The sequence below is a fragment of the Methanoregula sp. genome, from assembly GCF_041645475.1.
Taxonomy (GTDB): Archaea; Halobacteriota; Methanomicrobia; order Methanomicrobiales; family Methanospirillaceae; genus Methanoregula.
In genome coordinates, this window is record NZ_JBAZQA010000018.1 from 1 (window position 1) to 56,047 (window position 56,047).

Annotated in this window: 60 protein-coding genes, 2 tRNA genes and 1 CRISPR repeat array (1 of these 63 cut by a window edge); of the genes, 28 read left to right on the forward strand and 34 right to left on the reverse strand. The window is 55.3% G+C overall.

The window, feature by feature from the left end:
* Positions 1–148 precede the first annotated feature (148 nt).
* The 9 genes from WC598_RS12755 to WC598_RS12795 form a co-directional block, all read right to left on the reverse strand.
* Positions 149–451 carry a V-type ATP synthase subunit F gene (locus WC598_RS12755; RefSeq protein ID WP_372961888.1) on the reverse strand — a complete coding sequence of 101 codons (303 nt, stop codon included), beginning with the start codon at positions 449–451 and terminating at the stop codon, positions 149–151.
* Position 452: 1 nt separating this feature from the next.
* The gene (locus WC598_RS12760; protein WP_372961889.1) at positions 453–1,451 is read right to left on the reverse strand and encodes a V-type ATP synthase subunit C; all 999 of its coding nucleotides are present in this window, start codon (positions 1,449–1,451) and stop codon (positions 453–455) included.
* A 63-nt stretch (positions 1,452–1,514) separates the two neighbouring features.
* Positions 1,515–2,093, reverse strand: coding sequence for a V-type ATP synthase subunit E family protein (locus WC598_RS12765; protein ID WP_372961890.1), 579 nt, complete (start codon positions 2,091–2,093; stop codon positions 1,515–1,517).
* Between the two features lie 12 nt (positions 2,094–2,105).
* Positions 2,106–2,369, reverse strand: coding sequence for an ATPase (locus tag WC598_RS12770; RefSeq protein ID WP_372961891.1), 264 nt, complete (start codon positions 2,367–2,369; stop codon positions 2,106–2,108).
* 3 nt (positions 2,370–2,372) lie between these two features.
* Positions 2,373–4,340, reverse strand: coding sequence for a V-type ATP synthase subunit I (locus tag WC598_RS12775; protein ID WP_372961892.1), 1,968 nt, complete (start codon positions 4,338–4,340; stop codon positions 2,373–2,375).
* On the reverse strand, positions 4,327–4,656 hold the full coding sequence (locus WC598_RS12780) for an ATPase (RefSeq protein ID WP_372961893.1): 330 nt from the start codon (positions 4,654–4,656) through the stop codon (positions 4,327–4,329). Before WC598_RS12780 ends, WC598_RS12775 begins: the two co-directional genes overlap by 14 nt.
* A 114-nt stretch (positions 4,657–4,770) precedes the next feature.
* Positions 4,771–5,244, reverse strand: coding sequence for an alpha/beta hydrolase (locus WC598_RS12785; protein WP_372961894.1), 474 nt, complete (start codon positions 5,242–5,244; stop codon positions 4,771–4,773).
* A 254-nt stretch (positions 5,245–5,498) separates the two neighbouring features.
* On the reverse strand, positions 5,499–7,430 hold the full coding sequence (locus WC598_RS12790) for a type II secretion system F family protein (protein WP_372961895.1): 1,932 nt from the start codon (positions 7,428–7,430) through the stop codon (positions 5,499–5,501).
* Positions 7,427–9,148 (reverse strand): type II/IV secretion system ATPase subunit, encoded by a 1,722-nt coding sequence (locus WC598_RS12795; RefSeq protein ID WP_372961896.1) that lies wholly within the window; start codon positions 9,146–9,148, stop codon positions 7,427–7,429. The genes WC598_RS12790 and WC598_RS12795 overlap by 4 nt, the downstream gene beginning before the upstream one ends.
* A gap of 212 nt (positions 9,149–9,360) precedes the next feature.
* Between WC598_RS12795 and WC598_RS12800 the strand changes: the two genes are divergently transcribed.
* Positions 9,361–10,191 (forward strand): RAD55 family ATPase, encoded by an 831-nt coding sequence (locus WC598_RS12800; RefSeq protein WP_372961897.1) that lies wholly within the window; start codon positions 9,361–9,363, stop codon positions 10,189–10,191.
* Entirely contained in the window at positions 10,188–10,886 is a 699-nt protein-coding gene (locus WC598_RS12805; RefSeq protein ID WP_372961898.1) for a KaiC domain-containing protein, read from the forward strand. The genes WC598_RS12800 and WC598_RS12805 overlap by 4 nt, the downstream gene beginning before the upstream one ends.
* Positions 10,887–10,902: 16 nt before the next feature.
* Here WC598_RS12805 and WC598_RS12810 read toward each other — a convergent pair whose 3' ends face one another.
* The 5 genes from WC598_RS12810 to lonB form a co-directional block, all read right to left on the reverse strand.
* On the reverse strand, positions 10,903–11,166 hold the full coding sequence (locus WC598_RS12810) for a pro-sigmaK processing inhibitor BofA family protein (RefSeq protein WP_372961899.1): 264 nt from the start codon (positions 11,164–11,166) through the stop codon (positions 10,903–10,905).
* 253 nt (positions 11,167–11,419) lie between these two features.
* On the reverse strand, positions 11,420–13,045 hold the full coding sequence (locus tag WC598_RS12815) for a PKD domain-containing protein (protein ID WP_372961900.1): 1,626 nt from the start codon (positions 13,043–13,045) through the stop codon (positions 11,420–11,422).
* A 212-nt stretch (positions 13,046–13,257) separates the two neighbouring features.
* Entirely contained in the window at positions 13,258–14,544 is a 1,287-nt protein-coding gene (locus WC598_RS12820) for a TldD/PmbA family protein (RefSeq protein WP_372961901.1), read from the reverse strand.
* A complete protein-coding gene (locus tag WC598_RS12825; protein ID WP_372961902.1) occupies positions 14,531–15,862 on the reverse strand; it encodes a TldD/PmbA family protein in 1,332 nt (443 codons plus the stop codon). Before WC598_RS12825 ends, WC598_RS12820 begins: the two co-directional genes overlap by 14 nt.
* A gap of 5 nt (positions 15,863–15,867) precedes the next feature.
* Positions 15,868–17,847, reverse strand: coding sequence for an ATP-dependent protease LonB (gene lonB / locus WC598_RS12830; protein WP_372961903.1), 1,980 nt, complete (start codon positions 17,845–17,847; stop codon positions 15,868–15,870).
* 190 nt (positions 17,848–18,037) lie between these two features.
* Here lonB and WC598_RS12835 point away from each other — a divergent pair, with 190 nt between their 5' ends.
* The 6 genes from WC598_RS12835 (at position 18,038) to WC598_RS12860 (ending at position 22,397) form a co-directional block, all read left to right on the forward strand.
* Positions 18,038–18,886 carry a ribose-phosphate diphosphokinase gene (locus tag WC598_RS12835; RefSeq protein ID WP_372961904.1) on the forward strand — a complete coding sequence of 283 codons (849 nt, stop codon included), beginning with the start codon at positions 18,038–18,040 and terminating at the stop codon, positions 18,884–18,886.
* 54 nt (positions 18,887–18,940) lie between these two features.
* Positions 18,941–19,396 (forward strand): NOB1 family endonuclease, encoded by a 456-nt coding sequence (locus tag WC598_RS12840; protein ID WP_372961905.1) that lies wholly within the window; start codon positions 18,941–18,943, stop codon positions 19,394–19,396.
* 20 nt (positions 19,397–19,416) lie between these two features.
* On the forward strand, positions 19,417–20,025 hold the full coding sequence (locus WC598_RS12845; RefSeq protein WP_372961906.1) for an orotate phosphoribosyltransferase-like protein: 609 nt from the start codon (positions 19,417–19,419) through the stop codon (positions 20,023–20,025).
* A gap of 81 nt (positions 20,026–20,106) precedes the next feature.
* Positions 20,107–21,705, forward strand: a complete 1,599-nt coding sequence (gene thsA / locus WC598_RS12850) for a thermosome subunit alpha (protein WP_372961907.1) — start codon at positions 20,107–20,109, stop codon at positions 21,703–21,705.
* A gap of 111 nt (positions 21,706–21,816) precedes the next feature.
* Positions 21,817–21,901 (forward strand) — tRNA-Ser (locus WC598_RS12855).
* Between the two features lie 292 nt (positions 21,902–22,193).
* The gene (locus WC598_RS12860; protein ID WP_372961908.1) at positions 22,194–22,397 is read left to right on the forward strand and encodes a hypothetical protein; all 204 of its coding nucleotides are present in this window, start codon (positions 22,194–22,196) and stop codon (positions 22,395–22,397) included.
* A gap of 33 nt (positions 22,398–22,430) precedes the next feature.
* On the opposite strand, the gene WC598_RS12865 is transcribed toward WC598_RS12860, so the two are convergent.
* From WC598_RS12865 to WC598_RS12875, 3 genes are all read right to left on the reverse strand, one after another.
* Positions 22,431–22,649 carry a hypothetical protein gene (locus tag WC598_RS12865; protein WP_372961909.1) on the reverse strand — a complete coding sequence of 73 codons (219 nt, stop codon included), beginning with the start codon at positions 22,647–22,649 and terminating at the stop codon, positions 22,431–22,433.
* A 3-nt stretch (positions 22,650–22,652) separates the two neighbouring features.
* Entirely contained in the window at positions 22,653–23,087 is a 435-nt protein-coding gene (locus tag WC598_RS12870; protein WP_372961910.1) for a cupredoxin domain-containing protein, read from the reverse strand.
* Positions 23,088–23,160: 73 nt separating this feature from the next.
* Positions 23,161–25,329, reverse strand: a complete 2,169-nt coding sequence (locus tag WC598_RS12875) for a DEAD/DEAH box helicase (RefSeq protein WP_372961911.1) — start codon at positions 25,327–25,329, stop codon at positions 23,161–23,163.
* Positions 25,330–25,606: 277 nt separating this feature from the next.
* On the opposite strand from WC598_RS12875, the gene WC598_RS12880 reads away from it, so the two are divergent.
* The 3 genes from WC598_RS12880 (at position 25,607) to WC598_RS12890 (ending at position 27,708) form a co-directional block, all read left to right on the forward strand.
* Positions 25,607–25,732, forward strand: a complete 126-nt coding sequence (locus WC598_RS12880; protein ID WP_372961912.1) for a symporter small accessory protein — start codon at positions 25,607–25,609, stop codon at positions 25,730–25,732.
* Positions 25,722–27,290, forward strand: a complete 1,569-nt coding sequence (locus WC598_RS12885; RefSeq protein ID WP_372961913.1) for a sodium:solute symporter — start codon at positions 25,722–25,724, stop codon at positions 27,288–27,290. Before WC598_RS12880 ends, WC598_RS12885 begins: the two co-directional genes overlap by 11 nt.
* Positions 27,291–27,375: 85 nt before the next feature.
* Positions 27,376–27,708 carry a 4a-hydroxytetrahydrobiopterin dehydratase gene (locus WC598_RS12890; protein WP_372961914.1) on the forward strand — a complete coding sequence of 111 codons (333 nt, stop codon included), beginning with the start codon at positions 27,376–27,378 and terminating at the stop codon, positions 27,706–27,708.
* A gap of 91 nt (positions 27,709–27,799) precedes the next feature.
* On the opposite strand, the gene WC598_RS12895 is transcribed toward WC598_RS12890, so the two are convergent.
* Positions 27,800–28,288 carry a PKD domain-containing protein gene (locus WC598_RS12895; RefSeq protein ID WP_372961915.1) on the reverse strand — a complete coding sequence of 163 codons (489 nt, stop codon included), beginning with the start codon at positions 28,286–28,288 and terminating at the stop codon, positions 27,800–27,802.
* A gap of 188 nt (positions 28,289–28,476) precedes the next feature.
* Entirely contained in the window at positions 28,477–28,881 is a 405-nt protein-coding gene (gene trxA, locus WC598_RS12900; RefSeq protein ID WP_372961916.1) for a thioredoxin, read from the reverse strand.
* 120 nt (positions 28,882–29,001) lie between these two features.
* Between trxA and WC598_RS12905 the strand changes: the two genes are divergently transcribed.
* Positions 29,002–29,076, forward strand: a tRNA-Met gene (locus WC598_RS12905).
* Positions 29,077–29,200: 124 nt separating this feature from the next.
* Here WC598_RS12905 and WC598_RS12910 read toward each other — a convergent pair.
* From WC598_RS12910 to WC598_RS12935, 6 genes are all read right to left on the reverse strand, one after another.
* The gene (locus WC598_RS12910) at positions 29,201–29,536 is read right to left on the reverse strand and encodes a hypothetical protein (protein ID WP_372961917.1); all 336 of its coding nucleotides are present in this window, start codon (positions 29,534–29,536) and stop codon (positions 29,201–29,203) included.
* Between the two features lie 430 nt (positions 29,537–29,966).
* A complete protein-coding gene (locus WC598_RS12915) occupies positions 29,967–30,662 on the reverse strand; it encodes a trans-aconitate 2-methyltransferase (protein ID WP_372961953.1) in 696 nt (231 codons plus the stop codon).
* A 23-nt stretch (positions 30,663–30,685) separates the two neighbouring features.
* Positions 30,686–31,456 (reverse strand): response regulator, encoded by a 771-nt coding sequence (locus tag WC598_RS12920; RefSeq protein WP_372961918.1) that lies wholly within the window; start codon positions 31,454–31,456, stop codon positions 30,686–30,688.
* 144 nt (positions 31,457–31,600) lie between these two features.
* Positions 31,601–33,022, reverse strand: a complete 1,422-nt coding sequence (purF, locus tag WC598_RS12925; protein WP_372961919.1) for an amidophosphoribosyltransferase — start codon at positions 33,020–33,022, stop codon at positions 31,601–31,603.
* Between the two features lie 9 nt (positions 33,023–33,031).
* On the reverse strand, positions 33,032–33,214 hold the full coding sequence (locus tag WC598_RS12930; protein ID WP_372961920.1) for a 50S ribosomal protein L37e: 183 nt from the start codon (positions 33,212–33,214) through the stop codon (positions 33,032–33,034).
* A gap of 11 nt (positions 33,215–33,225) precedes the next feature.
* Positions 33,226–33,456: an LSM domain-containing protein gene (locus WC598_RS12935; protein WP_320162131.1), complete on the reverse strand. Its 231-nt coding sequence runs from the start codon at positions 33,454–33,456 to the stop codon at positions 33,226–33,228.
* A gap of 195 nt (positions 33,457–33,651) precedes the next feature.
* On the opposite strand from WC598_RS12935, the gene WC598_RS12940 reads away from it, so the two are divergent.
* The 3 genes from WC598_RS12940 (at position 33,652) to WC598_RS12950 (ending at position 35,163) form a co-directional block, all read left to right on the forward strand.
* On the forward strand, positions 33,652–34,149 hold the full coding sequence (locus tag WC598_RS12940; RefSeq protein ID WP_372961921.1) for an RNA-binding protein: 498 nt from the start codon (positions 33,652–33,654) through the stop codon (positions 34,147–34,149).
* 122 nt (positions 34,150–34,271) lie between these two features.
* A complete protein-coding gene (gene sepF / locus WC598_RS12945) occupies positions 34,272–34,637 on the forward strand; it encodes a cell division protein SepF (protein ID WP_372961922.1) in 366 nt (121 codons plus the stop codon).
* 4 nt (positions 34,638–34,641) lie between these two features.
* Entirely contained in the window at positions 34,642–35,163 is a 522-nt protein-coding gene (locus WC598_RS12950; RefSeq protein ID WP_372961923.1) for a ZPR1 zinc finger domain-containing protein, read from the forward strand.
* A gap of 197 nt (positions 35,164–35,360) precedes the next feature.
* Here WC598_RS12950 and WC598_RS12955 read toward each other — a convergent pair whose 3' ends face one another.
* Positions 35,361–36,668: a LamG domain-containing protein gene (locus tag WC598_RS12955; RefSeq protein ID WP_372961924.1), complete on the reverse strand. Its 1,308-nt coding sequence runs from the start codon at positions 36,666–36,668 to the stop codon at positions 35,361–35,363.
* Between the two features lie 123 nt (positions 36,669–36,791).
* Here WC598_RS12955 and WC598_RS12960 point away from each other — a divergent pair, with 123 nt between their 5' ends.
* Positions 36,792–37,940: a Uxx-star family glutaredoxin-like (seleno)protein gene (locus tag WC598_RS12960; RefSeq protein WP_372961925.1), complete on the forward strand. Its 1,149-nt coding sequence runs from the start codon at positions 36,792–36,794 to the stop codon at positions 37,938–37,940.
* 37 nt (positions 37,941–37,977) lie between these two features.
* Positions 37,978–39,411 (forward strand): C1 family peptidase, encoded by a 1,434-nt coding sequence (locus tag WC598_RS12965; RefSeq protein WP_372961926.1) that lies wholly within the window; start codon positions 37,978–37,980, stop codon positions 39,409–39,411.
* A 163-nt stretch (positions 39,412–39,574) separates the two neighbouring features.
* Here WC598_RS12965 and tfrB read toward each other — a convergent pair whose 3' ends face one another.
* Together tfrB and tfrA are read right to left on the reverse strand one after the other, a co-directional pair.
* Positions 39,575–41,032: a fumarate reductase (CoM/CoB) subunit TfrB gene (tfrB, locus tag WC598_RS12970; protein WP_372961927.1), complete on the reverse strand. Its 1,458-nt coding sequence runs from the start codon at positions 41,030–41,032 to the stop codon at positions 39,575–39,577.
* A complete protein-coding gene (tfrA, locus tag WC598_RS12975; protein WP_372961928.1) occupies positions 41,029–42,678 on the reverse strand; it encodes a fumarate reductase (CoM/CoB) subunit TfrA in 1,650 nt (549 codons plus the stop codon). Before tfrA ends, tfrB begins: the two co-directional genes overlap by 4 nt.
* 78 nt (positions 42,679–42,756) lie before the next feature.
* Between tfrA and WC598_RS12980 the strand changes: the two genes are divergently transcribed.
* Positions 42,757–44,145, forward strand: a complete 1,389-nt coding sequence (locus WC598_RS12980) for an aspartate kinase (protein WP_372961929.1) — start codon at positions 42,757–42,759, stop codon at positions 44,143–44,145.
* A complete protein-coding gene (gene purM, locus WC598_RS12985; protein WP_372961930.1) occupies positions 44,138–45,130 on the forward strand; it encodes a phosphoribosylformylglycinamidine cyclo-ligase in 993 nt (330 codons plus the stop codon). The genes WC598_RS12980 and purM overlap by 8 nt, the downstream gene beginning before the upstream one ends.
* A gap of 657 nt (positions 45,131–45,787) precedes the next feature.
* Here the strand turns inward: purM and WC598_RS12990 are convergent.
* The 3 genes from WC598_RS12990 to WC598_RS13000 form a co-directional block, all read right to left on the reverse strand.
* A complete protein-coding gene (locus tag WC598_RS12990; RefSeq protein ID WP_372961931.1) occupies positions 45,788–46,204 on the reverse strand; it encodes a hypothetical protein in 417 nt (138 codons plus the stop codon).
* A 366-nt stretch (positions 46,205–46,570) separates the two neighbouring features.
* The gene (locus tag WC598_RS12995) at positions 46,571–47,014 is read right to left on the reverse strand and encodes a hypothetical protein (protein WP_372961932.1); all 444 of its coding nucleotides are present in this window, start codon (positions 47,012–47,014) and stop codon (positions 46,571–46,573) included.
* Between the two features lie 272 nt (positions 47,015–47,286).
* Entirely contained in the window at positions 47,287–47,895 is a 609-nt protein-coding gene (locus WC598_RS13000; RefSeq protein ID WP_372961933.1) for an MASE1 domain-containing protein, read from the reverse strand.
* 92 nt (positions 47,896–47,987) lie between these two features.
* Here WC598_RS13000 and WC598_RS13005 point away from each other — a divergent pair, with 92 nt between their 5' ends.
* Positions 47,988–48,917, forward strand: a complete 930-nt coding sequence (locus tag WC598_RS13005) for a sensor histidine kinase (protein ID WP_372961934.1) — start codon at positions 47,988–47,990, stop codon at positions 48,915–48,917.
* A gap of 70 nt (positions 48,918–48,987) precedes the next feature.
* Here WC598_RS13005 and WC598_RS13010 read toward each other — a convergent pair whose 3' ends face one another.
* Entirely contained in the window at positions 48,988–49,491 is a 504-nt protein-coding gene (locus WC598_RS13010) for a rubrerythrin family protein (protein ID WP_372961935.1), read from the reverse strand.
* A 203-nt stretch (positions 49,492–49,694) separates the two neighbouring features.
* Here WC598_RS13010 and radC point away from each other — a divergent pair, with 203 nt between their 5' ends.
* Entirely contained in the window at positions 49,695–50,363 is a 669-nt protein-coding gene (gene radC / locus WC598_RS13015; RefSeq protein ID WP_372961936.1) for a DNA repair protein RadC, read from the forward strand.
* Positions 50,364–50,412: 49 nt separating this feature from the next.
* Here the strand turns inward: radC and WC598_RS13020 are convergent, their stop codons facing one another.
* A complete protein-coding gene (locus WC598_RS13020) occupies positions 50,413–51,015 on the reverse strand; it encodes a flavodoxin family protein (protein ID WP_372961937.1) in 603 nt (200 codons plus the stop codon).
* A gap of 107 nt (positions 51,016–51,122) precedes the next feature.
* On the opposite strand from WC598_RS13020, the gene WC598_RS13025 reads away from it, so the two are divergent.
* From WC598_RS13025 to WC598_RS13050, 6 genes are all read left to right on the forward strand, one after another.
* On the forward strand, positions 51,123–51,374 hold the full coding sequence (locus WC598_RS13025) for a hypothetical protein (RefSeq protein ID WP_372961938.1): 252 nt from the start codon (positions 51,123–51,125) through the stop codon (positions 51,372–51,374).
* A 117-nt stretch (positions 51,375–51,491) separates the two neighbouring features.
* Positions 51,492–51,617, forward strand: coding sequence for a desulfoferrodoxin FeS4 iron-binding domain-containing protein (locus WC598_RS13030; protein WP_372961939.1), 126 nt, complete (start codon positions 51,492–51,494; stop codon positions 51,615–51,617).
* A 5-nt stretch (positions 51,618–51,622) separates the two neighbouring features.
* Positions 51,623–52,057, forward strand: coding sequence for a carboxymuconolactone decarboxylase family protein (locus WC598_RS13035; RefSeq protein WP_372961940.1), 435 nt, complete (start codon positions 51,623–51,625; stop codon positions 52,055–52,057).
* 16 nt (positions 52,058–52,073) lie between these two features.
* On the forward strand, positions 52,074–52,718 hold the full coding sequence (locus WC598_RS13040) for a peroxiredoxin (RefSeq protein WP_372961941.1): 645 nt from the start codon (positions 52,074–52,076) through the stop codon (positions 52,716–52,718).
* Positions 52,719–52,819: 101 nt separating this feature from the next.
* A complete protein-coding gene (locus WC598_RS13045) occupies positions 52,820–53,434 on the forward strand; it encodes a flavodoxin family protein (protein ID WP_372961942.1) in 615 nt (204 codons plus the stop codon).
* An 8-nt stretch (positions 53,435–53,442) separates the two neighbouring features.
* A complete protein-coding gene (locus WC598_RS13050; protein ID WP_372961943.1) occupies positions 53,443–54,054 on the forward strand; it encodes a flavodoxin family protein in 612 nt (203 codons plus the stop codon).
* A 73-nt stretch (positions 54,055–54,127) separates the two neighbouring features.
* On the opposite strand, the gene WC598_RS13055 is transcribed toward WC598_RS13050, so the two are convergent.
* Positions 54,128–54,781, reverse strand: coding sequence for a peptidase M50 (locus WC598_RS13055; RefSeq protein ID WP_372961944.1), 654 nt, complete (start codon positions 54,779–54,781; stop codon positions 54,128–54,130).
* A 97-nt stretch (positions 54,782–54,878) separates the two neighbouring features.
* Here WC598_RS13055 and WC598_RS13060 point away from each other — a divergent pair, with 97 nt between their 5' ends.
* Positions 54,879–55,163 (forward strand): chorismate mutase, encoded by a 285-nt coding sequence (locus tag WC598_RS13060; protein ID WP_372961945.1) that lies wholly within the window; start codon positions 54,879–54,881, stop codon positions 55,161–55,163.
* Between the two features lie 127 nt (positions 55,164–55,290).
* Positions 55,291–56,047: a CRISPR direct-repeat array (repeat unit 29 nt; unit sequence CGGTTCATCCCCACGCATGTGGGGAACTC); it runs 553 nt beyond the window's last position.

Below are 56,047 nucleotides of genomic sequence, written 5' to 3' on the forward strand. Positions count from 1 at the left end.
CCCTGGATCTTGATGACTTCTCCCATCAGCGCTTCTTTGCCGACCTTCACCACATCGTACATGTGGGCGTCAAGGTTGACTGCCGTAACGACAGGGCCGGCGATCCTTTTCAGGACCCCTTGTTTCTGTTCCTTTGCATCTTTTGCTTTTACTTCCACAGATCAACACCCACCGATCTCTTGATTCTCTCCCGCATGGAGAGTCCCCCTTCCTCGCCGCCAATGGCAATGACCGTTGGCTTCACGGAGTTTTCAAGCGTGACGCGAAGCTTCCGGGGGATACGTTCCATATCGCTGCTGTTGAGGACAAGGATGCCGACATCGCCATCCTGCAGCACACTGGTGACATGTTCGGTCAGTTTTTCGTCGTTTTCCGCAGCATAGGTTTTGCGGATGCCTGCAAGCCGGAACCCGAGGATAAACTCACTGTTGCCGATAACTGCGATCTCCATCTTACATCACCAGGTAATCCACGATCTTCTCAGAGGGGAGATGTGACTCCTTGCCCCGTGCGAGCGCCCGCAGGTTGAAGACCTCGTACTTCTTCTTCTCCAGATACACGAGAATCGGGTGGATAGAGAACGGATTGCGCTTACTCATCTTCTCCATCTGGGCCAGCTGCACGCGGGTGAGCCGGGCCTCGACATCGTGGACCTGTGCCTTCCCTTTCAGTTCGTCAAGGAGTGCATGCAGGTCGTCATTCCGGATGTTGGCCTTGAGCATGTCAATGAACTCGTTCGTGTCCTTGATAGCGTTCAGGCTGGCGAAATCCGTAATCGACAGACTGCCGCCGGGAATGAACATATCCCGCGCATCCTCTTCGATGGTATCCGCCCGGAGGCGGAAGAGGGTCTTGACGTTCTTGATGTCTATCTCAAGCTGGATATACGCAAGGAACGAGGCACCGCCTTTGACGCCGGTCTTGGCATCGTTGATGATGTTGGCATAGAGGTGCTTGTAGAGTTCATTCTCCATGTGGGAGAAGGAGCCGGCCTCCTTTGCAGCGGGGTATTCCCGTACAAAGACCGGATACATCCGGTGGTCTTTCAGCATCTCGATGACCCGGTCGGGACTCTCTTCTGAGAGCATCCGGTCGAGGATTGTTTTGTCGAGGCTGCCGGCAGGAATAAGGATCTCCTTGATCTTGCCGGGTTTCTCACCCTGCATCTTGCCCCGCAGGATCGTGAGCACGTTCTGGATATCCCAGCGGCGGAGGTACACCTGCGTGAACTGTTTTAAGGTTCCGGGGGTGATCTCCTGGATCTTCTGGTATTCTTTGGCAAGGTTCCAGCTGAGTGCGACTTCGATTAAGTCGATTCCCTTGAACGTGGTTCCGAGCTCGTCGATCTCCTGTTTGTATTCGGTTTCTCCGATGATACGGGTGATTTCGGAGACGCTCATGTTGAGCATCCGCTGGTACTCCTCCTTGGGGAGGAGCTTTGACTTCCTCATCCGCATCCTGGTACACACGTAAATGTACGGTGCTGATATATTCACACCCATACGCGGACCTCCTCAACCAAACAGGATATCAGATGCATCCTTCAACCCGGATTCCCAGACACGTGCAAGGAATGTGCGATAGCTGTAATCAATCTGCAATGCGCCCCCCTCACCTTCGATAAGAAGCCCGCCGTCAATATCGACCGGTTCGCCGACCTTGAACCCGGCAAACTCTGCATGCTCGGCTATGACGGCCTTTGCGGCCGGCACATCCCGGGCATTGCAGAATATGGTGCCGGAAGGGATCTCCTTCTTTGCCTCGGTGAGGAGTTTCTTGATGGCTTCACGATGGAAGCTTTCAGGGAGTGCGGCTATTTCCTTGCGGGTGGCTTCGTACACCTGGTCAAGGAGCGCCTTCTGGGTGTTGAGGAGCTCACGCTTGACAAGCAGGTTTGCCGCCGAAACGTCCTGGCTGATGAGGTGGGCTGCCTGTTTTGCAACATCCTCATCTGCTGCAAGCTTGATAGCTTCAGACTTCCTGGTGGCGGCGGCGAGGAACTGGTCTGACTCGGCCTTGGACTCGGCCCGTACCTTCTCCGCTTCGGATCTGCCTTTTGCCCTGATTTCTTCGACTACTGCTTCCAGTCCCATTGTCTGCTCCGATTAGAACAACAGCAGGAGACCGACGACAAGACCGAAGATAACGATGGTTTCCGGGATAACGGTGAAGAGGAGACCAAGACCGAAGAAGTCCTTGTTCTCGGCGATGGCACCGACTGCTGCTGCGCCGATACCCATCTCAGCCACACCGGTACCGATACCGGTAAGGCCGACGGCAAGTCCTGCGCCGATTGCCTTCATTCCCATCTGCGATGCCTGAATTGTTGCGAGATCTGTTGCTGCAATTGCTACTACTTCTGCTGCCATAATTTAATCCTCCGTAAATTTCCTTTTCATTCCGAATGGAATGTACTTCTTGCCTCCACCCTTGTAGAACTTGGTGAAGAATTCAACATAGTGCAAACGAATCGAGTGAAGTCCACCGCCCAGGATGCCGAGTGCCAGATTCAGGGTATGCCCGAGCAGGAAAATGATGACACCGACAAGGATGATGAACACACCGACAATGGTGAGATTTGCGAGCTGGGGCTTGATGAACATCCCGATGGCCATGTAGTTGACGACCATCGCGATGGCAACGGATGAGAGCCCGACCGCGACGAGACGTGCATAGGAGAGCACGTGGGAGATGATGGTGGGCAGTTCGATGACTTCAAGAACGGAATCCCATGCGATGCAGATGACACCGATAAGAATGAGCGCCCCTCCAACGAACGTGCCGACATTGAACCCGAGTGCCACAACCGGCAGATGGGTGAGATTGAACATATACGGCATTGCCACGTTCGACCAGATAGCGATGAGGATACCCCACATGACCGCAAGCCAGCCGAAGTTGGCCACGACCGCTTTGGTGCGATGGATGCCATGGTCCTGTTTGGCATGGTTGTACATGCCGAGAACCCGGCCGAGCGTGATATGCAGGATACCAATCCAGATGGACATGATCATCAGTGCGGGAATTGCCGGCCCGTGCCCTCCGCCCCCGCCAATCAACAGGTGGCGGGAGAAGATAATCGGGGCCCATGGAAGCGAAAACCCAAGGAACTCGCTGAAGAGCAGGCCAAAGATGATGCTCATAATACTCGCGTTCCGGAGTACTTTCAAGAACATCTGCCCGTCTTCGCCTTTCATCATCTTCCGCAGGCCAAAACACATTATCAGGAGGAGCAGGCCGTAACCAACATCCCCGAGGATAAGACCAAAGAAGATCGGGAACACGATGGCAAGCATCAGTGTCGGGTCAACTTCGGTGTACTTGGGCCGGGAGTAAACGTCCATGAGCATCTGTGCAGGTTTTGCAAAGTCCGGGTTGTTATATTCCACCGGCACTGCATCGTGCTCATAGTCGGTTGGCAATACCGTGACATAGATTTTGCCACCGGTTGCCTGTACAAGTGAATTGCTAACTTCCTCGACCTTGTCTGAAGGGACCCATCCCTCTGCAACAAAGGTCTGTTTCGTTGTTGCAAACCGGAGCGGTGCCTCGGTCTGTTCAACTTCGGATTTTAAGAATTCCTCACAGGCAGCAAGGAACTCGGCGTGTTTCTGCCTGACACCCGCGAGTTTCCCGTTGATCTCCGCAATCTCTTTGGTGAGGCTTGCGATCTGCCCGGAATAATAGTCGATACGCGACTGGGGCGACCCGGTCTCGTCGGGTATGGTAACCGACTGGAACCCGGCTTCCTGAAGCGTGCGTTCGACCTCTCCCCGCTGCTCGGTCTGTACGATTACAACAAGGAAGTTTTTCTCTTTACCCTTTGAAAAGAACATTTCATTGGGCACAGACAACGTGATTTCGTGAGGAACATACCCGGCAAATGCGGTGAATCTCGTGTAACCGTGATACAGATCCAGGTCCACCGGGACGCTCGCAAACGGGGTGATCTCAACAATCTTCTGCTCGTACTCCTTGAGCTTGGTGTCAAGTTTCGAGCGTCGGACCGTCAGATCCTCAACATCCCGTTCAAGAGCCGGGAGTTCCCGTTCAATCTTCGATTTCAACTCTGCCCTCTGGCAGGTCTTGACCGAATCAATATCATCACCGCGAACAGCGATTGCATTCGTGATGGCCCGGACCTTGATGAGATCCGTGGACTTCTCGCTTGCTCCCGGAAGAGGCGTACCTATCTTAAAGCCCTCATAGCCTTCCTGTCCCTGATCAACGAATTCTTCGATGTGGAACAGGTTATGACGGTAGAGTTCCGTAATAACCGGGGCCATCTGGTCCCGTGAGGCTGCAATGAGAAGCCGGCTCATCTGCTTAGGCTTTAACATGCAGCTGCTCCTTAAACCGCAAAACCAGCAGCTGCACTGCTTTTGAAAGGTTCTGTTCCCCTTTCACCTTGAGTGCTGCTGCGCGCTGATTGCCGCTCTTTATGATTTCAGCGTGCTTAAGTGCCGCCTGGTGCCGTGCTTCTTCCAGTTTCAGCTTTTTATATTGTTCTGCATTGCTCTGCGCTTTTGTTACCAGGTTATCAGCTTCAAGCTCAGCCTGAGAATGCTTCTGCTTCTTCTCTTCCTGGGCCTTGCTGATCATCGTTTGGTACTCTTCTTCAGCTTTCTTGATGTCTCTTAGGACCTCAGTCTTCATCCAACCCTCCTCTCACGGCAGTACAATAATAGGTGAAAAAAACCATATATGTATTGTCATTTTCGATCAAAAGGGTGCATTTAATAAGGAGAGAGAGTGGGAATACATCCCGTATCAGGAAAATTCGGTTATAATACGGTTTTTTACGTACCGGGGAACAAAAGGCGCAGGCAGGCCGGTGATCTCCACGCTGCCGGGATGCCCCATCATAACGATTCCCGAGAGCTCATCGCTTGAGCAGATCAGGTGCTGTTCGGGATGTGTCCCCCGAATGATGGTACAGCTGGTATTGATTACCGGTCCCACGGAAACAAGATAGGAAAACCGTTTCGATCCGGGGTGATCCTTTGGCAGAACGATTAAGGGCATCCGGTATGTCCTGACAAATTCGGCAAGCATGAAAGCCGGCTCCAGGGGACCGCCTTCCGGTGCTGAAACTGCAACGAGATCGTCAGGCTCGACAGTCTGGCTGAACTCGCCACCGGGTGTTTCGATCCGCAGACCGAAATGGGCACCCGCCCGCGCTACCAGTAAAAAAGAATCTACCCCGCTGACGAGAAGGAACTCCTCAGCCAGAGGATAGATCATAGTTCGGTGACATCATTCGATCCGCAGTTGGGGCAGATCGGTTTCTTGTTCGGGTTGATGTTCAGGAACTTCTCCTCGCATTCATTACAGCGGTAACTTTTCCCTTTCACCCGGTCATCATCAAAATTAAGATCCCCCGTGGGACCCCCGCCGACAGTGCACAACTTCGTTCGCCTCAGTACGAGATATCCACGGAAAGATATAAGGATATCTGACTGCACCGTTTTTGCTGTGTAGCCCGTATGCAGTTTTTTTCAGACAATGACGAAGTTGAAGGCAACCAGCGCAATTATCAGGAGAACGCAGGCATGTTTCACGCCGGCCGCAATAGATGACTCTCCCATCTGCCCGGCTATGAGGCCCGAGAAGAGGGCCTGGACCAGGCAGGCATGGTAGAGGATCCGCCCGAACGTAATGGTAGGAACCGACCCGATCCCCGCCATCACTCCGCTTGTCGGTATCCCTTCCGTCGATATATTCGCAAGTACCGGGAGGAACTGGGAGACGAGCACTCCCACGACAAATATGAAGACCAGGAAGGACAGGTACACGATAGCCGTATAGATAAACATCTCGGAGAGCCGCTCTCTTTTCAGTACCTCGGACATCTTTGCATCGCTTGAAGCAATCGAGAGTACTTCGCCGATCTGCCCGCTCATCTCGCTGGCTTTGGTTATCAGTGTAACCGTACGGGCAATGGAGGGGGTGCTTACCCGTTGTTCAAACCGCACAAGGGCTTCGGTAAAATTCGCCCCCCAGTCCATATCCCGCTTGATTCGCCGGACCTCATAACTGAGCAATCCGAGACTCGTATTCACCAGGATGCCGATGGCCTGGGCAACGGTCAGTCCAACCTGGTTGATGCCCGCCATCCGTTCCAGGAAATCCGGCATCAGCTCCTGCATACCCAGAACTTTCCGGGACCAGATCTCGTAGAAGATAGCGTAGGGAATCATCACGATAAGAAGGGCAATAATAATGTGGTCGTCGACCACGTTGATGTAGGTCTCGAGGTTCGTGTAACGCGGGACATTCATCAGAATGAAAACTACATAGATGATCGCTACAGGCACCGTCACATAGAGCGTATGGTTCACGTTGGAGACGAAACTCTCAAGGGGGTGTTTGAGAAAATGGATCAGGTTTCGCACCTGGTCATATTTTTTCAGCTGGGCAAAAAGCTCCTCTTCGTTAATCTTCTTGACAACCGGAACTTCTTCGTAGGTGTGCAGCCATTTCTGCTTGACATACCGTTCCGTCTTCTCACCCTTGATCGATATGACATCGATGAGCAGGATAAAGATAAAGGATCCGATCGGCATTACGGCGTACGTGACGAGCGCCAGCTGGAGCACCGCACTTCCGCCCACCATGCCCATGACGACCATGATGATAATCAGGAAGAGCGGCCCGGCAACAAAAAGGGTGACATAGGATTCGGCAACAAGGGAAAGGATGTTCAGGAACTGTTTCTGCTCGAACCGTGCCTCTTCCTGGTAGAGCCGGACACGCATCGAGAGGAAATCCGACATGTCCCCGCCACTCTCGATGACAGACAGGAGATCTTCGAGAAAGTTCTTCAGTTTTTCCGAAGGTGTTGTTTCCGTCAGGTGCTTTATTGCAGTCACCACATCGTACCCGAAAAAGTCGACATCGCGAACGATCTGGCGGAATTCAAGGGCAATTTCTCCGTAGATGTTCGCCCGGTCCGAGACGGAGCGGAAGATCGTCATCAGCTGTGCACCCCCTTTCCGCATTGCATAAATGTACGCAACAGCATTGTGCAGGGTGAGGTTGATCTTGACTGCCCGGTTGCCCTTCTCCATGGCAGGCAGTTTCAGCATCACGAGGTAGCCGATGTAACTCCCGATACAGAAGGAGATGATAATCATGAATGTCTGGATGTATACGGTGGGGGCGATAATATCGAACAGAACCGGGAACTGGACATTCAGGACATTGTAGATGCCACCTTTTCCAAGGGAGACCTGAAAAGACAGGATTGCTCCAAAGAAGAACCCGAGAATACCAAAGAGGATCCCCACCAGAATAGAGACACGTACCGTCCTCCAGACATACTGCTCGAGCGTCATACCCGCCCGGGCAGATATCATGTCTGCATGCAGGGAGTTGTACCTGACCGGATCGCTGTCAATCCATTTCTGGACGTATTCCCTTATGATCATTGGAGTACCTTACGAAGGTCTTCTATATTGGCAAGTACGCCTTTTGGACTGATGTGATATGCGTGGAAGAGCGACGCTGCCGAGATGTAATCCGTGATCTCCTGTTTTTTCATTGCTTCCAGGATGGATTTCCGGAGCTGGATCTCAGATTCGAGATCATCCCGCGTCCATCCCCGTTTCTCAGCGATGTCGGCGTAGATCTGTGATCGTCCCGTGTAGGAAAAGACATCCCGGACCGGATCATACAGGAAGACATTGTTGACCTGCAGGTTGCCGGTGGAGGGATCGATACCGGAGATCTCGACAATCTCCTGGACCCGGCGGACGCGTTCAACACCCCGGTAGATCAGCGCCTGGACGCTGAGGATGTTCAAGGCCTGCATCATGTTCCGCGGCACGTTTAAGGGTTCGCTCTCCAGACGATGAATGGCAGCGTCCACACTTCCTGCGTGCATGGTCGAGAAGGTAGTGTGGCCGGTATTCATGGCCTGGAAGAGCGTCTGGGCTTCCACACCCCGTACCTCACCTACAAGGATGAACTCGGGGCGCTGTCGCATGGCAGCCCGAAGGAGATCGAACATGCTGATACCATTACCACCCTCCGTGAGGGCTTCACGGGTGACACTGGCGATCCAGTTGTCATGGTAGAGCGTGATTTCACGGGTATCCTCAATGCTTACCACTTTTGCAACCGGGGGGATAAAGAGAGACACGGCATTGAGGGAAGTTGTCTTCCCGGATGCGGTCCCTCCAATAAAGATGAGACTCTTGTTGTTCTCGATTGAGAGCCAGAAATAAACAAGTGCTTCGGCATTGAACGTCCCGTTCTCCATGAGTTCGATGGGAGAGAACGGCTCTTCCCGGAACTTACGGATCGTGAAGGATGTACCCCGTGTCGTCACTTCTGTGCCGAACGTCAGTTGCAGCCGTGAACCTTCCGGGAGGGTAGCATCGATCATCGGCGCCCCCGTTGAGATGTGCTTACCGGAACGCTGGGCAAGGGTGATTGCAAGGGAATTTAAGACCTCGGCCTCGAATGCGATATTGGTCTTGATGTTCCGGTATTTCCGGTGGTACAGGAAGACGGGAATCTTGTTGCCATCGCAGGAGATATCCTCGAGAAGGGGATCCTTCATCAGGGGATCGATACGGGACCACCCGATGAAGTTCCGGATAAGGTAATACTGGAGTTTGAAGAGCGTGGACCGCTCCAGATCGAGACCGTAGTCATCAAGAAGATGATGGATTTTTTCAAGGATGATGACCCGGTGATCCTTCCGGATCTCTTCTGAAGTCAGAATGAGTACATCGCGCAGGTCCTCATGGAGCCGTTCGAGAAGCTCATATTCAAATTCAGAAAGGGAGGGTTCAAAGAGAAGATATTCGTTCAGGTTGTTCTTCTTGTTGAGAGCAATAACCACAAGCGAACGGCCCTTATCCACCCAGTACTCATCGATGTGCTCATAGGTGTCGGGGAGATCTGCCTCAACAAGTGTACCGTGCCGGTCAAAATCGTATTCTTCAACAACAGCCGTCTCTTTTCCTTTCAGAAAATGGAAATACCGTCCAAATGAGGGGGTTGCGGGCTTTGGAGTGGAGACAGGCGGGATACCGGTCACCTCGTTTATTGATTCTGTTTTGGGATCCGCTTCCCCAGACCCCCCCTTATCATTATGGGTTTTATGGAACAACGACCCGAAGATTTTTGGTATCTGCATGGTAAAGATCTACCCTTCCCCGAAAATTTTTCTTCTCCCGGATAATAAATCGGGGTACCACCTATATAATAATATAACCTGAAAAAACCCGGTCGCAGTTATCACCGGAATATGGTCCCTGGTTTAACCCATCAAGGACAGATATATTTACCATAAATCCATTAGAGTTCCTTGTACGGGAGAACAACGTCCGTCTTTGATGAGGTTACCTGATGCAGGAAAATGCAAAACAAAAAACACCTACCGGGATCACATCCCTCGATCCGATCCTCAGTGGCGGAATTCCCCGGGGTTCGGTTGTCCTCCTTCTTGGGGATATCGGGGCAGGGAATTACGAATTTGCTTACAGCTCCATTGTCAACGTGTTAGGCCTCATTAAGGACAAGAAACCAACCCCGGACGCCGAGCTCCCCGGGGAGGTGAGGTATATCACCTTCACCCGGCTCAAGGAGGATGTCCAGCAGGAGATCACCAGTTCCTTCAATATCGAGGGTCTCGACCAGATCGTGAACGAGATTAAATTCGATGACCTCTCCGAGCTGTACTTCGATAACAGTGTAGTACCCGATGAATGGTACAGTCGCAGCGACATCATCACCCGGCTCCAGAACCGGTCCGGGAAAGAGGGGCTCCTCTTCCAGCTCGCAAATGTCATCAATGATATCAAGCCCAACAGCATTCTGGTGTTGGACTCTGTCACCGACATCGCAACCCAGTCGTCGATCCCAAATATCTGGCAGAACCTGACCGGTTTTCTACGGGGTTTACAAAGGATATCCAAGCAGCGCGGGATCACCACCTATCTCCTGCTCAGCGAAGGGATCCTCGATCCCTCCCGGCAAAAGGAGCTAGCGGATATCGCTGACGCCGTCATGCTCTTCCAGTGGGAAGAGACGACCGGTGCACGGCGCCAGCGGGTGATGTACTTTGAGAAGTTCCGGGGCGTTATGCCTCATCTTGAAGAGCGGGACCTGGTGAAATTCGCCGTCAAGATCACAACCCAGGGCGGGTTTGAAGTGCGGAACATACGGGTGGTCATATGAACATGGAGCGGGTCAAAGTCGGTATCGTCGGGCTCGACGACATGATGGGCGGCGGGCTGATCGCCGGGAGCATCTGTTCCCTGATTGGCACCTACGGTACAGGAAAGACAACCTTCTCCCTGGAATTTGTCTGGGAGGGGCTTAAAAAGGGCGAGAGCATCATCTACATCAGCCTCGAAGAGCGCGAAGAGCGTATCCTGCTCTACATGCGACAGAAGGGCTGGGACGTGGAACCGTTCCTGAACAAGACGCTCTTTGTCATCAAACTCGACCCCACGGATTTCAACCTGGCGAACAACCGCATCAAGAACGAGCTTCCCAAGCTCATCCAGAAAGTGAAGGCGAGCAGGGTTGTTATCGATCCTATCTCCCTTTTCGAGGATCTCTTCACCTCGGATTCCGAACGACGGCAGGAGATGTTCAGGTTTATCGAAGGGCTTCGCGACAAGCAGTGCACCATCATGATGACATCGGAGACCGACCGGGACAATGTCTTCTCAAGCCGGCACGCCCTCATCGAATACCTGTCCGATACGGTTATCCTGCTCCGCTATGTCCGCCCGTCAGACCTAACCGATGTCCATCTGGCACTTGAAGTGGTAAAAATGAGGATGTCCTCCCATTCCCGGGAGATCAAACCCTACGAACTGATGCAGGACCAGGTGCTCGTCTATTCCGAGGCAAATGTCTTCTGATCCTGCACATTTTTGATTATATCGTAATTCCGAAGATATTCAAAAGCACGAGAATCAGAACGCCGGGGAGGCCCCCGACCGCACAGATGAGGATTGTTGCCAGGTTGTACCCCAGATCGGGTTTGCCGATCCACTGCATTACACCAAGGAAGTTGAGGAGAAACAGGCATATGATGCCCAGGATAGCATTCACGGCCAGTATCGCGGCTTTTTTGACCAGGAACCAGACGATCGCAATGATGACGACGATGAGAATAACGGCAATGAGCAGGTCTGCCATGATATTTTCCTATTCACCAATGAAATATGGTTGATATCGCATTATCTGTTCAAATTGTCTGTTGTGTGCCCGGATTCCACGTAAGGGAGAGCCTGTATCCATGATCGTACTTCCACAGTTATCCATAAAATGCTACTCATCCATACGATTTCCTGTGCCTTAAAACCGGTCCTATCCCCTCTGAATCTGAACTCCCCACGATACGTGAAAGAGAGATACCTGCAGGAGCGCAACTGCCACATTCACAGCCGTTTTAGAGATCCCTCCCTCGTTGCCGGCGGGATCTTTTCGGAGATCGCATCAGCCACCAGGCAATAACAACACCCGCCACCAGCAGAACGGCGAGGATCAGCATCAGAGGGGAGATACCGGATGAGGTATCTGCCAGGGCCGAAATGATTGGATTCGGTGCCGTTGTCACTACAGGGGGAGTCACAGGAGCAGGAGTCACCGTGACTGCCGCAGGTGCAGGAGATGGACCGGCTGGCTCAGCCGTTTCCCGTACGGCTGTCACCGCAGAAGAGCCGGACTGTCCAGAAACCGTAATGTAATCATTCATCGTTGAGGTAGAGGAGCCACCGGCGTTTGTCGCGATCAGTGTGACAGTATAGGAGCCCCTGCCCGTATAGCTATGCGAGGGGTTCTTCACTACCGATACGGATCCGTCCCCAAACGACCAGGCCCAAAAAGTCGGGGAGTTGGTAGAACTATCCGAGAACTGGATTGTGAGGGGTGCAGTTCCTTCGCGCACGTCAGAAGTAAATGAAGCCACCGGAGGGGAGGGTGCAACGACAGAGATGTAATCATTTCGGATTGTGGTTCCCCTGCCAGCGGCATTCATGGCAGAGAATGTAACGGTGTAGACACCGGGAACGGTGTACTCGTACGCCGGATTCTGCATTGCCGAGGTATTCCCGTCCCCAAATTCCCAGTCCCAGGTGGTGGGTGAATTCTGGGAGGTATCGGTAAACTGGACGGACAGGGGAACCGGCCCATATGCAGGAGTAGCGATAAACGATGCTACCGGGATAGAGGACCCGACGTTCATATAATTGTCCCTCGTCACGGTGTGATTGCCCCAGGCATTTGTCGCGGTCAGCGAAACCGTATAGTTGCCGATCCGGGAATACGTGTGCAGCGGGTTCTGCAGGGTCGAGGTCCCGCCATCACCAAAGGACCAGTACCAGGATACCGGAAAGTTCGTAGACGCATCGATGAACTGGACGGTTTGAGGCACGGTCCCGGAGTTCACGGTTGAGACGAACCGTGCAACCGGTGTATCCGTGGCCGGAGCCCCTACCGTAATGAACCCGGTCCGGGTAACCGTATCGCTACCGGCTGCATTTGTTGCCGTGAGGGCTACGGTGTAGACACCGGCACGGGTATAGGTATGTAACGGGCTCGCCCCTGTGGAAATACTGCCATCACCAAAGGACCAGTACCATGACGTTGGTGAATTCGTTGAGGAATCCAGGAACTGGACCGCAACCGGTTCGGTGCCCGTGGTCACATTCGATATAAAGAACGCAGCCGGGGCGGTGACCGGCCTGGTCGCAGTGATATATTCCGTCATCGTCACCATGTTGCTGCCCCCGCTATTCGTTGCAGCAAGGGTGACGGTATAGGTACCGGCTCGTATGTAAGTATGAGCGGGATTCTGTGCCGTGGAGGTCTCACCATCCCCGAACGACCAGATCCATTCAGTCGGGGATCTCGTAGATAAGTCCAGGAACTGGACACTCAGGGGCATGGTACCGGAGGTCACATTCGATACAAACCCCGCAACGGGTACCGATGCCGCGGAAGCCGGCAGGATAAAAAAAACGATGATGCAGACAACGGATAACAGCACTCCCGTAAAAACCCGTTGTTTCCTCACGCATTTCATCGCTAGATCCCCGGAATAAATGAATACAGAACAGTAGGCTGACTGTTATTTATGTCTTTTTTTCACCAGTGACAGGAAAACACACGGGATGCCTGCATGTCACAAGCCAGATGATGGCATTGTCCATTGGGAGCGATATTATCCAGAGAAAAGGAGGACCAATCCACAACATGTAAAAACAGGATATCCGGGGGTGCCCGGTATTATTTTCCAATGATATGCTGTTGGTTGATTTTTATTGAGGGCAGAACCAGCGAACCTATGGTCCGGCTCTTCCTGCTCATACCGGCGATCCCGTGGTGGAGATCGAATACATTTCCCGAGAACATGGCGCTCCGGACCGGTGACGTGAATTCCCCGCCCTCCATCCAGAATGCATTGGAAAGTTCGACCGAGAAATCCCCGCTCAGGGGGTTTGCGGTATGGGCGCCAACAAGATTATGGACATAGAGCACACGGGCGTCATCAACGGTATCGCGAACGCCGTCAACAACAAAATTGTGATGACCGATCGAAGGGAGACCGTTGGACCCGCCCCGTACCGCACTTGCCGTACTCGCTTTGCCGTAGCGATACGCGGTCTTGAGATCATAGGCAAAGCACTGGAGGACCCCGTCACGTACAAAATCGGTCCGGCGGGTCGGCGTCCCCTCTGCATCCCATGCAGTACAGCCACCCGGCCCCGGCATGTGGGGGGCATCATACATTGAAACCTGTTCACAGGCAACGGACTTGCCAAGGAACTCCCCGAGGCGGGAGCGTTTTGCATGAACACTGCGCCCGCTCAGGGCAGGGACAAACACCCCACCCAGGAGTTCTGCATATGCAAGGGGTGATAAGAGCAGATCGTAGTCACCGGTTTCGATATCCACTCCTTCCGACGAACTCTTCGCAAAGAACGTTGCCCGTTCCCCGACCGTAACCGGATCAACCATCGCGAGCGACCATGCATGGTCAAACTCGTACCCGGTCGATTGCTTTTGGATGGCTTCGAGCGATAGGGAGACACCGGTGTGCCGGTCGGTATAGCGGACCCCGTTGCTGTTGGCAAGGGTCACTTCAACGCGGGAGAGCCCCGCAGATCCCGAGGTAACTTCGGCCGGGTGTGCTTCTGCTCCCTCCAGCATCCGGGAGAGGAGATCGCGGGCGCATTCCGGTTCGATCTTCATCGAGGAATCATACGATCCCGGGACCTCGGGGAGCGTTGCCGGTACCGGCAATCCTTCCCATGGCTGGGGAGTTGCAAGTTTTGCACTTGCTATGGCCGCGGCAAGGCATTCCCGCCACTGGCCGGGATTGCTGGAGCTCGACGATCCGATCCTCCCCTTGTGGATGACGCGGATGCCAAAACCGCATTCAACAGAATTCGTGGCAAGATGTACGGTACGTTTCTTTAAGTCTGCCGAGACGCTGGTTCCCTCACCGTAATAGACCTCGACCTCATCGACATTCTTTGTCCCTTCCCGTATCAGCTCATCAATCCAGTCCACTGCCACCCACCACCGCATCATTCAGGAGAACATGAGGAGCCCCGTCGCTGACGGGGACGCTCTGCCCGCCTTTGCCGCAATAGCCCGGGCTCATCACCCGCCTGTTGCCGCACAGGACAATCCCGTGCAGGGTCGTTAAGATCTCACCGGACAAGGAAACGTCCCGAACCATCCTTGTGCATTCCCCGTTTTCTATGAGATACCCGTATTCCGCGTTGAACTGGAAAATTCCCCGGCCCGGGTCTACCTGGCCACCCCGTGAACCTTTGAGGAAGATGCCGTTTTTACATTCCGCGAATATCTCCTCCTCCGTGGCATCACCGGCCTCAATGAAGGTGTTGCTCATCCGGACGAGCGGGGGTTCCCCGGGCATGGCCCGGGCGTGGCCTGCAATGCCATTCCCGACCGCCGCAAGCGATTCGCGGTTGTGCAGGAAAGCATGGATTACGCCCTTCCGGATAATCTCGGTCCGGGTTACGGCCACGCCTTCTGCATCCACGGGGTCAAACCCGAACTCACAGAGACCGGGGTCATCCACGATGGAGAGGATCTCATTCCCTATCTTCTCCCCGGTCCTCCCTTTCAGGACCGAGCTGCCCTCGTGAATCAGGTCTCCTTCACTGGCATGCCCCACGGCTTCGTGGGCAAAGACACCGGCAAGTTCCGGGTCAAGAACTGCCCGCAGTTTTCCACCCTTGGGTGCTCCCGCATCGAGAAGTGCAATCGCTGTCTCCGCGGCGTTCTTCCCGATATCCTCTTGGTGGCGGAGGTTGAACCCGTGGATGGAGTGCTCGCGCTCGTACCCCATCTGGAGATCCCCGTTCCTGGAGGCAACGGCAAGGACGTTGAACCCGGACCGTGTCATCCGGTACGTGTATTCGTTGCCGGAACTGTCGGAGAAGTTCACGTGCTCGACCCGCTCTATGTAGTTGGCCCGGGTGTTCACGATGCCGGGGCTGCGGGCTCCCTTCTCAATCGCCGCAAGAAGCGCGGATTTTTCTTCAAGGGGAACCTCATACGGATCCTCTTTCACCGGAGGAACCGGGAGTATGCCATGAGGTACATCGCCGAGTATTACCTTCTCTTCAGTGATGTTGGCAAGCCGGCAGGCCTGTTCAAGAAGTTCCTCGAACTTTCTGCCGGTACAGGGCGTATAATTATCGATCTGGAGAACACCCCACCCATGCCCGGAGAGGACGCGGAGTACCGCAACATTGACAAAAGAGCTTCCGGCGGATTCCACCACACTGTTGTCGATATCGATGTGGGTGGTCTCGCCGGTAACGTGGCGCAGGTCGTAATAGGAAATACACGACATTGCACTCAGGCCAGGGTCTGGTTGATCGCCGTAACTTCCGGGATCAGGGCCGAAGGTCTCATCGCCATCTTCCGGAGTTTGGTGAGGAAACCATCGGAGTTCTCGGGCACAAGCGCCAGCTTGAGGACATCATCGATCGTGTCGATGGGGATGATGGTGACAAGGGGTTTGAACCGCTCTTCGATAAGGACATCCCCCATATTCATCCGGGGAATCAGGACCGTCTTGATACCAGCCTTGGCGGCAGCCTCTATCTTGTAGGTAACTCCACCGACCGGGAGGACATCCCCCCGGACGGAGAGGGAACCGGTCATGGCAATATCCTGCCTGACAGGGATGCCCTCGATAGCACTGACAACAGCGGTCGCAACACTGACGGATGCCGAGTCTCCCTCAACACCCATGTACGTCCCGATGAACTGGATATGGATATCGATATTCTTGACATCCCTGCCCGTGAACTTCTTGAGGATTGCGCTGACGTTCTTGATGGATTCCTGCGCGATCTCCTTAAGCATCCCCGTGGCAATCACAGTCCCGCTTGCACCCTGTGCCGGGGTAACCTCCGCCATAATGGGGAGGACCGAACCGGCATCGCTGCCGGTGACAGCAAGACCGTTCACGCGGCCAACGCGGGTACCTTCGACAACGGTCATCTCGTATTCCCGCAGGTGTCGCGTGATCTCGTCAGAAACCTGGTCTTCGATCGATCGTGCAGTCTTCTTTGCGGTTATTACATGGGCCCCGGTGGTGATCGGTGCACTCTCCTGGCGGGCGATATCTCCTGCAACGCGGATAAGGCCACCCATATCACGCAGCTTGAGGGTAAGGTGACCCTTGCGGTTCGAGCGCCTGCGGGCTTCCCTTATGACTTCATCGATAGCACTCTGGTCGAAGTGCGGGATCTTCCCGTCGTTTTTCACTTCCTGTGCTATGAACCGGACATATTTTTTGCGGTTCTCTTCGGTATCATCCATACTCTCCGCCATATACACTTCATACCCGTACCCGCGGATACGCGAGCGGAGTGCGGGATGCATTCCCTGGATGGCATCGAGGTTCCCGGCTGCAACCATGATGAACTTGCAGGGCACAGGTTCAGTCCGGACCATCGCCCCGCTCGATCGCTCGCTCTGGCCGGTGATGGGGAACTCGCCTTCCTGAAGAGCAGTCAGGAGGTTCTGCTGGGAGTGGGGGTCAAGGGTATTGATCTCGTCAATAAAGAGAACCCCGCCATTTGACCGGTGGATGGCTCCTGCCTCGACACGGTCATGTGCAGGGGTCTCTAGGCCGCCGCTCTGGAACGGGTCGTGCCGGACATCGCCCAGAAGGGCCCCCGCATGGGAACCTGTACCATCAATAAACGGGGCTACACTCTTCGTGTCGCTGGAGACGAGGAGCTTGGGAACCATTGCTTCCTCACGGGGTGTTGTGTAGCGCAGGGCCATGAACACAAAGGCACCCGCGATCAGTCCCATGAGGAGCTGCATGGTAATGATTGCATACCCGGCAATACCGAGAAGGAGCAGCATCAGGAGGGTCTGACGGAACTGCGCCTTCTTCTTTGCTTCGGCCTTGTGGGCCGCAACGATCTGCTTTCCCCTGCCGCTCGCAACCGTGCGGATCACCGGGTTGTTGGAATCGTCAGAGTTGGGGTATACGAGAATGTCCTGAAGTTCTTCCTTTGGCAGGAGCTCGGCCATGGCCTTTGCCAGCATCGACTTGCCAGTACCGGGGCTGCCAATCATCATGACATGACGGCGCTGGATCGAGGCCTTCTTGATCACTTCAACCGCACGTTCCTGCCCGATCACCTGATCGATGAGCTTTGGCGGTACTTCTATCTGTGACGATGTCGCAATAACGCCGTCAGCGCTTGCGGCTTGTGGGACAGCACTCTCCGGTGCCGCCGGTTCTGGCTGCGGAGATGAAATTTCAGAATTTTCCATTGCGGTTTTGCCCTCTTTTTCCCCTTGGAGTTTCATATAATTTGTCTCATGATAGTTTAAGTACTTTCAGCTGATGTCAAGTCCGTTGATCCAAGTTGACCTTTTTAAAATAATACCATGCCATTTATTCAGTTTTGCGCAAAAACTACAATACCAGATACCGTATATATTCATGCCCAACCGTACATCCCGGGCCCTCTGCCGCACCGGGCCAAGGAACGATACTATGAAGGTAATCAGTACTGAGAAATCCCAGGTTCTTGCCACCCGGGTTGCACATGCCCTCAAGACTACAATAGTAGATGTAAATTACTCCCGCTTTCCCGATGGGGAACATTACCTGCGGGCAGGAGAGCTTGACGATGAGATGATCATTGTCGGGAGTGTCGTTGACAACGATGCACTGGTCCAGCTGCTGCTCCTGATCGATGCCTGCGACAGTTCGAAGAACCGGCTGGTTGTTCCCTATATGGCATATGCCCGCCAGGACAAGCGGTTCCACCCGGGCGAACCGATAAGCATCCGTGCAGTCGCCCACGTCTTCAGCCATGGCGTTTCGGATATCACCACCATCAACATCCATGACAAAGAGGTTCTGAAATACTTCTCTGTCCCCGCAAAGGATATCTCGGTTGCCCGTGACCTCGGGGCCTACATAAAAACCATGGATCTCGACAAACCGCTCATCCTCTCCCCGGATGATGGCGCACTTGCCTTTGCCGAACAGGTGGCGTCAGTCGGGGGATGGGATGTCGACCACCTGGAAAAAACGCGACTGAGCGGGGTTGAGGTGAAGATGGCACCAAAACAGCTCTGTGCCAGGGGAAGATCCGTCATTATCGTTGACGACATCATCTCAACGGGAGGCACGATCGCGACTGCAACGGGAATGCTCTACAACCAGGGGGCAGACGAGGTATATGCAGCCTGTGTTCATGGGGTACTCACCGGAGGAGCCTATGCCCGGCTCATGGCATCCGGGATCCGGGATGTCATCAGTAGTGACACCATCGAACGGGCATGCAGTAAAATTTCAGCAGCGGACCGGATTGCCCATGCCCTTACAACTCACTGAAAACGTGAGAGCAGGTTCAGGAACCCCTTTTTTTCCGGGAACGGGGAGCCGGATATGAAAGCAGTTCTCGATGCAAGCGTCTTCTTTTCTGATATTCCCATTGAGGGAGAACTCTATACAACACCCTCCGTCTGCGACGAACTTCTCGATATCCGGGCAAAGGGAAATTTCGAGAAACTGTGCGCCAGCGGGCTCCAGGTCCGGTCTCCCGGGCGCGAGAGCACCGACGCGGTGAGGCAGGCAGCAAAGACATCCCGGGATAAAGGGATTATCTCGGCGACCGATGAAGAACTGCTGGCCCTTACCCTCGAACTGGGTGCAGTCTTGTATACGGATGATTTCGCCATCCAGAACGTTGCCGGCGTGCTGAGACTGGAGACGCATCCCATTCTCCAGAGAAAGGCCCGGCAGGTCCGCTGGAAATACCGGTGCAGCGGCTGCGGCAGGTACTACGGGCATGACGGGGAGTGCATGATCTGCGGCGCAGTAATTAAAAGAAAACTTAAATAGATACCGGCGAATCTTTTTCCATGTCTTCCCTTGACGATCTGATCAGCAGGGCCAAGGTGCTTCTTGCCGATGGGCACAGCCCGGGTCAGATTGCAGATGAACTCTCCCTTTCCATGGAGACCGTAACGTGGCTCTTAACCCAGGCAAAAGGGACCGCAGCCCCAAAAGATGTCCACATCGACTGGACTGCCGTCTCAAGCCAGGCCCCCCTTCTTGAAGAGACTGCACAGATGCTCCTGAGCCGGTATTACCTCGCCCAGACCATTGAGAACACCGGAACACCCGCTGCCGGGGTTATCGTAGGTATTGCGATCTCGGGAATCCCCCTTGCAACGCTCATCGCAGTCCAGGAGACGGCCCAGCTTGCTATCTACCATCCGGCAAAACAGAGCCAGAACGAACGCCCCACCGGATCGATCAGCGGGAATTTTGCCAGTGTGAGCGGTGAGCGGTGCATTATTGTCGATGACACCATAACCTCGGGGAACACCATGCGGGAAGTGGTGAAGTACCTCAAGAAGCACAATGCGGTGCCGGTTGCCATCTGGGTGATATTCGATAAGCGCGGTATCAAGGATGTGGATGGCGTACCGGTCTATTCGCTCTTCAAAATATCCCGCATTGACTGATCTCTTCTTTTTTCCGGGACAACCTTGCACATATTTATATAGAAGTTCAATTCCACCTTTTACAACATCGGAGGATCCGTTATGCTATCTGGACAGCCAATTATCATCTTAAAAGAAAATGTAGAGCGTAATTACGGGAAGGAAGCCCAGCGCTCGAATATTGCGGCAGCAAAGGCTATCGCCGGCGCCGTCAGATCAACTCTCGGCCCCCGGGGCATGGACAAGATGCTTGTCAGCGGCTCAGGCGATATCGTCATAACGAACGATGGTGCCACCATCTTGAGTGAGATAGCCGTTCAGCACCCCGGCGCAAAGATGGTCATCGAAGTTGCACGAACCCAGGACGACGAAGTCGGCGATGGGACCACAACCGCAGTCATCCTCGTAGGCGCCCTGATGGAACAGGCAGAGACCATGCTCGAACAGGGTATCCACCCGACCGTTATCGCGCAGGGTTACCGCTTAGGCATGGAGAAGGCACTCGAGATCGTGAATGGCCTCTCCCTCAAGGTTGACCCGACCGACCGGAAGACCCTGCTCAAGATCGCCGACACGGCAATCACCGGGAAATCAATAGAGCAGGTCAAAGGCAAGCTCGACGGCATAATTGTTGATGCAGTCATGACCGTTGCCGAGAAAGTTAACGGGAAATACTCCGTTGATGAAGAAGACGTGATGATCAAGAAGCAGAAGGGTGCTTCCATGAACGACGCGGAAATGATCCGCGGTGTGGTCATCGACAAGGTTCGGGTTCACGATGGCATGCCCAAGAAGATCACGAAGGCAAAAGTCGCAATGGTTGCAATGCCCCTTGAGATCACCAAGACCCAGGTGAAAGCCAAGATCAAGATCTCCAACGCCGAACAGATCAACGCGTTCAGCGAACAGGAGCGCGAGGCGCTGAAGAAACTCGCTGATGCGATCATCGACAGCGGGGCAAATGTCCTCCTCTGCCAGAAAGGCATTTCAGATGCAGCACAGTTCTTCCTTGCAAAGAGCGGTATCCTTGCAATCGAGGATGTTCCCGAGAAGGACATGAAATACGCATCACGCGCCCTTCATGCCAACATCGTCAACAAGCCCGAGACCCTGACCGCAAAAGACCTCGGTGTCGCCGAACTTGTTGAGGAAGACGACGAAGGGAAAGTCACGAGGATCTCCGGCTGCAAGAACCCCAAGACCACAACCATCCTGCTCCGCGGTACGAGCGACTATCTCCTCGACGAGCTCGAGCGGGCTGTTGTCGACGGAACCCGCGTAGTCATGGATGCCATGGAAGACGGGACCTATGTTGTCGGCGGCGGCGCAGTGGAGACCGAACTCCTCATGAAGATCCGGGACTACGCCCAGACCGTTGGGGGACGGGTGCAGATGGCTCTCGAAGCCTATGCAGCTGCCTTCGAATCCATCCCCCGCACCCTTGCCGAGAACTCAGGGTACAACCCGATTGACAAGCTGGTGGAGCTCAAGAACGTCCACTCCAAGGGCAAGAAGAATGCCGGTCTGAACGTATACGAGGGAAAAGTTGTGGACATGCTCGCAGAGGGAGTTATCGAGCCCCTGCGGTCCAAGCGCCAGTCTATCCAGAGCGCTTCCGAAACTGCCATCATGCTCATCCGGGTCGATGACATGATGATCACCCAGCAGGGTGGAAAAGGCGGCATGCCCGGCATGGGATAAAACCCCATCTTTTTTCTCTGAATCATGCCCGTACATGGTTAATGACAAACCCTGCAGAGCGTTATTCAGATAACTATTAGAGGAATCGATGGAAAAAATAAGAGAACCGGTGCCGAGGTAGTCTAGCCCGGGAAGGCGGTAGCCTCGAAAGCTACTGGCGCTTCGCGCCTCGGGAGTTCAAATCTCCCCCTCGGCGTTTTATGAATGCCTTTTATTCTCCCTGCTATTGTGCCGGGCGTGTTTGACCGCACGGGCATTACCCGGTCAAACGGACAGAATCTGCCGATTCCGGACAGCCTTTTTTCACCACAGTTGGATAAAATAGGAAAATACGGCAAATTTGACTCATTTTCACGAAAAAATTAAATTTATCCCGCTATTTTAAATTTCGGGAATTTGGGAAACAATAAATATTACCTGTTCTGATAATATGGTATATTCAGCGGGGATCCCCCTTAATCCGGGCCCCGGGAAGGTATGGTGATCCAATGATCCGAATAAAACAGAACAAGCCAGTCATTTCAGCAGATGCGAAGCCATTTCGCGCTGTGCGGAGGCTTAACCTCAACCGTACCTACATGCCCCTCAAGATCGGTGCGATTGCAGGATATATCCTCCTTGGGATGCTCTCTGCATCCACATCCATGTTCGGCATATTAGTCGGAGCAGTCCTCCGCGTAATCGGGTTATAATCACAAAATACCCGAACCCCCTTTTTCTATACGTTACCAGTACGCCAGTATCCCAAGGGTCCCGTGCAGAACCGCAAGCCCGATTGATGCCACAGCACACCGCATGTGCCACCGGAACGGGATTATGTGGATACCCCGGTGATTCAGGATAGCAATTGATGCGGTAAAAAGGAATCCGATGAGGGTCAGAACACCCAGGTACAGGATCAGGGGCTTTCCAAAAACCTGGGCATACGTTACCACCTCAAACATGGTTTACTCGACCGTGATGGTTCCCTGCATGCTTCTCGGGTACATGGCACAGGTATAATCGTACACACCCGGCTTGTCAAAGGCCCTCGTATAGGACTGTCCTACGGCGAGGAGGGGCGAGAGCGAGTTGTCGGCAAACTTGATCCGGTGAATCACGCTGTCCTCGTTGGCCCAGCGCACGTAGGCTCCTGCCTTGACGGTAATCTGCGAAGGGTTGAATGTCAAGTCGCGGATGGTGATGGTATTATCCGATACCGAAGGAGCGTTCGTTTCTACCGGGACAGCTGTTGTCGGAAGATAGGTGGCGCTTGTTGCACGGGTAGTGACCTTGACCGGTGTCGGTGCCGGTGTCGCAGGGGGCTGCGGGGCCGGCTGGGAACAGCCGGCAGCAACTGCCAGAAGAGCGACTATACAAAGGATCATAAGAATCCGTTTCATACTGTAATCTCGGTAACTGTACAATTAAAAATATTGGCGAGACTTTCTGAAGAAAGGGCCGGTTCATTCCGGATCAGGATTCGGTATCCGCATCCTTCCGGAAATTTTCGCTCCCGGCACTGATCCCGACAGACACAGGAAGATCCCGGACAATCGCCATGTACTCCTCGACATGGTAATAGTCAGCCAGGATCATACCGCGGTAGAGCCGGAGCGGGAGGAGCCGGGCAAATTTCCCGGTCTCAACGGGGGGGAGGGGCAGGCAGGGAGAAATCGCCGGCCGGGAGAGGGTGCGGAGCGCCTGGAGGGCGGACAACACCCGGGCTGCCGCACCATCCTTTCCCACCTGCCGGACCCGCACAGAGAAATCACTGAACTGCACCTGGACCCGGCCGCCCAGTTCCCGCTTCAGGAGAAGTGAGAGCACCTGGTTGAACCTGCTGCCCTGCAGTGAGATGACGATAACTTCCCATCCCCGCGTTCCTTTCCGCTCGCAGACAAGAAGACCAGTCTCTCCCGCACCGTCCGGTATACGGGCAAGCACCTGGCCGATGAGCTCCTGTTCCGGCCCGGCAAGGGGCAGGAGCGTCCCTCCCCGGGCCCGGATCTTCTGGATCATCCGGCAGACGAGCGGGGAGTATCCCTCCTCCCCGCCCCCGCCCGTCCAGAAAATGCGGGACGAATCCATCCCTCCGGGCACCACAACCACGAGATTGTGCCCCTCATCGCACTTGACCACCGACCACGAGCGGCCGCCAAGCGAGATCCCGCCAGATTCGTGGCTCCGGACAAACCGCTCGTCCAGGTTACCGATGACTTCGCCATCCGGAGTGACTGCACGGTACTCTCCCCCTCCGCTGATCACCGAATAGAGATCTTTCCAGTTGGAGCGGCCAAAGACCCGCTCGGCTTCGTTTCCCGGCATCAGCAGTTCGCCGTCAGCCGTGAGGTACCCTTCCGCGATAAGGTGCGATATGAGGGCCTGGAGTTCGCTTTCGCTGACAGAGGAAAAGACCGGGTGCGAGAGCAGTACCTTTTCCAGCTGCCGGCGGCTTGCAGCCCTGTGGTGGTGCAGGTACAGAAAGAGCTGCTGGAGCAGGACCGGGTAGGGTTTTTTTAAGGGCGTGAGGGTTTCCGTTGCCTTTTCCATAGCGCATTCGATGATGGCACAGCTGCAGAGGAGTTCACAGGGATCCTTGAGGATCCAGGCAACGTACGCGGCCTTCCCGCGCCGCCCGCTCCGCCCCATCCGCTGGAGGAACGAGGATACCGATGCGGGTGGGCCTACCTGGACCACGATGTCGAGATCCCCGATATCGATCCCGAGCTCGAGCGTGCTTGTGCAGATGATGCAGGCACCGCGGTCGGAAGAGAACGCTTCTTCTGCAGCTTTCCGCGTGGCCGGTGACAGGGACGAGTGGTGGATGTGAAGATTTTTGATCCGGCCGGCCATGGACTGCGCAAGGTGCTCGGCAACACTCCGGCTGTTGACGAAGACCAGCGCCTTTTTACCGGATACGCTCCTCACGAGCGCATCAGTTCTTTTTCCCTCGTCCGGCTCTACAATGAACCGGAACTGCTTCTCCTGCGGGGCTGACGGCACGGTAACGAGCGCCTCCCCGTGGCGGTTGTCTGAGAGCCAGCGGAGCACCTCCTCCGGGTTCCCGGTGGTTGCAGACAGGCCGATCCGCTGGATCTTCCTCCGTGCAACCCCATCCATCCGGTGGAGCAGCGCCTTTAAGTGCACCCCCCGCTCCGTTTCAACGAACGCGTGAAGTTCATCAACGATGATGTACCGGACCTGGCGAAGCGAGGGGGAGAGCGTAGGCTCCTGGAGCAGGACTTCGAGCGATTCCGGCGTTATCATCAGGAAATGCGGGGGTTCGCCCTCTTTCCACGATCGTTCTCCCCGGGCCACATCGCCATGCCATTTCATAACAGCAAGGGACGTTGGAATGCAGAACGCGGAGAAGCGATCCTCCTGGTCGTTGATTAAGGCCTTGAGCGGGGAAAGGTACAGGCAGGCCACGCCCGCCCGGCCGTTTTTGAGGATATCGTCCATGACCGGGATCAGGGCTGCTTCTGATTTGCCCCCGGCGGTCGGGGCGATAACCAGCGTATCGTTCCCTGCTGCCATGGCAGCATAGGTGCGTTCCTGCACTTCGCGCAGCTCGGTCCAGTCCAGCCTCTCTGAAAGGACCTGCTGGAGGGATTCGTGGAGCGTGGAGAAAGTAGACGACACAGTTGACAGGTAGAGGGTTTAGCCGCAAGCGATATGGTCTTTCCCCAAAAGGCGCGGCTCCCGTGAAATGACCATGTGTGTTCAGCAGAGTACAGCTAAAAACACATATATACCGTTATTGCCAGAATAGTAACCGGTAAACAATGATATCACCATGGGTTCAGCATACCGTTTCTTTCCCGAGCCCGTGCTTCGCATTCTTCTTTAGATAGGGGATCTTCGCTTACGAAGTTCCCCGTGTAATGTCGTGATGAAAGAGTTTACCAGAGGTTTTCATATGATTTTTGGAATTCCCGACCCGCAGATCCTCATTGGCTATGGCCTGTCCCTTGGACTGGCCCTCGCGTGTATCGTGTACGGATGGCTGTACTGGAACGAGGAGGAAAGAACGGATGGCAGTTGATTCCCTGCTGATGACTTCGCTCGTCCTCGTATACCTGGCAGCGACGCTCATCATAGGCTACATTGGATATAAGAAGACGAAGAGCAGCGAGGATTACCTGGTTGCGGGACGGTGCAGCCATCCGGTGATCATCGCTCTCTCGTACGGCGCAACCTTCATCTCCACCTCGGCCATCATCGGTTTCGGGGGCATGGCGGCCAATCTCGGGATGGGCCTCATCTGGCTGACGGTCCTGAATATCGGGATAGGTATCCTGCTCGCGTTTGTTCTCTTTGGCAAGAAGACCCGGGAGATCGGGCAGCGGCTCAGCGCGGTCACATTTCCTGACCTGATGTGCAAGATCTACAAGTCCCCGCTCCTCCAGTACATTGCCGGGTTCATAATCGTCATCTCAATGCCGCTGTACACCGCAGCCATCCTGATCGGCGGGGCACGGTTCATCGAGCCCACGCTTGGCATTCCCTACGCAACCTCGCTCATCCTTTTTGCCCTCATCACGGCAGTGTACGTGGTCTTCGGAGGACTTATCGCGGTCATGTATACCGATGCCTTCCAGGGCACCATCATGCTCATAGGAATGACGGTTCTCCTGGCGCTCACGCTCATCGCGGTCGGGGGGTTCACGGCAGGGACAACGGCCCTGACGAACATGGCAGATATGGTCCCAAAAGCGCTGGCCAGCCAGGGAATGACCGGTTGGACTGCAATGCCGGACCTCGGCTCGCCCATCTGGTTCACCCTTGTCACAACGCTCGTGCTCGGGGTAGGTATCGGCGTGCTTGCCCAGCCGCAGCTCGTTGTCCGGTTCATGACCGCCAAGGACAACAAGTCCCTGAACCGTGCCGTACTTGTCGGCGGGCCCTTCATCCTGATGATGACCGGGGTTGCCTTCACAGTCGGCGCGCTCTGTAACGTGTATTTCGTCCAGAACACGGGCAAGATCGCAATCGATGCCGCCGGTGGTAATGTGGACGCCATCCTGCCGCTCTTCATCAACATGGCAATGCCGGACATATTTGTCGTCATCTTCATGCTCACGCTCCTCTCAGCAGCCATGTCCACGCTCTCTGCCCTCTACCACGCGATGGGGACGGCGCTGGTCTGCGATCTCTGGGGACGCGGGAAGGAGTGCGCCCTCTCCATGAAAGCCCACCAGGTCGGCATTGTCATCATGATGGTGCTCTCGACCATCCTTGCATTCCTCCTGCCGATAAGCATCATCGCCCGTGCAACTGCAATGTTCATGGGCCTCTGTGCCTGTGCCTTCCTGCCGGCGTTTGCCGTGGGTGTCTATGCCAAAACCCCGTCAACCAAAGCAGCGCTCTGGAGTATGGTCGCCGGTGCCGTGATCTGGTTTGCCTGGACCGCATTTGTTCATGCAGCGGAGGCAAAACCTCTGGGCCTCTGCCAGGCACTCTTCGGGAAGGCTACCCTGCTCGGAGCACCCTGGACCGCTGTCGACCCCCTTGTGATCGGTCTCCCCATCTCTATGATCGTCATGATAGTGATGCAGTACCAGTACGCCAGGCAACAGCCTGCCACTCCCGCAGCTGCGTAATCCGGCACCAGATCTCTCTTCTTTTTTGGACAGATGGAACAAAAGGGAGAGAAACTTTTTTTGTCCCGCGCACCGAGAAATAACCATGGAACTCGCAGAGCAGAAGTGCACCACCTATAAACCCGGTTCTCCGCCCCTGACCCGGAAGGAGACGATAGAACTCCTTGGCCAGGTTCCCGGCTGGGCACTCAGTAACGGGCACATAACGCGGAAATATGAGTTGCCGGACGCTGCAGCATGCATCTCCTTTTTCACGGAGGTTGCAACCCTGTCCGCACAGGAGGGGCACTACCCGGATCTGTGTATGAAAGAGTCCCGGTACGTTGAACTCTCGTACTACACCTACCCTGCCGGAGGCCTGACCCTCAACGATTTCATCATGGCCTTCAAACTCAATGCAAAAGACGAGATACCATAATTTTTTTTTGTTCTGACATACCCGTGCGGGGCTTCCTGAACTGAACGTTTATACGGTTTTTCTAAAAGATTAAAAAGGAACTATCTTCGGGCTACCTGCGCCGGTATGCCAGAAGGGTAGCGGACAGGATTGCCAGGATAATAACACCCGACGGAATGTCAGCAGGTTTGGCAGTTGTGGCCGGTTTCTGCTGGGTCGGGGTGGCGAGGGATGGGGCGGTGGTCATCCTTTGTGCGGCAACCGTTGTCGGGACCGGGGTCCCGCTGTCAGCCATGAACACCTCTTTTGGTGCCGAGGTGTTGCTGCCGGCAGCATTCGTAACTTTCAGCGACACGGAATAGACGCCCAGGTACGAGTAGGTATGCCGGGGGTTCTGGAGAGTTGAGCTCGCCCCGTCACCAAAATCCCAATACCAGGAGACAGGGTTTCCCGTAGAGGTATCGGTGAACTGGACCGGGTCGCCGGCTGGTCCCATCGAAGGATTTACCGTAAAACCTGCCACAGGTGTCTGCGGAAGCGCTAGTGCAGGGACAATACCTGCAAGGAGTATCAGGAGGACAAGGAAAACGCGGGATCGCATAGATTCCATTTTCCTGACCGGAAAATGAATTCATCGATAGGCATTTTCCCCTTCCATCCCATAAACGGAAACCGGCTGCGGGTATGCGGTTTCCGGCCCTGCATAACGGACCTTGCGGTCCTTATGAAATGCCACGGAGATTCGGCTTTTTAAAGAATTGCGGAATTTATTAAAAAAATGCCGGGAAGTTAATCCAGCCGGAATTTCCGGACAATCTTTTCCTTGATCGCTTCCTTGGGGTAAGCGCCGATTATCCGGTCCACCAGCTGCCCGTTGGAGAAGATCATCATCGCGGGAATGGCATCGATGTTGAACTGCGTTGCAAGGCGCCGGTTGTCGTCCGTGTTGCATTTTGCGAAGGTTACTTTCCCATAAAATTCTGTTGCCAGCTCGTCCATGATCGGTGCGATCCTCCGGCAGGGGCCGCACCATTCCGCCCAGAAATCCACAACAACGTTCGGGTGGGTTGCGATGAACTCCTGGAAGTGCATCTCGTCGATATTCTCTACGGTCCCCTTTATCCTTTCGTGCTTCATCTTTTCTTCCAACTCCATCCTGCGCTTCTCCCGGATCCGGAAGAGCTCATCGTCCATATTTCTCAGTATTCCGTCGCTGCTAATTTAATCTAGCGGCAATGACGCATCAGTAATCTGATGGGATGGGAGCAAAGTATATCAACGCACCCTGATAATAGTATAACCCTGATTATAGGAAGCGAGGTAGGGTAGTCAGGATATCCCGACGGGCTCATAACCCGTAGATCGATGGTTCAAATCCATCCCTCGCTACTTGTTCTTTTACTGTTTTTTTTACGAGCGCCAGCCAGTATTAGCATGTGCAGGGAGCAGATTCAGGAGAGAGGGGCGATACTCTTCTTCTCCAGGATCCCGGCATGGTAACCAGTATCGGTAGTTATGATCTCGGCGGTGCAGGGCCCCGTGGAAATGTGGGGTGCAGTTCACCCCTGCGGGCAACATTCACCCGGCTCTCCCCGTTCCGGAGCGCCAGGGTCTCAATCCGGTAGCTGATCATGACGGATCCGTTCCCTGTCACGGACAGCAGCAGCGTCAGCCCGCACTGCATGGAGGGAAGAGACGTGGCGGGTCTTATGTTCGTGCCGGCACTCAGGCCCGCTACCCCGCTCAGGCTGCTGCCATCGCCATACACTGTCAGGTAATCTTCTCCCGGAGAGCCGGATCGATACTGTGCAGCCTGCAATATGCCGGTCTTTTTATCGAATGAATACATGGGAAAGCCGAGGTTCATCTCCGGGTAACAGATTTACGTTGATCACCCCGGTTACGTTGATGAGGCGGCCTATGAAGAGGTACCTGACAGCGGTTTTAAAAAGGTCTGGTCTATAATCCGGCCCGGGAAACGGGGGGGTCCCCGGTCTACCCCCCGCCCCTTTTTTTCAAAACCGATCGGACCCCCCTCCCACATCAGGGGGGTGGTATGCGGGAGACCCCCCCACCGTTCGGGCCCGGCAGACTCCCCGGCTCATTTTCGGGTAGCCGATAAAAACCGGGCATTACGCCGGGAGTTCCACGCGAAATACAGCGCGAACGGGTGCGCAAAAAGGTACGTTACTCATAATTGAGGCGGGGGGTATGCCGGGGACCACCCCCCACGTTGTTTTTTGAATGGGGGGGACCCCCCCGGGTCCGGAGGTTTCCGGTCACCCCTTCCTTGCCACCGTAACAATGAACGTCCGGTTCCGGTACACTACATCCACATCGGAGAAACCGGCCTCGTTCAGCCACGAGAGCTGGACAGACAACTTCTCGTTCCGGTCAAGGGTGTCCCGGCGCTTCAGGATCTCGGCCTGCTGCGCGTCAGTCATCGGACCGCTCCGGAGAAACTCGTTCCAGTACTCCAGATACCGCTCACGGAAGAACGGGGTCTCCCCGTCCGCCTGGTCGGCATTGACAAACATCCCGCCCGGCACGAGCGCATCATGGATCTTCCGGAAGAGCCTGCGTTTGTCCTCCGGGGACAAGTGGTGGATGGAGAGCGCTGAACAGACAATATCGTACGGGCCCCCGAGATCCGCCCGTGTGTAATCGCAGACCCGGTATTCCGTGCCCGGCCGTGCAGCAAACCGCTTCCGGGCCATACCCAGCATCTCCTCGGCAATGTCCATGAGCGTGAGGCGGGCATCCGGGAACTTCTGGAGAAGGAACGCTCCAAGAAGGCCGGTGCCGGCCCCGACATCGAGAATTGCCGGCCCGGGAGCCGGGGATTCCATGGCCCAGACCGCGGTGCTGTAGAACTGCCGCAGCTCCGGAATCACGTACTCCCGCTGGGTATCGTATTCCTGTGCAAACCGGTTGAATGCCTCCCGTATATGGTCCAGAACAAACCCTCCTCGAATCCTGCACCCGCACTACCCGGGGTTCAGGTTTTGGGTGCTTTCTCTTTGATGGAAACTGTCACTGCAAGAAGCTTATCATGATCGTCTTTTACCGGACGGATACTAATGCTCACTTTCCGGCGCTTGGACGTTGTTGTCACAACGGAAGTGTTGGAGTCGTAATTGACCCCTGCCATCTGCCGGGCAGCCTCATCAACCGGATCCTTGACCTCCTCGTCCTTCTGATCACTGAGGATCATCAGGACGCTCCGCCAGTGCTTCATGAGGATCTGTTCCGGGGGCAGGTCGATGAACCAGGCCGCGTAGGGGTTGAAAAAGATGATACGGCCCCGTTTGTCCGTTATGAAGATCGCTTCGAGCGCGTCCATAATCTTCTTCGGGTCGCCTGCCGGGTATCGCTCGAGCGTCTTGCACCGGTTGCTGTGGTTATAAAGCGCAAGATCCACGTTCGTCGAGATCTCGATCATGGTAAACGGCTTGAAGATGATCCCGTACGGCTGCGAGTACTTGGCGCGTTCGAATAGTTCCTCTTCCGAGAGGGCCGTGATGAAAATGATGGGATACTGGAAGAGCTGGAAGATGTAGTGGGCCGCGTCCAGGCCATCCATCTGCCCGGCCAGGCTGACATCCATGATGATCAGATCGGGATTCAGTTCAGCGGCTCTGATGATGGATTCCTCACCGGATGCAACAACCCCCACGATATTATACCCCTTCTTCTGGAGCATGATCGAGATGAGCTTCGTGATGATGGGATCGTCATCAACAATCAGGATACGGGAGGGCTGGGACATGGATCACCTTGGGGGGCCGGCTTCTGAATCAGATATTATTGCCAGAGGGTTTATAGCTTGTTTTCAAGGATACCGGCGCATGGGAGAAAGGAAACGAACAAACGCGGACAGGAAAAGAGGAGGTTCATCAACCATCTGATCGGTTCATGTTTCAAACGAGCCGAGCCGGGACTGAAACGTGCCGTCAAGGAAATCAACGTTGCAGGTCGAGGCCTGCTCGCCCTCGATAGGCAGCGGGTAACAGCCGGTCAGGCACCCGGTGCAGAGATCCTCCCGCGCAAAACCGATTGCTTCCACGAGTGCATCGAGAGAGATATGGTGGAGCGTGGTTGCCGTGATACTGTGCCGTACCTCCTCCTCGTTTTTGTTGCTGGCAATCAGTTCCTTCCGGGTCGGCATATCCACGCCGAGATAGCAGGGAGCCTTGATGGCAGGCGAGCCGATCCGCATGTGGACCTCGCGGGCCCCTGCATCCCGCATCATCTCGATGATCCGCTTCGAGGTAGTGCCCCGCACGATACTGTCATCGACCAGCACAACGGACTTATCCTTGAGGTGCGCCGGGATCGGGTTGAGCTTGATCCGGACCGCTTTTTCCCGCTCCTTCTGGGTGGGCATGATGAACGTCCGTCCCATGTACCGGTTCTTCATCAGCGACTCGACGAACGGCACCCGGGAGCGTTCCGCGTACCCGATCGCGTAGGCCGTACCGGAGTCGGGAACCGCTCCAACGGAATCGGCAGAGGTTGGGTGCTCCTCGAATAGTTTCCGGCCGATCTGCCGCCGGACATCGTAGACCAGTACCCCGTCCATAATCGAATCCGCCCGGGCAAAGTAGATGTATTCGAAGATGCAGTGGGCATGTTTGCCGGCAACCGCGATCTGCATGCACCGGACGCCATCCGCATCGATCCGGACCAGTTCTCCGGGCTTCACATCCCGGAGAAACTTTGCGCCCAGCGCATCAATGGCAACACTCTCGGAGGCAACCATGTACCCGTGTTCGGTCTTCCCGATACAGAGGGGCTTGATACCCAGCGGATCACGGAAACCGTAGAGGGCCCCGTCAATCAGGATCACGACTGCATAGGATCCCACCAGCTTGTGCATACAGAGACTGACCGCGTCCTCAACCGACCCGGCATTGCTGATCGCATCAATGAGGATCTTCGCGATAATCTCAGTATCGGTTGTTGTCGTAAAGATCTGGCCGGCACGCTCGTACTCTGCCCGGATCTCGCAGGTGTTAACAAGGTTGCCATTATGGGCAATGGAGATGAAATGCTCCTGGAACTGGAAGTTCAGGGGCTGGATGTTTTCAGGAAGGTTTGCACCGGTCGTGGGATAACGGACATGACCAATTCCGGTAGTTCCTTTGAGATCGGTTAAAACAAGCGGAGAGAAGACATCGGCGACAAGCCCATTTCCCTTGAACTTGTGGAGATGGGTGCCGTCAAAAGTAGATATTCCGGCGCTCTCCTGCCCCCGGTGCTGGAGAGCGTACAGAGCATAATAGAGCTGGATTGCTACACCGCCAGCATCCACGATGCCAACGATTCCACACATGGTACAACTCTAATGCGTCGGGACTTTTGGTCGCTTGCTGTGCCACTTATAATCGCTGATCTTCGTGCTTCTGCCAAAACCACAGGCAGAGCAGACTTTCTTCTGGGCATGGAACGAGATCTTGCCACAGCGCCGGCAGGCGATGTGGGTGAACTTGTTCCTCTTACCCATTGATGGAGTGCCTTTTGACATGTTACTTCACCTTATTGTTCGAGTGACGGAGAAATATAAATTACATTATCCCCACGGACGATGAGTGTGCCGACTTTTACGACCTGTCCGTTCTCCACTTCCTCGGCTTTGTCGAGGACGAGGTTCATATGTACATCATATCCCTGGAGAACTCCCCGGATTTCTCTCCCGCCTTTGAGAGATACAATAACGGGCTGACGGTTCAGCACCAGATCTAAAATATCCAACGGCCTTTTGGTCATAATAATACCCTGTTACCATCGCTCTGGAGTAATATATGTGTGCGAGCGGATCACTTAAACATACCGTAGATCCTGAGGGACAAATACTTTTGCCTTCATGAGGCCCGGGTACGGAAACACGGGGAGGGAAGGACAGAATATTTCCGGCATGCAAATAATTTTCATTTGCGCAGTATGAATAGTTGAAGCAGGACCATGAAAAAGATAGTCGTGAAAAAACGCCATTCCATCCGGAAGAGCCAGGGTGTTGACCTGCTTTTACGCCTGGAAGAACAGATCGGATCATCGGCAAACCTCTTTCGCGCGGACATGATCGAGGTACTGGAGACAAACGCAGATGTTTCGCTCTTCATGGTTGCAAAAAAACCGCTCTTAATGGACACCGGCGCGTGGGTGTTTCCCACCCTCAAAGGCGCAGTGCAGGTCCCGTTTCCCGAGCGCCGGGTGACCGTGGATGCCGGCGCTATCCCGTACGTGGTGAACGGGGCGGATATCATGCGGCCCGGTATCGTTGCGGTGACCGATGACGTGAAGGCAGGATGCCCCGTCCAGATCGTTGACGAGCGGCACGGCAAGCCGCTTGCCATCGGGATCGCCCTCTTCGACGCGCCTGATATGCGTGCCAGTACAGCCGGCAAGATGGTCAAAAAGTTCCATCACGTCGGAGATGAGATCTGGAACATGGAAATCTGACCGTTTCCGGCCCGGTCGGATACGCGGGAAAACGGCAATTTTTCCCACTTTTGTAAGAAAAACAGCGCAAAGGCAGTTTCAAAATAGATACTATTAAATAATTTTCATCATACAGTTTTTTTATGGTTAAGATCATTGATACCCTTCTGGGAAAAAGCGCGTCGAGTTCGGACGATGACTATATGGAACTCGATCTCGCGTCCTATGAGGAGCATGGATCGGGATCCCCGGCTCTTCTCGTAAAGATCGCCACCATAACGGATCTCAAGGACACCCCCCGGGTAAAAGACGAGGTCTATTCGGGAAACATTGTCATCGTTGATATCTCCCGCTTGAAAATGGACAAGATCTCTTACGAGCGGGTCTTAAAGGACTTAAAAGAAGTGGCAAAGGATGTCAACGGCGACATCATCGGCCTTGGCGACCAGCGCTATGTTGTCTTAACCCCGATGTCAGTCAAGATCTCGCGCGACAAGATCGGTGGATAATCCCGTGGAGACGAAAGTTCCGGGTCCGTGTCCGTATTGCAATACTGAAATAGAATATCTGTATACCACAGAAAATATTCCTTATTTTTCTGATATTCTCATCATCTCTGCGGTCTGCGGTTCATGCGGCTACAAGTATGTTGATACCCAGCTCCTGAAGCAGGGCGAGCCTTCCCGCCACACCCTTGCGATAACGACCGCAGAGGATCTGGACGTCCGTGTGGTGCGGAGCATGAGCGCAAGCCTTGAGATTCCCGAGATCGGTGTCCGGATCGATCCGGGGCCGGTCTGCCAGGGATTTGTCTCGAACGTTGAGGGGGTCCTTGACCGGATCGAGCAGATTGTCAAAGGGGCCCTGAGGTGGGGGACTACGGACGAGAAAGAGAACGCTGCGCTGCTCCTGGCCGATATCGCACGGATAAAAGCCGGTCTTTACCCGGTAACCCTGATCCTCGAAGACCCGAACGGGAACAGCGCCATTGTTGCAGATAGGGTAATAAAAGCAGCCTATATCCCGGAAGAGTGAGGCTCATTTTTACCGGATCAGAACAGGCTGTTACGGGGATTATGATTATGTATCATATTCCCCCCGGGGTTTACCGGGATCAGCTCTGTCAAACTCCACTTTTTCATTCATACAGGTGCGGTTAACCCGGATCCGGACAAAAGCGTAATGGCTGATCGCCGGGATGTGGTGAGGGGAAAAAAAGGAGGAGTCCCCGGCTATTTCTGTTCCTTACTCCGCCGGTGCAGCCAGATTACAACCAGAAGGATCGCGATCAGGGTTGCCCACGATGCCGAATAGATGACGATGATGGGGTTGCTCAGGAGAGCCTGGGGTGAGAGGGCCGGGGCAGAGGGGGGCGGGGGTGGTGTGATGCTTGCGAACCTGACATCCACCGTTGCCGGGAACCGGCCTTTCCCATCGAAGTACTTCACCTGCACCGTGGCATTTCCCGAGGGAATAACACCATCGGTCTGTCCGCTTCTGGAGTTGGCAAAGACGACTGTCCGGTCGATCCTGCCTTTCTCATCCGCGAGCTCAACATACCATGCATCGGGATAGGATGTCGAATAGAGATCCTTAACCCCGACCTCAAGAGTGGAGCCGGGGGGAAGTGCAACATGCCAGATGCCGGTCCCGTTTGCCCCGTTGAACGTCAGGGTTCGAAGAGCGGTCTCCCCCGGCCCGAGACGAATCGATCCCGAATCGTACATGCACGCCGATGCGGTCCGGGTCCGTAACGGGGTTCCCTGGCCCGGAACGGATGCCGGGGGGGTGCAGAGGAGCCGGGTATCGATGATCTCGCGTGAGGTCAGCGCTACCGGATAGATCCTCACCTCATCAAGACCTCCCCGGAAGAAGTGGGGGCAGACAGGTGACGGCTTATCGTACATCCCCGACTCGGCACCCAGCTGGACATAATTATTGTATTCGTAATGGATCGGGCCGGAGGCATTTACCTGATTCCTGAGAATACCATCGAGATAAATCTTCGAGGATTCACCGTTATACGTGCCGGTCACATAATGCCATTCGTGCAGCGTGATACTGTCGTGCTGGATAGGAACAGAGACCTCCCCGGGTCCCTGGAGATTCACGGTCCACCACAAATCCTCCCCGTCACCAAATCCAAGGCGGTAACCTCCCCCGTCACAGTGACTCGATACCAGGACCTGGGGGTCGAACGAGTCCGTGTAGAACCAGGTGGAGACGGTGATCTCCTTTTCCGGGTGGTTTGCTGAACGGTACGGGATGCTGATGTACTCTCCACCCCCGTTGAAGAACACCGCCCTGCCACACCCGCTGTTGTCCATCCGGTCCACACCATAGATTGTACCGGAAGACCCATGGCCTGACAGGTCAAACGCAGTCGAACCGCTCCCCTCGTTGAAGTTGAGGTAGACAACGGGATCGACAGGAGTGTCTGGCGTGGTGCCGGAAGCGCATACACCGTGAATCAGGACGATAAAAAGAAGTGAAACTGCCAGGAGTTTACCTGGGACCTGAAGGCGTGGCACGGCGTTCATACGATCGGCTCATTGGTGTATTGGGGCTTGTCCGAAAAGAACATTGCGATAAGACCACCTCAATCCGGGGTTGGATCCCCCTTCAAATACTATTAAGTATTCAGCCACGTCATTTCCGGAATAATGACCAACGTTACCGTTTACTCCACCCAGAACTGCCCCTATTGCCGGATGGCAAAGGCGTTCCTGGAAAAAAATAATGTACCGTATGAAAGCATCGATGTCGGGGCCGATGCCGTGGCGGCGAAAAAGATGATCGACATCTCGGGGCAGCGGGGAGTCCCGGTTATCGTTGTGGGAGATGAGGTCATCGTCGGGTTCGATGCTCAGCGCCTTAACGAGCTCTTCGGTGAGGAGATTGCTGATGAGATCGCTGATGTGGTCATCGTAGGAGCAGGGCCGGCAGGCCTGACGGCAGGGGTCTACTGTTCCCGCAAGATGCTCTCAACCCGGATCATCAGCGAGAACATCGGGGGGCAGGCCCTTGAATCCTGGGCTATCGAGAACTACATGGGCTACCGGATGGTCAGCGGGGAGGAGCTGATGAAGAAGTTCGAGGAACAGGTCCGGAACCTCCATATCCGGCTCGAACTCGACCGGGTCACTGCCATCACAAAAGAGGGAACACTCTTTGTTGTAAAAACGGTCTCGGAGGCGGTCATCCGGTCAAAGGCAGTTATCCTCACGCAGGGCAACCGTCCGAGGAAACTGGGCGTTGCAAACGAGGAGCAGTACCTGGGCCGGGGGCTCTCGATCTGCTCCACCTGCGACGGTCCGCTCTACAAGGGAAAGAGGGTCGCAGTTGTCGGCGGCGGCAACTCAGCGATCCAGACTGCCATCGAGATGAGCGAGATTGCCAGTTCCGTCAGCCTGATCGTCCGGAGCACAATTCGGGCCGATCCGATCTATATCGAACGGCTGAACGGGAAGAAAAACATAACCGTTCACCTCAATACCCATATTTCGGCACTCCAGGGAGACAAGTTCCTCTCGGGGATCACTATCAAGAGCGATGATGGGAAGGAGCAGACGATCGGACTCGACGGGGTCTTCATCGAGATAGGCTGGCTGCCCAACACCGATATGGTTGAAGGGCTTGTTGCCCTTAATGAAAAAAAGGAGATTATTGTCGACATCAACGGGAAAACCGGTGTACCGGGCATTTTTGCGGCCGGTGACGTGACGGATGTCAGGAGCAAGCAGATTATTATTGCTGCCGGCGACGGGGCAAAAGCTGCGCTCGAAGCGTACGATTACCTGATGAAGCAGTGAGGCGGCAGAAATTTCCCGGGGTGAGAGGTGGATTATTGTGGATTTGAGGCGCTGTTATCTGATTCCTGCATGGCTGTTGATCATTGCACTGATTGTTCTGGCAGCCGGTATCGGAATGCCCGTTTCAGCGGAGGAAAAACCGGGGACTCATAGTACTGAGTTACCTGCAATCCTGGAGAAAAATAAACCGGTAACCGGGATTCCCAAAGAAGAATCGTTTGATGCTCCTCACATGATTCTGACAAAAGAGGAGAGGGAGGAGATGCAGCGCCAGCTGGATGCAGCGCCGAAATATTCCGCTCCCGGGCCGGTTCCACGGGGATCGGTGAGCCTGCTTTCGTATCTTCCCTACAATGCTACCGAACGGGAGCAGGGACATGCCGGTGACTGCTGGGTCTGGGGATCAACCGGGGCCCTTGAGATCGAGCATGCAGTCAAATACGGGATCTTTGACCGGCTCTCCATCCAGTACTTCCTCGATAATTCCGGCATCGGGCCCCTGGGCATTTATAACGCCTGCCACGGGGGGAATCCGACCCGCTTTGCAGCCTGGTATTCCAATACCTCGGAAAATCCCGGGAGGAAAGTGGTTCCCTGGTCCAATGCGAATGCAAATTATGATCCGCATTGCTCCCTTCCGTTTACGCCCGCGGCTCCCGTCTCCACCTCCCCAGCCTACCAGTTGAAGAGCATTTCAGATGTTACGGTCCTGACCAATGGTGTGCCCCAGGCTGCTGCTATCGACAATATCAAAAGCGCTCTGGTGAACAAACACCCCGTCATTTTCAGATATGAATACTCCCCTAAGGATGCAAACGCATTCCACACATTCTGGCGCACCCAGCCGGATACGGCAATCTGGGATCCTTCACGCTGCAACGGGGATTTCGGAGTGGGTGGCGGGCACATGATGCTCATTGTCGGGTATGATGACAAGACGGATCCTGACAAACCCTACTGGCTTGTGGTGAACAGCTGGGGTGCACCGCCGAACCGGCCGGATGGCACGTTCCGGCTCGCCATGAATATGAATTATTCTGCGGTGATCTATAACCCTGATGATAAAGACAAACCCACACAGCAGCATTCATTCCAGATCCTGGATGTGACGTTTGCGGATACGCCCCAGCGCCCGGTTGTCAGCAGCATTTCCCCGGCATCCGGTCCGGCCGGCTCAACGGTGTCTATCACGGGGATCGGTTTTACCAAAGCGACGGCAGTAACATTTGGCGGCACACCGGCGGCCTCGTTTACGGTTACCAGCGATTCAACCATGACGGCAATCGTCCCTGCCCATGGAGGAGATGTTGTCGTCACTACTCCGGTTGGCACATCAGAGTCTCAGGGCGCCCCGGTATTCTCGTATAATGGATCCCCTGCCCCGGGCACCCGGTCGCCGCTCTCCCCGTTCATGGCTGCAGCCGGTATAGGTGCAGTGTGTCTCCTGCAGAGAGCAAGGAGAAGGAAATAATCCGGAACTTAATTTTAATTCACTAAGAGGTACCACGCATCTTCAGCACCAGGACGCCGGCATATTATCCCGTTTCCGCAGGAAGGCCCGGACTCTGATTCTCGCCGGATTATGAAAACGCCGGATGCTGACAAGACGGATGGAATTTTAAAAACGGTTGATTCTACTTCTTCCCAGCGTTCCGGTCCTTCTCCCGATATCCCTCTAACAGCACCGTGGCAATATTCTTGACCGGTTTGTCCGTATGGCCGGCGATGTGGAACTCGCAGAACGGGCAGGACGTGATGACGATGTCGGCGCCGGTCTTTTTGATCTCATCCCCGCGTCGTTTCCCGAGCGCCGCCGCTTCCTCCGGGTTTCCGGAACGGACGCCCCCGCCGCTTCCGCAGCAGATGGAGGGCATCTCCACGAGATCAACGACCTGCCGGATCAGCTCGCGGGGCTGGTCACGGATACCCTGCCCCCGCATCAGGTGACAGGGATCGTGGTACGTTGCTTTGATCGGGAGGCGTGCCGGGGGTTCGATTCCGTATTTCGTCAGGAGCTCGTTGATGTCGATGACCGTAAACGGGGTCTGGTAGTCGTGCTTCAGCGTTGAGCCGCAGCCGGCACACATGGTCAGGACGGTGTCGATGCCCCGTGACCGGAACGTTTCGATATTGCGCTGCTTGAGTTCATCCACGAATGCAAGCTGCCCGGTCCTGATAAGAGGTGAACCGCAACAGACCTGCTCCTTGGGGATGATGACCCGGATGCCGTTGCGCTTTAAAACTTCCATGGCATCAAGGGCGGACTGCTGCTGCCGGTAGTTGTACACGCAGCCGATAAACAGCCCAACCGTGGCTTTGACCGGGCCGTCAGGCTCGATAACCGAACCCACCTTTTCCAGGAACGATTCCGAGGTCCGCGGAACGCTCCGGCCCGTCTCCTTCACGAGTGCCGCCACTTCCTGGTGCCGGGGGAGGGTGAAGCCCCGTTTGTTGGCGTGAGCCCGGAGCTTCTCGATTGCTTTTGCCGGCGTCTCGATCTCTTTCGGGCACACCTTCCAGCAGGCCTGGCAGGTGGTGCAGGTGAAGAGCCCGTCACGGACCGCGTCGGCAATCCGATCGCCGCTGTCGCGGGGATCGAGGGCCAGGCGCATCTCCTGCCGCATTGCAGTGGGCCCGAGAAACGTTGTCACGTCAACCGCAGGACAGACTGATACACAGCAGAGGCATTCGATGCAGTCTTTGAGCGGTTTTATTGCATCGATGTCGGCTTTCCTGGGGAGCACGATCTCTTTCTTTGGCACGAGCGAGGCTATCTGTTCGAGCCGGGGCACAAGGTCGGTGACGAGATCTTTCTTAACGTCGAGGTTTAAGGGCTCGATCGTGATGTTATCCTTCGCCTCCTCCATGCAGGCAAGGACCGGCTCGCCGTTCACCCGCACGGCGCAGCTGCCGCACTGGCCCGAGGCACAGGAGTAGCGGTATGAGAGCGTGGGGTCGAGGGTGTCGTGGATCGCGTGGAGGACGTTGAGAACCCGGGCACCGTCGTTCACCTTCACAGTATAATTCACAACATGCGGCTCTTTGTCCTTATCCGGGTCGAACCTCCTTACACGCACATTCAGATCCTTCATACTTTTGCCTCCCTCGTCTCGATCCCTTCACGGGCCGTTGAGACGAACGTGTGGCCGAATGGCGAGTGTTCCGCATCATGGGTTGCCGTGACATCGGTGCGGACGTGCGCACCCCGGGATTCCGTCCGGATCAGGGCCAAGCGGCAGATGAGCGAGGCAACGAGTGTCATGTTCTGGAGAATACAGCATTCCGCCAGATTCTGTGCCGAGGCCGCTCTGAGGCTGATTGCCTGGAGCTGCTTAATTGTCTTAAGCGTCTCCTCAAGAGCGCCAGCGTTCCGGAAGATGCCGGCTCCCTGCCACATCGCGAGCTGGAGCCTCTTTTTCACTTGTGCCGGGTTGGTGTTCCCGACAAGGAACCCGTCGAGCTTCTTCTGCCATGCATCGACCTGCCGTCCGTCAACATTCTTCTGCCGCTTTGCCGCCTTTCCTGCGGCTTCCCCGGCCCGTTTTCCGAAGACCTGGGTCTCGGCAAGAGCATTACCTCCGAGCCGGTTGGCACCATGCACTCCCCCGGAGACCTCCCCGCAGGCAAAGAGTCCCGGAAGAGTTGTCCGGCACTCGGGAGTTATCCGGAGGCCGCCCATGATATGGTGTGCGGTGGGGGCCACCTCCATGGGGGTTGTGCGGATATCCACGCCGAATTTGAGGAACTGTTCGAGCATTACCGGCAGGCGGGCCTCGATCTGCTCCCGGGGCAGGTGGGTGACATCGAGATAGACGCCGCCGTTTGCCATTCCCCGGCCTTTCAGGATCTCGGTGGCAATGGACCGTGCCACCACGTCCCGGGTGGAGAGTTCCAGCCGGACCGGGTCATAGGTCTTCATGAACCGCTCACCCAGGGCATTCTTAAGAACGCCGCCCTCGCCCCGGACCGCCTCGGTCACGAGCCTTCCCCGGGCATCGTACGGGAAGACGGCGCCGGTCGGGTGGAACTGGATCATCTCCATATCGATGAGCTCTGCACCGGCCCGGAACCCCATCGCGTACCCGTCGCCAGTACCGCTCGATGAGTTGGTGGATATGTCGTAGACTTTTGTCCCGCCACCGGTTGCAAGGATCGTGCTGTCCGCCTTCATGATTACAAGGCGGCCTTTCTCGTCCAGCGCCAGTGCTCCGATGACCGCATCCCCGTCTTTCAACAGGTCGATAACGGTATACTCCTGCAGGAGCGTGATGCCATATTTTCCGGACTGGTGCATGGCAGTGGAAAGGCGGTCTGCGAGCGTCATCATCATCTCGTGACCGGTCCGGTCGCCGGCATAGCAGGTGCGGGGGAACCGCTGGCCGCCGAACGGGCGCTGGGCTACTTCGTCGTTGTCCGTGAAGTCGAAGACCGCTCCCCATTTCACGAGGTCGCCCATCCGGAGCGGGGCCTCCTTTACGAGGATATTCACGAGCTCGGGGTTGTTTAAGAAGGCCCCGCCTTTCATCGTGTCCTCGAAATGTATTCCACAGGAATCTTCTTCCCGCAAAACCGCATTGAACCCGCCTTCCGCCATCGTGGTGCAGCCCCCTTTGCCCACGAGGGTCTTGGAGATGAGCACAACATCGCCATACTGCGAGGCCTCGATCGCAGCACGGACCCCTGCTCCCCCGCTCCCGATCACCAGCACATGGCAATCCACAACCTCATCTGCAAGCATCTTATTATTTTGTGGATCGTATAGTTACATAAATAAATGGCACACCAGCCCGAGTGAGAGAGACAAATGAGATTTTTAATGAAATTCGGCGGAACATCCGTTGCCGACGCCCAGTGTATCCGGCGCGTTGTGGATATTCTCGAACAGCACCATAAAGCCGGCAACGAAGTAGCAGTAGTCGTCTCGGCCCAGCGGGGCGTGACTGACCAGCTCATCGAGATTGCCGGAAAACTTCCAACTGCAAAGGACGACTCCGCCATTGCACCACTGATCCGGGCCCTCAGCACGCGGCACATGACCACCCTTGAGGGAGCAGCGCCAGACCAGGTAGCAGAGGTTGGTGCGGATATCGAGGAGCGGCTCATCAGCCTCCAGAATATTCTTTTTGCGGTGTACAACCTGCGGGAACTCACTCCCCGCTCCAAGGATTACATCATCTCGTTTGGCGAGCGCCTGCTCGCACCGATCGTTGCAGCCGCCCTCCGCGAGAGAGGGATACCATCGACCGTCATGGACGGGTGCGAAGCCGGCATCCTCACAACCCCCCAGCACGGCGAATCAACCTCGCTTCCCGAGAGCGACGAACGGATCCAGCGGCGGGTCGGACCGCTCCTCAAAAAAGAGATCCCGGTTATCATGGGGTTCATGGGATGCACCCGTGACGGCATCCTCACAACCCTTGGACGGAGCGGTTCCGACTACTCAGCCTCCATCATCGGGGCAGGTATCGATGCGGACGAGATCTGGATCTGGACCGACGTTGACGGCATCATGACCTGCGACCCGCGGGTTATCAACGATGCCCGGGTCATGCCCTCCCTTTCCTATCTCGAAGTCATGGAACTCTCGTACTTCGGGGCCAAAGTCATGCATCCCCGCTCCATAGAACCGGCCATGCGCAAGAACATCCTTGTGCGGGTCAAGAACACCTTCAACCCAACCCATCCCGGCACCACCATTGTGCGGAACGGGCAGCGGGACAACCGGGTGGTAAAAGCCCTGACCTATATCGACAAGGTAGCCGCAATCAATATCAACGGCGCCCAGATGATCGGCAGACCCGGCGTGGCAAAAGCGATCTTCACGATCCTTGCCGACCACGAAGTCAATGTCATGATGATCTCGCAGGGATCCAGCGAGGCCAATATCTCGTTAATCGTGGATGAGTCGCACCTGTCCGCAGCGGTTACGGCCCTCTCCGACCTCATGAAACAGGGCGTTGTGCGGGAAGTCTCCCACAACCATGATGTCTGTGCGGTCGCGGTTGTCGGGGCGGGAATGGCGGGAGCGCCGGGAACCGGCGGCCGGATCTTCACGGCTCTCGGTGCAGCGGAGATCAATGTCATGATGATCTCGCAGGGATCCAGCGAAGCAAACATCTCGTTTGTGGTGCACCAGGATGACGGCCCCCGGGCGGTCCGGGTGCTGCACGACGAATTCCACCTTTCGGAGGCAAGCGATGAGTAACAATGCGTATGCAGCAGCGGGAGTAGACATCGATCTCGAAGCAACCGCGATAAAGTCCTTAATCAAGAACCTGACGTTCAAGCGGAAAGGTTCGTGTAAAATGATGGGATCTGTCGGGCACTTTGCGGGTCTCATCGATTTCGGCGAGATGGCGCTGGCCCTGACAACGGACGGGGTGGGCACGAAGATGCTCGTTGCCGACCAGGAGCAGGACTGGAGCACGGTTGGTATCGACTGTATTGCGATGAACGTAAACGACCTCTATGTCATGAACATGGAGCCGGTGGCCTTTGTCGACTACATCGCCACCGACAAGCTCTCGATTGAGAAGATGGCAGAGATCGGGATCGGTCTCAACGAAGGGGCAAAACAGGCGAACATCGATATCGTTGGCGGGGAGACTGCGTCCCTCAAGGGGCTCGTGAATGGCCTTGACCTGGCCGGTGCCTGCCTCGGGATGCAGAAGAAGGATAAGATCATCACCGGCGAAAAGATCAAACCCGGCGACAAAATCATTGGCGTCCCGTCAACCGGCGTCCACAGCAACGGCCTCTCCCTTGCCCGCCGTGTTGTGGAAAAGTACGCGGGGTACGACAAGAAGTTCAAAGGCAAAAAGACGTTCGGGCAGGAGCTCCTCACACCTACCCGGATCTACCACGAGAGCCTCGCGGTTGCTTCATCCTGCACCGTGCACGGAATGTGCCATATCACGGGAGGGGGCCTTCTGAACTTCAAGCGCCTCTCCGAGTACGGGTTCCTCTTCGATACCCCCTTAGCCCCGCCAGGGATCTTCACCTGGATCCAGAAGAGCGGCGACATTGCCCAGGAAGAGATGTACCGTACGTTCAACATGGGGATGGGCTACGCGTATGTCGTGCCAAAGAAGAGCGTTACCGGTGTACTTGGGATGGTGAAGGGTGCACAGGTTGTCGGCACGGTCACAAAGGAGCCGGGGGCGTTCCTCGGCGAGCTGGAGATAACGTAACTTTTTTATCCTTTTTGATCATTGGCAACATTTTGTCGTTATCATTACATCCTGATTGAATCGTTGTACCTGTGATCATTTTAACCGGATCGAAGACTGCCCAGCGATAAACCCCGGGGAGCTTTCCTTCTGAATCCCCGGTGGGAACCGGTACCATTTTGCTGGCGTCAACAACATGATTGATAATCTGGCTGTTTGTGGTTTTACAGGAATTTTTGGTCTTTTCTCTAACTCGGCGAAGTCTTTCCCTTTCAGTATAGCCAAGGTGTGCTACAGGTTCCGGGGTATCGGGCAGGAGCTGACCGGTCCAATCCCGGGCCCCGTAAATCATTTAAAAAAAAGGGTAAAGTGCCAATCCAGCCTTAACATCTATCTTTTACAATAGTCCGCCCCCCTTTGCGCCAGCCCTGCCCCCATTGGGGGCGGGGGCGCATGCGATTCCCCGGTATTACCGAAAATCCCGATTCAGGTAATACAGCACTATCGCAACCGGGGCGCCATAGCGGCGGGGCGAAGCCCCTGGAGCGTCAGTATTTTCGCTCCAAAACGAATTTACTTTTTTGCATTAAATTTTAGTCATATTTTTTTTACCTTTTTTCACTCCGTAAATCCTTCCTGGATTTAAGGGGCTGGAATAGTACATTACCCTAAAAAAAATTATGAGAAATTTTCAGTTTTTCTTTTCCCTGCCTCATCCGCCACAACCCCGGCCGCGATCACCATTGCCGGGATCACGAGGTACCGCAGCCCGATCTGCCCGGCATAATCCGGCAGCGTCATACCCAGCAGGCCCACAAGCACGATCAAATCCAGCACCCAGTTGGCGAGCAGCCAGACAATGCCGGTGACGATGGCTTCATGCGTGAAATTTTTCTCAATGGGCCGGAAGCACCAGACGATCAGGATCGCGGCCGTAATTGATCCGATCACGATCAGGATCGACTTGAAGAGCTGCTGGTCGATGACGAGGCCGGCCGGGCCGTAGAACGGGACGGCGCACACGAACGGGACGAGCCATGTCAGGAAGGCGCCCGCGATCCGGCGGCGCCAGGTTGCCGTGAAGGAGAGGTTCATGGGAGTCTCACGTATTGTTCCTTGATCCTGCCGGAGCATGAAGATACGGGGTCTGACCCGGAGATGCGTCCTGTCCGGAGACCTGATCCGGACCCCATTTTCCCCGCTTTTGGCAGAGGGGAGTACATCCGGGCCTGAGTTACGCGCCTGTATTAGCGCTGTTTGCGGCTCCAGTTATACGACGTGAAAAAGGTAGAAAACGGGGACTTGGTGCCTCATTTTCCCGCATTAGTACCTCATTTCGGGGTATTTAGTCCGGAACCCCCCGACCCCCACCAGATTCTCCGACGGAGAACTCCTCCTGCGGGGGGATGAGGAAGACCATCTCCGGTAAAGATACCTGTTCCAACAGAGGGGTATCCCCGACTAAGACCTGCCCGGCAACGCCGACGGCGTATTTTCAGTCACCGGTACGGTGGCCGGTACGGTTTTTCCCTCCACCGTGGCCGGAACCGTAGCTGGTGCGATCTCCCCGTCCTGCCGGATCTCTTTGAGGCCGGCATCGGTCAGCCGGAAGAAGCGGTAGGTCCCGTGACGGGAGTAGATCCAGAGTTCCAGCTGGATCTGGTGCGACGGCGGAAACAACCGGAGCTCGGCAAGGATCCCGCGGCACTCGTGTTCAATCTCATGTACGGGTGCGGTAATTTTTTCAAATCGCATGACGCGGACAAAGATCACCCACGTTACCATCCGGATAAAAAAATCGCAGACACTCTGATAAGAGTACGTGACCCGCATGACGCAGCCGCGTCTCAATGCGATGACGATGGCATCATCGATGCCCTTGGTTGCCGGCCGGCCTCGTTTCATAAGCAGGGCCTCTGCCGTTCGTGGACATTGATCATCAGGGAGTGCTCCGTTTCGTATACAGTGAAGAGTTGTGTAAACCGGTGTGGGTCCCGGAAACTTTCATCGGTAAAGTAAGATATTTAATTATATATATTCATGTGATGGTGATGGTTACATCGATGGGAGATGTGCAATCACGATAAAAAATGCGATCAACGTTGTCCGGATTGTTGAAGAAAAAAAATCGTTGGATTTTGACACTCCTCCCCGCGGATCGAAGATGTCCCGGCCTTTCAGATCCAGTACCGCTTCACGAAGAGCTCATGCTCCCGGACAATCGGCGTCCCGAACCAGAGCACTGCGGGAACGATCACCGCACTGGCGATGACATTCCCAACAAACCAGGCAGAGAAGAGCGGGAGCAGGTTCGGGAGATCGACAAGGCCGGCCGGTGCGAGCGAGAGGGTCCCCCAGATCGCCCCGGCAAGATTGTTGACAATGATCCCAAAGACTATCAGGATCCCAAGGTCGCGCCGGGTCCGGAGGGAGACGTCCCCACCGAGCAGCCGGAACGCAAGGAGCGGGATTACAACCTGCAAAAGATCCGCAGCCGACCAGACCAGGCTTGTTGTGGGGGAGAGGCCGCTTAAGACGCCTGCACCGATAAAGCAGCCGGCGTACGAAGCGATGGCACCCCAGAGACCGAACCAGAGCGTTGTCACGATCATCACGGCTACCACGAGGTACAGAAGCGATGTCCCGGGACCTGCAACAAAGGAGAAGACCACAAACTTTGCAATGAGGGCATCCAGGCAGATGAGAAGGAAGAGCAGCGCAATCCGCAGGAAGAGCGGGACGGTTGCAGACTCATCTGCACCGGTGACGGAATCCTGTCCGGCCATAACGTAATTACCATATCTTCCCGGATCCTATATGAGATCATCCGAACGGATGCAGGAAGTGAGAAAAAATATATTCTGACGTTTCCGGATCAGTGCGAACCTGGCTCTGCCGCCCGCCCGTCCAGGCGCTGCTGGTCGCCGTTTTTCTTCTTGCGGTTCTTCTCCCCTACTGGTGGCTTGCGGCCCTCTGGTGCCGGGATATCCTGCGCACGGAAGACCAACAGTTCGCGTTCATAACAACGACGTTCCTTCTCGTGATGGTCATCGCGGACAGCGCCTTCCTCACCCGGTATTACCAGGCAAAGCGGAAGCACGAGCTTGCCTGCATGACCGAAGAACTCCGGATCAGCGAAGAGTCGCTCCGGATCACGATCAAAAAACTGAACCTGCTCTCCAGCATCACCCGCCACGATATCCGGAACAATCTTGTCGGGATGAAGATCTACCTGGACCTCTCCCGGGCGACCGCCGGTGACTGGGAGAAGACAGAGGAGTACCTTGCAAAGGAGGAGCAGATAGCCGACGCAATCGAACGCCAGCTGGACTTCTCCCGGGCGTACGAGAGCCTCGGAGCCGCACACCCGGACTTCCAGGACCTCACAACCTGTATCGGGCAGGCGCAGGCCGGGCTCGATCTTGCCGGAACCCGGGTAACCCTCACCGGCATCCCTAGGGTCGAGATCTTTGCAGACCCCCTGCTCCAGAAAGTCTTCCACAACCTCTTCGATAACGCCCTCAGGCATGCGGGCCATGGGATGAATGCGATCACGATCGCCATTACAGAAACGGATAGCAGGCTCCGGATCACATTCGAAGACAACGGGAGCGGTATTCCAAAAAACCTCAAAGAGCGGATCTTCGACCGGGGATACGGGACGAATACCGGCTTTGGCCTCTTTCTGATCCGCGAGATCCTGGATATCACCCGGATCACCATTAAAGAGACCGGAACACCGGGCGCCGGTGCCAGGTTCGAGATAACCGTGCCGGCCGGTGCGTACCGGATCCTTCCCGGGAAGTGACCTGAGGCGGACTGCTCCGGAAAAACGATCACAAACCCCGCGTGAAGTCAGGAAAAAGAGAGAGAAAGGTTCAGATGGTTATTTCCCGGAACTGCTTGCCGAAAACTCCGCAGATCGGGCACTTGTCCGGGGCCTTGACCATCTCGATATTCCCGCAGACAGGACAGAGGAAGACTTTCTCTCTGGGAAGATCCGATCCTGACTTCACGGCATCAAACGCCTTTTTGTAGAGGCTTGCATGCACCTGCTCGGCCTTCATGGCGAAGGTGAAGGCAAGGAGAGCATCGCTCTTTTTTTCGCTCTCGGCTTCTTTGATAAAACCGGGATACATTGTCGTGAACTCATGGGTCTCTCCGGCAATACTTGCTTCAAGGTTCTTTGCCGTGGGCCCGACAGCGGTGAGGACCTTCAAGAGCTTCTTTGCATGGATAGCCTCGGCTTCGGAGGCCGCCTTGTAGAGGACTGCCACATTCTTGAACCCCTCTTCCGCTGCTTTCTCGGAAAACGCCTGGTATTTCCGGTTTGCCTGCGATTCGCCGGCAAATGCTTCCTGTGCATTCTCGGTTGTTGCCATACTGAATTGGTTACGCGGGGGAGATTCATAAATATTCTTCATGCGGCACATTCCGTAGCATCCAGGTCCTCATGGGAGGGCAGCAGATGGGATCTGGAATATATATTACTGCTGATAAATATTAATGGATAAAAGCGAGTCTGAGTGAATTTCATGACTGAACGCAAAGCAGGTATCCGCCTGATACGGTTGAAAGGATTCTCATGAAAAAGATGCGGGATGTACCTCTTGTCGACCGGCCCAGAGAGGTCATTGCACGGAAAGGTGCATCGGCCCTCTCGGACACTGAGCTCATCGAGGCAATTATCGGCCGGGGGACGAAAAGCAGGGATGTCCGGGTGCTCTCAAAGGAGATCTGCGATCTCCTGGAAGAGCAGAAGCCGGCCATCCGGTACGATGATCTCAAGGCAATAGCCGGAGTCGGCCCCACAAAGGCGTCCCAGATCATGGCCTGTTTCGAACTGGGCCGGCGGTATTTTACCCCCGCGGGACCGGAGGTGAAGATCACAAAGCCCGAAGACGTCATCCCGCTCGTTGCACACCTCAGGGACAAGCGGCAGGAACACTTTGTCTGCATCACCTTGAACGGTGCAGGTGAAGTGCTCGGCAACCGGATCATCACGGTAGGTCTCCTCAACCACAGTCTCGTCCACCCGAGGGAAGTTTTTGCCGATGCCATCGTTGACCGGGCAGCCTCTATCATCTGCGTCCATAACCACCCGTCGGGCTCGCTTGAACCAAGTCCCCAGGACATCGCCATCACCACCCAGTTAAAAGAGGCCGGCCAGCTTGTCGGGATCCAGCTCATCGACCATATCATCGTGACGAGAACCGGGCACGTAAGCCTGCGGGAACGGGGACTCATCCCCTGACCAAGAATATTTTTGCTAACGTGAAATAAAGAGGCGGGAAGCCCGTATTTCAGGGACAGACGTCCATTGAGAGACTCCTGCCAAGAGCGAATCCCTTCTCGTACGCAGCATCCAGAAGATCGCAGCGCGTGCCGATATCCAGTATCCTGTCCATATCATTGATGAGGAGTTCGTCGCTGTACTGGCAGTCGATGATATCGAAGAACGTCCTGGTAGTGAGCTTGGCCCCGACAAAGACCTCCGGCACAGCCATACCGGAGATACAGATGAAGAGTCCTCTCCTCCACCCGATCCGGTCCTTGTCGACAAGCGGGGATTTTCGGAGATATTTTGCCATGTAAAAGACCTGGAACCGGTCCATAAAGGACTTGAGTTTCCCGGGAATGCCCATGGTCATCACCGGCGTTGCAACAATGATGCTGTCCGCAGTTCTGATCTTCCCGTACATCAGCTGCATATCGTCATCCATAATGCAGGTCTCGTGATCCCGGCAGAAGAACATCTCGTTGCAGGCCTCGAAATCAAGGTTCGTTACCAGGATCTCTTCGACCGTGCACCCGGCATCCTCTGCACCTTTGAGGGCCCGGCGCAGCAGGAGCGCCGTATTCCCTTCAGGAAGGGGACTGCCAAGGATTCCGATGACATTTGCCATAATACACCTTCAGGTAAAGACCCCTTATAGTTTTGCAACCGCAGAGGGGAGATGTTCACCCTCCTGCCGATGTGCAGCAACACAACCCATATATATCTTTCACGTGAATGAGAAGTTTGGTGAGTCGTTTGACCGAACAGAAAAACTACAGTGCAGGCGCCAAAGTCGGCCCGGGCAAATATGTGTGTATTGACTGCGGAAAGGAACTCACGCTGGACAAGAGCGAACAGGATCTCCGGAAGTGCCCGGCCTGCTCCTGCGAGGAGTACCAGTGCTTCCCGATGACCCACATCCGCCCGGACATCAAGACGCCCGAGGATGCCAAGCACCCGCCAAAACGCGGCAAGAGCTCCCAGTAATTCCTTATTTTTTTCAAGCAACGTACTGTTCGTGCGAATACTGGTGCCGGAAACAGGCAGACGGAAAATGAATAACTCCGGTTTTGTGGCGGGAACATTTTCCCACAGGGTAAAAAGATGGTGAACGTAGCAACGGAAGGGCAGGTCTTCAAGTGCGAGATCTGCGGAAACGTGGTGGTTGTCAAGGAAGCAGGCGGCGGCGAGCTGATCTGCTGTGGCGAACCCATGGTACTGGAGGAGTGATTTGTATGGCAGTAAAAAAACCAGCAGTAAAGAAAATACCGGCAAAGAAGCCGGATGTAAAGAAGTCGGATGTAAAGAAACCGGTCGCAAAGATGGCGGCAGAAAAGGATCTCAAGACCCTTGAGAAGAAGATCGGCAAGGTGCCGAAATTCTTCCGCGAGCTGACCACGAAGGAGCCCGAGATGTTCGAGCTCGTCATGCGCTTTGAGCAGCACATCTGGGATGACGGCAAGCTCTCGAAGAAGACCAAGAAGCTCATCGCGATTGCCATTGCGGCAGCCATGAGGGACCAGCACGCGGTCCGGGCCCAGCTGGCAGGGGCGGCGAACATCGGCGTGACCAAGGCCGAAGTTGAAGAGGCGCTCCGGGTCACATTCCTGCTCTCGGGGATGCCGGCCTACGTGTACGGCAAGGCCCAGCTCGACGAAGTGATGAAGTAGAGGAGAGGAGAACGGTATGGACGAAGGATCCGGAATCAGTTTTCCCGTCATCGGCGAACCTGCTCCCGATTTCGAGGCAGAGACCACGCATGGGCCCTTAAAACTTTCAGAGCTCAGGGGAAAGTGGGTGGTCCTCTTCTCCCATCCCGCCGATTTCACGCCGGTCTGCACAACAGAATTCCTGGCATTTGCCGCAATCCATGACGAGCTCAAGGCGCTCAACGTGCAGCTGGTCGGCCTCTCGGTGGACAGTGTCTCGGCACACCTGGCATGGGTGCATGCGATCAGGGAGAAGATGGGCGTTGCGATCCCCTTCCCGGTCATCGCCGACCTGAACATGAAGGTGGCAAAGAAGTACGGCATGATCCAGCCGGGCCAGAGCACGACCGCTGCGGTCCGCTGTGTCTTCTTCATCGACGACAAGGGGATCATGCGGGCCATGATCTACTATCCGCTCCAGAACGGGCGGTTCATGCCGGAGATCATCCGGCTCGTAAAAGCGCTCCAGACAACGGACAAGTTCAAGGTCTCGACACCGGCCAACTGGCAGCCGGGCGACAAGGTGGTTGTACCGGCGCCCAGGACCGCTGCCGAGATGGAGAAGCGGCCAGCCGAGGGGTACGAGTGCAAGGACTGGTACCTCTGTTTCAAAAAGATCTGATCGGGTAAGATCCCGATTCCCGTTTTTTCTTTTTTTATTGTCACAAAGGGTACCGGATCCTATCCAATCTTTTTTCACTCCGGATAACATAGGGAATGATAATGACGATAAAAGTCCTCGCCTTTGCCGGAAGCCCCCGCCGGCACGGCAACTCGGAGACCCTGCTCGACTGGGTGCTGGCAGCAATGGGTAAGGACCCGGACGTCTCCATCGAGAAGGTTGCCTTGACCGAGGCAAATATCAACCCCTGCCGGGGGTGCAATGCCTGCGAGAAGCTCAACAGGTGCATCCAGCGCGACGGCCTTGACATCTACCACGACAAGATCATCGAGGCCGACTGCATTGTCCTCTCCTCCCCGATCTTCTGCATGGGCCTTGCATCGCAGGTCAAGATGCTCGTTGACCGGGCGCAGGTATTCCGGTCACGGAAATACGTGCTCAGGCTTCCCGTTGTCCCACCGGAGCGGAAAGGAAAACGCTTAGGAGTATTCCTCGCAACTGCCGGGCAGACCTGGCCGCATGTCTTTGATGCGGCAGTCCCGTCAGTCAAGTGCTTTTACCATGTCATCGATATCCGGGACGCGGATATCAGCTACCTCATGATCAACGGGGTCGACGAGTCGGGAGCGATCGTCAGTCACCCGACAGCAAAAGCGGATGCGGAGAGACTGGCACAGAACGTTATCGCCGAACAGAAAAAACGGCTTGCTGCCTGAGGGAGATCATGACCGTCAACGTCCTCGGGATATCGGGAAGCCCGCACCGTCATGGCAACACTGAAACGCTGCTCGACAGTTTCCTCGAGGGCGCAAAAGCGGGCGGGGCATCGGTTGAGAAGGTTGTACTCAAGGATCTCACCTACTCCTCCTGTCGTGGATGCAATGCCTGCCACAAGAACGGAGTGTGTATTGTAAAGGACGATGCAATCGCCCTGTTCGATAAGATCCTGAACGCGGACTGCATCGCTGTGGCCTCGCCAATCTACACGATGGGGATCACCGCGGAACTCAAGGGGCTCATCGACCGGGGACAGTACCTCTGGGCCCGGAAATTCATCTTGAAGACGCTCTACTTTACCGACGATCACATCCGGCGCCACAAGGGGCTCTTTGTCTCAACGGCAGGGCAGAACTGGGACCATGTGTTTGACGGGGCGTTTCCGGCAATCACGGCCATCTTCAACGGTACCGGGTTCGAATACTACGACAACATCATTGCAAACAATATGGACGAGTACAAGGGCATCAAAAACCACCCTACGGCTCTTGCGGATGCGTTTGCCAAGGGAAAGAAAGTTGTCGGCGTGCTTATGGCGATGGAACCCGCCGGACCATGAGCGGGCAGGGACAAAACACTTTTTGCTTTTTTAAAAACGCCCCTGATCTCATTTCAGGTGGAAAAAAAAGGGATCAGATGAGTGACGCAAGGGTTGACGGATAGAACGAGAGCACGAGCGCTGCGAACGCGGCTACGATAAGGACGATGAAGACCGGCTTGTTCCAGGACCAGACCTTCTTCCCGTCAAGCACGCTGACCGGGAGCATGTTGAACGCTGCGATCATGGCATTGACCTGGAGGCCGATCATCCCTATCATGTAAAGGACATTGTCACCCAGGGACGGGCCCTGCCCGGCCACCATGAGGAGAACGGCGAACGGGATGCAGAGCACGAGGTTCACGAGGGGGCCGGAGGCTGAGATCTTCCCGTTCTCTTCCCGGCTGAGGCCACGGCCGTCAGCGCTGTTGCTGTAGATCACCGTTGCACCGGGTGCGGCAAATACAACGCCGACAAGTGCTGCAAGGGCGACTGCCACGACCAGCATGATGTTGTCCTTGCGGAACTCCGCCCAGTACCCGTATTTTATTGCAACAAACTTGTGGGCCATCTCGTGGAGGATGAACCCGATCCCGACCGTTAATAACGAGATCCCGACAAATGTCAGGGCAAGGATCGGGCTCGCCCGGCCGGCTTCCCGGAGAAAGATGATGGCAAAGGCAAAGGAGATCGCGACCCAGGCAACGAACAGGTCCGCCTCTTCGCGTCGTGTTATCCGTTCAAACATAAAACCACAGATCAGTTTGGGCGTTCTTTATTATCTGCCTTCGTGTCGGCACATCCGATGAGTATGTTTATAAAAAATCTCGGATATTGTACATGGTATGACGCTTGAGCAGGTCCGGGCAGATATTTCCCGGATCGATACGGAGATCATCCGCCTCATTGCAGAGCGGCAGGCGCTCGCTGAACAGGTTGCTCTGATCAAGGCGGAGACCGGTCTTCCCACCCACGATGCGGACCGGACGGCAGCGGTGCTCCGGTCGGTCTCAGCGCAGGCTGAAGCCTGCCGGATGGATCCTGCCCCGGTCAGGAAGATCTTCGAGACGCTGATTGCCATGAGCGAGGATCGCCAGCGGGAACTCCGGGAGAAGGGGAAGAGCCGGTAACGGTTCCGCAATTTTTTTTAATCTGGGCAAGGATCCTGCATTTCATTTTGTCGAAGGTTGTGACAATCAGATGACACTTCAGAGATGAATGACTCTCCCGGACAAACAAATTTCCAGTTTTTGATGTCGGTTCATCCCCACGCATGTGGGGAACTCACCGGATCGGCCCACCATTCAGCGGTGATGACCGGTTCATCCCCACGCATGTGGGGAACTCGCGGTGATTGACAAATACACGAGTCTCCTGGACGGTTCATCCCCACGCATGTGGGGAACTCCAGGTCAAAGCCGTGTGCCCCACTAGAGTTATCGGTTCATCCCCACGCATGTGGGGAACTCTTCAGGGTGAGATGCGGATACCGGTACTCGAACGGTTCATCCCCACGCATGTGGGGAACTCGATGCTGCCTGAGTACCATGCATTTGGTGCGACGGTTCATCCCCACGCATGTGGGGAACTCTTGTTGAACCGAAAATGAAACGTGAGGACGTACGGTTCATCCCCACGCATGTGGGGAACTCACATCTCTTAATACCCCCATGAAGGACATTTACGGTTCATCCCCACGCATGTGGGGAACTCTGCCAGATCCTATAGTTATAGCCGAACCCTGACGGTTCATCCCCACGCATGTGGGGAACTCGTTGCCCTTGGTAGTCTGGCAGACTATGTCGCCGGTTCATCCCCACGCATGTGGGGAACTCTGCCAATTTCGTAAAGGAATCGCTACAGGTTTCGGTTCATCCCCACGCATGTGGGGAACTCATTACCCGCGATGGGTTCGACGGCACAGTAGACGGTTCATCCCCACGCATGTGGGGAACTCTGTAGAAGAAGAGTGGGTAGTTAAGTGTGCGTCGGTTCATCCCCACGCATGTGGGGA

Excerpts from the sequence above, each read along its gene's own strand:
- WC598_RS12995 (WP_372961932.1), bottom strand. The coding sequence starts at position 47,014 with ATGAAACGAGGCCGGCCGGCAACCAAGGGCATCGATGATGCCATCGTC.
- WC598_RS12955 (WP_372961924.1), bottom strand. The coding sequence starts at position 36,668 with ATGAACGCCGTGCCACGCCTTCAGGTCCCAGGTAAACTCCTGGCAGTT.
- tfrA (WP_372961928.1), bottom strand. The coding sequence starts at position 42,678 with ATGCTTGCAGATGAGGTTGTGGATTGCCATGTGCTGGTGATCGGGAGC.
- WC598_RS12930 (WP_372961920.1), bottom strand. The coding sequence starts at position 33,214 with ATGTCAAAAGGCACTCCATCAATGGGTAAGAGGAACAAGTTCACCCAC.
- sepF (WP_372961922.1), top strand. The coding sequence starts at position 34,272 with ATGGTTAAGATCATTGATACCCTTCTGGGAAAAAGCGCGTCGAGTTCG.
- WC598_RS12885 (WP_372961913.1), top strand. The coding sequence starts at position 25,722 with ATGGCAGTTGATTCCCTGCTGATGACTTCGCTCGTCCTCGTATACCTG.
- WC598_RS12805 (WP_372961898.1), top strand. The coding sequence starts at position 10,188 with ATGAACATGGAGCGGGTCAAAGTCGGTATCGTCGGGCTCGACGACATG.
- purM (WP_372961930.1), top strand. The coding sequence starts at position 44,138 with ATGAGTAACAATGCGTATGCAGCAGCGGGAGTAGACATCGATCTCGAA.
- WC598_RS12770 (WP_372961891.1), bottom strand. The coding sequence starts at position 2,369 with ATGGCAGCAGAAGTAGTAGCAATTGCAGCAACAGATCTCGCAACAATT.
- WC598_RS13060 (WP_372961945.1), top strand. The coding sequence starts at position 54,879 with ATGACGCTTGAGCAGGTCCGGGCAGATATTTCCCGGATCGATACGGAG.
- WC598_RS13050 (WP_372961943.1), top strand. The coding sequence starts at position 53,443 with ATGACCGTCAACGTCCTCGGGATATCGGGAAGCCCGCACCGTCATGGC.
- WC598_RS12810 (WP_372961899.1), bottom strand. The coding sequence starts at position 11,166 with ATGGCAGACCTGCTCATTGCCGTTATTCTCATCGTCGTCATCATTGCG.
- WC598_RS13055 (WP_372961944.1), bottom strand. The coding sequence starts at position 54,781 with ATGTTTGAACGGATAACACGACGCGAAGAGGCGGACCTGTTCGTTGCC.
- WC598_RS12780 (WP_372961893.1), bottom strand. The coding sequence starts at position 4,656 with ATGAAGACTGAGGTCCTAAGAGACATCAAGAAAGCTGAAGAAGAGTAC.
- WC598_RS13040 (WP_372961941.1), top strand. The coding sequence starts at position 52,074 with ATGGACGAAGGATCCGGAATCAGTTTTCCCGTCATCGGCGAACCTGCT.
- WC598_RS12880 (WP_372961912.1), top strand. The coding sequence starts at position 25,607 with ATGATTTTTGGAATTCCCGACCCGCAGATCCTCATTGGCTATGGCCTG.
- WC598_RS12840 (WP_372961905.1), top strand. The coding sequence starts at position 18,941 with ATGAAAGCAGTTCTCGATGCAAGCGTCTTCTTTTCTGATATTCCCATT.
- WC598_RS12990 (WP_372961931.1), bottom strand. The coding sequence starts at position 46,204 with ATGAACCTCTCCTTCACGGCAACCTGGCGCCGCCGGATCGCGGGCGCC.
- WC598_RS12980 (WP_372961929.1), top strand. The coding sequence starts at position 42,757 with ATGAAATTCGGCGGAACATCCGTTGCCGACGCCCAGTGTATCCGGCGC.
- WC598_RS13010 (WP_372961935.1), bottom strand. The coding sequence starts at position 49,491 with ATGGCAACAACCGAGAATGCACAGGAAGCATTTGCCGGCGAATCGCAG.
- purF (WP_372961919.1), bottom strand. The coding sequence starts at position 33,022 with ATGTGTGGAATCGTTGGCATCGTGGATGCTGGCGGTGTAGCAATCCAG.
- trxA (WP_372961916.1), bottom strand. The coding sequence starts at position 28,881 with ATGGACGATGAGCTCTTCCGGATCCGGGAGAAGCGCAGGATGGAGTTG.
- lonB (WP_372961903.1), bottom strand. The coding sequence starts at position 17,847 with ATGAAACTCCAAGGGGAAAAAGAGGGCAAAACCGCAATGGAAAATTCT.
- WC598_RS12870 (WP_372961910.1), bottom strand. The coding sequence starts at position 23,087 with ATGAAACGGATTCTTATGATCCTTTGTATAGTCGCTCTTCTGGCAGTT.
- WC598_RS13020 (WP_372961937.1), bottom strand. The coding sequence starts at position 51,015 with ATGGCAAATGTCATCGGAATCCTTGGCAGTCCCCTTCCTGAAGGGAAT.
- WC598_RS12775 (WP_372961892.1), bottom strand. The coding sequence starts at position 4,340 with ATGTTAAAGCCTAAGCAGATGAGCCGGCTTCTCATTGCAGCCTCACGG.
- WC598_RS12795 (WP_372961896.1), bottom strand. The coding sequence starts at position 9,148 with ATGCAGATACCAAAAATCTTCGGGTCGTTGTTCCATAAAACCCATAAT.
- WC598_RS12760 (WP_372961889.1), bottom strand. The coding sequence starts at position 1,451 with ATGAGGAAGTCAAAGCTCCTCCCCAAGGAGGAGTACCAGCGGATGCTC.
- WC598_RS12790 (WP_372961895.1), bottom strand. The coding sequence starts at position 7,430 with ATGATCATAAGGGAATACGTCCAGAAATGGATTGACAGCGATCCGGTC.
- WC598_RS12860 (WP_372961908.1), top strand. The coding sequence starts at position 22,194 with ATGATCCGAATAAAACAGAACAAGCCAGTCATTTCAGCAGATGCGAAG.
- WC598_RS12845 (WP_372961906.1), top strand. The coding sequence starts at position 19,417 with ATGTCTTCCCTTGACGATCTGATCAGCAGGGCCAAGGTGCTTCTTGCC.
- WC598_RS12935 (WP_320162131.1), bottom strand. The coding sequence starts at position 33,456 with ATGACCAAAAGGCCGTTGGATATTTTAGATCTGGTGCTGAACCGTCAG.
- WC598_RS12865 (WP_372961909.1), bottom strand. The coding sequence starts at position 22,649 with ATGTTTGAGGTGGTAACGTATGCCCAGGTTTTTGGAAAGCCCCTGATC.
- WC598_RS12755 (WP_372961888.1), bottom strand. The coding sequence starts at position 451 with ATGGAGATCGCAGTTATCGGCAACAGTGAGTTTATCCTCGGGTTCCGG.
- WC598_RS13045 (WP_372961942.1), top strand. The coding sequence starts at position 52,820 with ATGACGATAAAAGTCCTCGCCTTTGCCGGAAGCCCCCGCCGGCACGGC.
- WC598_RS12785 (WP_372961894.1), bottom strand. The coding sequence starts at position 5,244 with ATGATCTATCCTCTGGCTGAGGAGTTCCTTCTCGTCAGCGGGGTAGAT.
- WC598_RS12765 (WP_372961890.1), bottom strand. The coding sequence starts at position 2,093 with ATGGGACTGGAAGCAGTAGTCGAAGAAATCAGGGCAAAAGGCAGATCC.
- WC598_RS12835 (WP_372961904.1), top strand. The coding sequence starts at position 18,038 with ATGAAGGTAATCAGTACTGAGAAATCCCAGGTTCTTGCCACCCGGGTT.
- WC598_RS12920 (WP_372961918.1), bottom strand. The coding sequence starts at position 31,456 with ATGTCCCAGCCCTCCCGTATCCTGATTGTTGATGACGATCCCATCATC.
- WC598_RS13030 (WP_372961939.1), top strand. The coding sequence starts at position 51,492 with ATGGTGAACGTAGCAACGGAAGGGCAGGTCTTCAAGTGCGAGATCTGC.
- WC598_RS12910 (WP_372961917.1), bottom strand. The coding sequence starts at position 29,536 with ATGTATTCATTCGATAAAAAGACCGGCATATTGCAGGCTGCACAGTAT.
- WC598_RS12825 (WP_372961902.1), bottom strand. The coding sequence starts at position 15,862 with ATGTCGTGTATTTCCTATTACGACCTGCGCCACGTTACCGGCGAGACC.
- tfrB (WP_372961927.1), bottom strand. The coding sequence starts at position 41,032 with ATGAAGGATCTGAATGTGCGTGTAAGGAGGTTCGACCCGGATAAGGAC.
- WC598_RS12960 (WP_372961925.1), top strand. The coding sequence starts at position 36,792 with ATGACCAACGTTACCGTTTACTCCACCCAGAACTGCCCCTATTGCCGG.
- WC598_RS13035 (WP_372961940.1), top strand. The coding sequence starts at position 51,623 with ATGGCAGTAAAAAAACCAGCAGTAAAGAAAATACCGGCAAAGAAGCCG.
- WC598_RS12890 (WP_372961914.1), top strand. The coding sequence starts at position 27,376 with ATGGAACTCGCAGAGCAGAAGTGCACCACCTATAAACCCGGTTCTCCG.
- radC (WP_372961936.1), top strand. The coding sequence starts at position 49,695 with ATGAAAAAGATGCGGGATGTACCTCTTGTCGACCGGCCCAGAGAGGTC.
- thsA (WP_372961907.1), top strand. The coding sequence starts at position 20,107 with ATGCTATCTGGACAGCCAATTATCATCTTAAAAGAAAATGTAGAGCGT.
- WC598_RS13000 (WP_372961933.1), bottom strand. The coding sequence starts at position 47,895 with ATGGCCGGACAGGATTCCGTCACCGGTGCAGATGAGTCTGCAACCGTC.
- WC598_RS13025 (WP_372961938.1), top strand. The coding sequence starts at position 51,123 with ATGAGAAGTTTGGTGAGTCGTTTGACCGAACAGAAAAACTACAGTGCA.
- WC598_RS12800 (WP_372961897.1), top strand. The coding sequence starts at position 9,361 with ATGCAGGAAAATGCAAAACAAAAAACACCTACCGGGATCACATCCCTC.
- WC598_RS12895 (WP_372961915.1), bottom strand. The coding sequence starts at position 28,288 with ATGCGATCCCGCGTTTTCCTTGTCCTCCTGATACTCCTTGCAGGTATT.
- WC598_RS12940 (WP_372961921.1), top strand. The coding sequence starts at position 33,652 with ATGAAAAAGATAGTCGTGAAAAAACGCCATTCCATCCGGAAGAGCCAG.